The organism is Microbacterium sp. NPDC077391 (assembly GCF_040686955.1).
GTDB lineage: Bacteria > Actinomycetota > Actinomycetes > Actinomycetales > Microbacteriaceae > Microbacterium > Microbacterium commune.
The window spans coordinates 162,646-220,060 of record NZ_JBFBMI010000004.1; the positions used below are offsets into that span (position 1 = coordinate 162,646).

Consider the following 57,415-nt stretch of genomic DNA (forward strand, 5'->3'; position numbering starts at 1 on the left):
ACGCGGTCGTGGCCTGGTGCCGCGCCAACGGGGTCGTCTTCATCGCCGACGAGGTGCAGACCGGCTTCGCTCGCACCGGTGCGATGTTCGCCAGCGAGATCTTCGGCATCGAGCCCGACCTGATCACCACGGCCAAGGGCATCGCCGCCGGCCTGCCCCTCGCCGGCGTCACCGGCCGTGCCGAGATCATGGACGCCGCCCACGCCGGTGGCCTGGGCGGAACCTACGGCGGCAACCCGATCGCCTGCGCGGCCGCGCTCGCCGCGATCGACGCCTTCGAGAACGACGGGCTCATCGAACGGGCTCAGCAGATCGGTGCGGTGCTCACCGACCGCCTCGGCGCGATCCGCGAGAACGACCCGCGCCTGGGTGACATCCGCGGCCACGGCGCGATGATCGCCGTCGAATTCGTCGACCCCGAGACCGGCGCTCCGGATGCGGCCCTCACCGCCGCCGTGGCGAAGGCGTGCGTGGCCGAGGGCGTCATCATCCTCACCTGCGGCACCTTCGGCAACGTCATCCGCTTCCTGCCGCCGCTGTCGATCGGCGACGACCTGCTGAACGAGGGCATCGACGTCCTCGCCACCGCGCTCCAGGGCGCCTGAGACGGTCGGCCGCGACCCTGGTCGGGGGATCAGGGGTCGCGGCCGACACACCCCGACTCGTACATTCCGCATCAAAGGAGATCACCCATGGCAGAGCACGAGATCACGCGCGACGTCGTCATCGTCGGCGCGGGAGCCGCCGGCACCACAGCGGCGAACGAGCTGCGCAGGGCCGGCCTGTCGGTGGCCGTGCTCGAGGCGCGCGACCGCGTCGGCGGCCGGCTCTGGACCGACGAGATCGAGGGCGCGATGCTCGAACTCGGCGGTCAGTGGGTCTCGCCCGATCAGGACGCGCTGAAGGAGACGATCGCCGAGCTGGGCCTCGAGACCTTCGACCGCTACCGCGAGGGCGACAGCGTCTACGTCGGTCCCGATGGTGCGGTGCACCGCTTCACGGGAGAGATGTTCCCCGTGTCGGCCGAGACAGAGGCCGTCATCGCCGAGATCACCGAGCGCCTCGACGCGATGGTGGCCGAGATCGACCCCGACCGTCCGTGGGAGCACCCGAACGCCGCGGAGTGGGACTCGATCACCTGGGATGCCTGGCTGCGCCGGCAGACCGACGATGACGAGGCCGTCCGAAACCTCGCCTTCGCCACGGGCTCCGCCATGCTCACCAAGCCGACGCATGCGTTCTCGCTGCTGCAGTCGCTGCTGATGGCGGCATCCGCCGGGTCGTACTCGAACCTCGTCGACGCGGACTTCATCCTCGACAAGCGCGTGGTCGGCGGCCTGCAGCAGGTTCCGCAGCTGCTCGCCGAGCGCCTCGGCGACGACGTCTTCCTGAACCAGCCGGTGCGCACGCTCGAGTGGTCCGACCAGGGAGTGGTCGCGCACGCCGACGGCATGACCGTTCGCGCGACGCACGCGATCCTCGCGCACGCCCCCGTGCTGTACGACCGCATCTCGTTCGTGCCGCCGCTGCCGCGCCGCCAGCACCAGCTGCACCAGCACCTGTCGATGGGCTTCGTGATCAAGGTGCACGCCGTGTACGACCGCCCGTTCTGGCGGGAACAGGGCCTCAGCGGCACCGCGTTCAGCCCCTACGAGCTCTCGCACGAGGCGTACGACAACACCAACCACGGTGACGAGCGCGGCACGCTGGTCGGCTTCGTCAGCGACCAGAACGCCGACGACCTGTTCACGCTGAGCGCCGAGGAGCGCAAGGAGCGCATCCTCGAGTCGCTGTCGCACTACTACGGTCCCGAGGCGAAGAACCCGGTCGTGTACTACGAGAGCGACTGGGGCAGCGAGGAGTGGACCCGCGGAGCCTACGCCGCGAGCTTCGACATGGGCGGCCTGCACCGCTACGGCGCCGACCTGCGCACCGCCGTCGGCCCGATCCACTTCGCGTGCAGCGACATGGCCGGCGCCGGGTACCAGCACGTCGACGGTGCGATCCGGATGGGGCGCCTCGCCGCCTCGCAGATCCTCGAGAAGGCCGGCGCCGAGGTCGCCGAGGCATGACCGGGTCGATCGTCGTCGGATACACGGCGACGGACGAGGGCGCCGACGCCCTCGCCCTCGGGGCCAGGCTCGCGCGCAGCATCGACGCGCATCTCGATCTCGTCATCGTGCTTCCGCCCGAGGGCACCCGCAGCTCGGCCGTGGTGCCCCCGGAGCGCGCTTTCGAGGAGCACGTGCGCGCGCAGGCCGAGGCGTGGCTGCGGACAGCGGTCGCTCAGGTGCCCGCCGATGTCCGCTGCCTCGGACACGTGCGCTTCAACGAATCCTTCGCCGAGGGCATCATCGCCGCCGGCGAGGAGTTCGACGCGCGGCTCCTCGTCGTCGGGGCGGCCAACGGCACCACCCTCGGCCGCCACCGCCTCGGCTCCGTCGCCTCCGAACTCGTGCACTCCTCGCCCATCCCCGTCGCCCTGGCACCCGCAGGCTCCCGCGACAACGCGGACGCCGAGATGCCGATCCCGCGGGTGACGGCGGCCGTCGGCACCCGTGCCGGCGCCGACGCGCTGGTCGAGGAGGCGGCCCGCCTCGCGGCAGCCGCCCACGGCACCCTGCGTCTCGTCTCGCTCGTGCCGTTCGACGTGCCGGCCGGCCTCGACACCGGCGCGATCACCCTCGCGCAGAACGCGCACGGAGAGGACGTCCTGCAGCAGGTGCGGGCAGCCCTCCCCGAGGGCATCGACGCCGAGGTCGAGCGTGCGGCAGGAGACAGCGTCGAAGACGCCGTGGCGCACCTGCGCTGGCATCCGGGAGAGGTCGTCATGGTTGGCTCCAGCCGACTCGCCCAGCCCCGCCGGCTCTTCCTGGGATCGACTGCGGCGAAGATGCTGCACGAGCTTCCCGTACCCATGATCGTCGTCCCGCGCACCCGCGCTGAAGCAGGAGAACGTTGATGTCCAGCACCGATCGGGCGATGGCGCCCGACTCCGGAGTCACGACCGGTATCTCCCGCAAGGGTCTCAGCGTCGGCACCGTCGGCGTCCTGGGTGCCCTCGTGATGGGCATCTCGTGCATCGCCCCGGCGTACACGTACACCGCCGGGATCGGCGGAGCGGTGGGCGCCGTCGGGTTCCAGGTTCCGGCCATCCTGCTGCTCGGCTTCATCCCGATGCTGCTCGTGGCCTTCGGCTACCGCGAGCTCAACAAGGCCATGCCCGACTCGGGCACCAGCTTCACCTGGGCCACCCGCGCCTTCGGCCCGTACGTGGGGTGGATGGCGGGGTGGGGCCTGATCGTCGCGACGATCCTCGTGCTGTCCAACCTCGCCGGCATCGCCGTCGACTTCCTCTTCCTGCTGATCTCGCAGATCTCCGGCAACGAGGAGATCGCGTCGATCACGCGCAACCCGTTCGTCAACGTCGCCGTGTGCCTGATCTTCGTGGCCCTCGCGACCTGGGTGTCGTACCGCGACGTGTCGACGTCGCAGAAGCTGCAGTACGGCCTGGTCGCCTTCCAGGTCGCGATCCTCGTGCTCTTCTCCGTGATGGCGATCGTCGAGACCGTGCAGGGCGGCGCGTTCGAGGCGAACCTGCCCGAGTTCGCGTGGTTCAACCCGTTCGAGATCCAGGGCGGACTCTCGATGATCGTGATGGGGCTGTCGGCATCCGTCTTCATGTTCTGGGGGTGGGACGTCACCCTCACGATGAACGAGGAGGCGAAGGACCCCGAGCGCACGCCGGGCCGCGCCGCGATGCTCACGGTGGTCTCGATCATCGCCATCTACCTCCTGCTCACCATCAGCAGCCTGATGTACTCCGGCATCGGCGATGAGGGCCTCGGTCTGACCAACGAGGACATCGGCGGCAACGTGTTCTTCGCGCTGTCCGGTCCGGTGATGGGCAGTCTCGCCTTCCTGCTCTCGCTCGCGGTGCTCACCTCGTCTGCCTCGTCGCTGCAGTCGACGTTCATCTCGCCGGCCCGCACCCTGCTCGCCATGGGGCACTACGGCGCGATGCCCCGGAAGTTCGCCCGGGTCAACCCGCGCTTCTTCACCCCGGGCTACGCGACGATCGTGTCCGCGTTCGTCGCGGGCGGGTTCTACGCCGTGATGCGCTTCCTCAGCGAGGACGCGCTGTGGGACACGATCCTCGCGCTGGGCATGATGATCTGCTTCTACTACGGCATCACGGCGCTCTCGTGCGTGTGGTACTTCCGCCGCCAGTGGTTCGACTCGGGCAAGGACTTCTTCTTCAAGTTCGCCAGCCCGCTCGTCGGCGGCATCATCCTGCTCGTGCTGTTCGTGATCACCGCGGTCGACAGCCTCGCGCCCGACTACGGATCGATCGCCATCGGCGTCGACGCCAACGGCGAGGGCGGCATCGGCATCGTGTTCTTCATCGGCGTCGGCCTGCTCGTCTTCGGCGCGGTGCTGATGTTCGTGCAGCGGATCTTCGCCCCCGCCTTCTTCCGCGGCGAGACGCTGAGCGTGGACGCCCCGCCCAGCGCCCGCCGCCGCTGACCATCCTTCCCACAGAATCGAGATGACCATGACACTCGCATCGAACGAGCAGGAACTCCTCTCCCGCGTCCCCGGCGGCCTCTTCATCGGCGGGCAGTGGACGGATGCCGAGGAGGGGCGCACCTTCGACGTGCGCGACCCCGCGACGAACGAGGTGATCGCGTCGATCGCCGACGCGACGCCCGCCGACGGCATCCGGGCCCTCGACGCGGCCGTCGCCGCGCAGGACGCCTGGGCGGCCACCGCCCCGCGCACCCGCAGCGACATCCTGCGCCGCGCCTTCGACCTCGTGCAGCAGCACAAGGAGGACCTCGCGCTGCTGATGACCCTCGAGATGGGCAAGCCGCTCGCCGAGGCCCGCGGCGAGGTCGTCTACGGCGGCGAGTTCCTGCGCTGGTTCAGCGAGGAGGCCGTGCGGATCAGCGGCCGCTACGGCAGCAACCCCGAGGGCACCGGTCAGATGATCGTGTCGCAGCGCCCGGTCGGCCCGTCGTTCTTCGTCACCCCGTGGAACTTCCCGTTCGCGATGGCGACCCGGAAGATCGCCCCGGCGCTCGCCGCCGGCTGCACCGTCGTGATCAAACCCCCGGCCCTGACCCCGCTGACCACCATCTTCTTCACGAAGCTGCTGGAGGAGGCGGGCTTGCCCGCCGGCGTCGTCAACGTGGTGCAGACCTCGCGCTCCGGCGCGCTGTCGGGCCCGATCATCGCCGACCCGCGGCTGCGCAAGCTCTCGTTCACGGGGTCGACCGAGGTGGGTCGCAAGCTCATCGCACAGGCGGCCGACGGCATCCTGCGCGTGTCGATGGAGCTGGGCGGCAACGCCCCGTTCGTCGTCTTCGAGGACGCGGATCTCGACAAGGCGGTCGACGGCGCGATGGCCGCGAAGTTCCGCAACATCGGACAGGCCTGCACCGCAGCCAACCGCTTCATCGTGCACCAGGACGTCGCCGAGGAGTTCGGCCGTCGGGTGTCCGAGCGCGTGCAGGCGATGAAGATCGGCCGCGGCACCGAAGACGGCGTGGCCATCGGCCCGCTGATCGACGAGGACGCCGTCGCCAAGGCGGAGGAGCTCGTGGGCGACGCCGTCGACCGCGGCGCCCGCGTGCTCGCCGGCGGCAAGGCCGTCGAGGGCGCCGGCACGTTCTACGAGCCCACCGTGCTCACCGATGTGGTCGCCGGCAGCGCGATCCTCCGCGAGGAGATCTTCGGGCCCGTGCTCGCCATCGCGACCTTCGCCGACGAGGCAGAGGCCGTGCGGCTGGCGAACGACACCGAGTACGGACTCGTCTCGTACGTGTTCACCGAGGACCTCGCCCGGGGCCACCGGATGATCGACGCGCTGGAGACGGGCATGATGGGTCTGAACGTGGGCGTCGTCTCGAACGCCGCGGCTCCCTTCGGCGGTGTGAAGCAGTCCGGCATCGGCCGTGAGGGCGGCGCCGAGGGCATCCACGAGTACCTGTCCACCAAGTACACCCTGATTCCGAACAGCTGACCCGCGAGGTGGGCCCGCGACCTGGTCGCGGGCCCACCTCAGCATCCGCCCCTACGAGAGGAACCGACATGACCGACTACGCCGTCGTCAATCCGGCCACCGGCGAGACCGTCGCCAGCTACGACACCGCCACCGACGAGCAGATCGAGCAGGCCGTCGCGTCGGCCGCGTCGGCCGCGAAGGTGTGGGGCGCGACCGCTCCGGCCGACCGGGCCGGAGTGATCCGCCGCATCGCCGAGCTGCACCGCGAGCGCAAGGACGAGCTGGGCGCGATCATCGTGCGCGAGATGGGCAAGCCGATCGCCGCGGCGGTCGGCGAGGTCGAGTTCGCCGCCGACATCATCGAGTACTACGCCGACAACATCGAGGTGATCACGGCCGACCAGCCGCTGCAGATCGTCGGCGAGGGCAGCGCGCTCGTGCGCCGCGCTCCGCTGGGTGCGCTGCTGGGCATCATGCCGTGGAACTTCCCGGCGTACCAGGTCGCCCGCTTCGCCGCTCCCAACCTCGCGATCGGCAACACGATCATCCTCAAGCACGCCCCGCAGTGCCCCGAGTCGGCTGCGGCGATCGAGGCCATCTACCGCGATGCCGGTCTGCCCGAGGGGGCGTACGTCAACGTCTACGCCACCAACGAGCAGGCGGCGACGATCATCGCCGACCCGCGCGTGCAGGGCGTCTCGGTCACCGGCTCCGAGCGCGCCGGCGCCGCCGTCGCCGAGGTCGCCGGGCGCAACCTGAAGAAGGTCGCGCTCGAGCTGGGCGGGTCCGACCCGTTCATCGTGCTCTCCACCGACGACCTCGACTCGGTCGTGCAGCTCGCCGTCGACGCGCGCCTCGACAACAACGGGCAGTCGTGCAACGGCGCGAAGCGCTTCGTGATCGTCGACGAGCTGTACGAGGAGTTCACCTCGAAGTTCGTCGCCTCGCTGGCTGCCGTCTCGGCAGAGGACCCGACGCAGGAGGACACCGTGCTCGGCCCGCTGTCGTCGCTCGCTGCCGCCGAGCGCCTGCAGGAGCAGGTCGACACGGCTGTCGCTCAGGGCGCGAGGGTGCTCACCGGAGGCACCCGCGAGGGCGCGTTCTTCGCACCCACCGTGCTGGCCGACGTGACGCCGGAGATGGACGTGTACCGCGAGGAGCTCTTCGGCCCGGCCGCGGTCGTCTACCGCGTCGCCGATGAGGACGCCGCGGTCGAGCTGGCCAACGACACCGCCTTCGGCCTCGGCTCGTACGTCTTCACGACCGACGCCGAGCAGGCTGAGCGCGTCGCGAATCGCATCGAGGCGGGCATGGTCTACGTCAACATCGCCCTCGCCGACAGCCCCGAGCTGCCCTTCGGCGGGGTGAAGCGCAGCGGCACCTCGCGCGAGCTGGGTCTGCTGGCCGCCGACGAGTTCGTCAACAAGAAGCTCATCCGCACCGCCTGAGCATCACCGGCACCGTCATCGACGCGGTACGGGCGACATCCGCCCGTACCGCGTCGGCGTCTTCGGGGATAGTCTCGAACCAGGCGGAAGGAGCGCGTCATGACCACCGAGGATCCGGTCGTCCGGCTGAGCGAAGAGGAATGCTGGCAGCGCCTTCGCGGCTTCGAGCTGGGGCGCCTGGTGACCCGGGTGGGCGACGTCATCGACATCTTCCCGATCAACTACGTCACCGACGGCGCCTCGATCGTCTTCCGCACCGCGGAGGGCAGCAAGCTGGTGGAGCTGACCGTCAACGACGAGGTGATCTTCGAGGTCGACGACCACACGGATGCCGACGCCTGGAGCGTCATCGTGCGCGGCAGGGCACGCACGCTCGACACCCTCGACGAGCGGGAGGCCGCCGACCGGCTGGGGCTGACCCCGTGGGTGCCGACACTCAAGTACAACTACGTGCGCATCGAGCCGACCACGGTGAGCGGACGGGCGTTCCGGCGCACCGGTGAGCCGGAGCGCTACGGCGTCGCCGAGTACTGATCCGCGGGCGGGCGTAGGGTCGAGGCATGACGACCGTCGCTGAGAACATGGTCCGCACGCTTCGCGCCAACGGCATCGACCGGGTCTACGGCATCCCGGGCGACTCGCTCAACGGCTTCACCGACGCGCTCCGCAAGGACGGCGCCATCCGCTGGGTGCATGTGCGACATGAGGAGTCTGCGGCGTTCGCCGCGGCTGCCGATGCCGCGCTCACAGGTGACCTCGCCGTGGTCGCCGGATCCTGCGGCCCGGGCAACCTGCACCTCGTCAACGGACTCTACGACGCGAACCGGTCTCGGGTGCCCGTGCTCGCGATCGCCGCCCACATCCCCACGGTCGAGATCGGCACCGGGTACTTCCAGGAGACCCACCCGCAGGAGCTGTTCCGCGAGTCGAGCGTGTACGTGGAGTACGTCGCCGACCCGACGCAGATGCCGCGCCTGATGGAGATCGCGATGCGCGCGGCGATCGAGCAGCGCGGCGTGGCGGTGCTGGTGATCCCGGGAGACGTCGCCCTCGCCGAGATCGCCGACGACCGCGCCGTCGTCATCCCGCGCACGAATCCCGTGATCATCCCGAGCCCGGCAGAGCTCGAGCAGGCGGCCACGCTGCTCAATAGCACACGGAAGGTGACCATCCTCGCCGGGGCCGGAGTCGAGGGTGCGCACGACGAGGTCGTCGCTCTGGCAGACCGGCTCGCCGCGCCGATCGTGCACGCGCTGCGGGGCAAGGAGCACATCGAGTACGACAATCCGTTCGACGTCGGGATGACCGGCCTGCTCGGCTTCGCGTCCGGGTTCCGTGCGATGGAGGCGGCCGACGTCCTCCTCGTGCTCGGGTCGGACTTTCCGTACACGCAGTTCTACCCCGAGCGCGCGACGACGATCCAGGTCGACATCCGGGGCTCGCAGCTCGGGCGCAGGCATCCGCTCGATCTCGGCCTCGTCGGCGATGTGAAGGCCACCGTCGGTGCGCTGCTGCCGCGGCTGGCCGAGAAGAGCGATCGCTCGCACCTCGACGACGCCGTCGCGCACTACCGCAAGACGCGGGCGAAGCTGGATGAGCTGGCCGTGCCGGCTCGCGGCAAGGCGCCGATCCACCCGCAGTACCTCGCCCGGCTGATCGATGAGGCTGCGGCGTCGGATGCCATCTTCACGGCGGATGTCGGCTCGCCGACGGTCTGGGCCGCGCGCTACTTCTCCATGACGGAGCGGCGGCGGCTGATCGGCTCGTTCACCCACGGCTCGATGGCGAACGCGATCATGCACGCGATCGGTGCGCAGACCGCGAGGCCCGATCAGCAGGTGATCGCCCTCGCCGGAGACGGGGGACTCGCGATGATGCTCGGCGAGCTGATCACGATCACCCAGAACCGCCTGCCCGTGAAGGTGGTCGTGGTGAACAACTCGTCACTGAACTTCGTCGAGCTCGAGATGAAGGCAGCCGGTTTCGTCACCTACGGCACCGACCTCGACAACCCCGACTTCGCGGCGGTCGCGTCGGCGCTGGGCATCTTCGCGCGCCGGGTCGAGCGGTCGGAGGATCTGCTGGATGCGGTGGCCGAGGTGCTCGCACACGACGGGCCGGCCCTGCTGGACGTGGTCACCGAGCGGCAGGAGCTTTCGATGCCGCCGTCGGTCAGCGCCGAGCAGGTGAAGGGCTTCGCCCTGTACGCGATCCGGACAGTCATGTCGGGACGAGGCGATGAGCTGCTCGACCTCGCCAAGGCCAACTGGCGTCAGCTCTTCTGACGCGCCGTCCGGCGCGCCCGGTCGTGCGTCACGGAGCGTCGGCTGTTCGCCTGCCCGCCTGTTTGCCTGCCCGCCTGTTTGCCTGCCCGCGGCGGCGCAGGTGAACAGGCGGAGGTAGGAGAGAATCCGGGTGTTTCGTCCTGCGCTCGCGTGTTCGCCTACCTCGGATGAGTCGAGATGCCGGATGCCGCGCCGGGGGACCTACTCGTCCAGCAGCGTGCGCACCTGCGCGGCATCGCCCGTGCGGCCGAGCTTGTCGAGGACATCGCCGAGCTCGAGAGCGGCGACCTGACGCAGCGCGGGGAACTCCGCAGCTCTGTCGAGCACGCTGCGATACAGCGGCACGGCGTCGTCGAGCCGTTCGGCCGCCGCGAGCGTGCGGGCGGCGAACAGCTCCGAACCGCCGGCCGACCCGGCATCCCCGATCGCCGCGAAGCCGTCGGCCGCGGTGAGCAGCGCGGCGATCGCCTCGTCGATGCGGTCGAATTCGATCAGCGCGCGGCCGCGCGAGTCGGTGACGTCGGCGACCAGCCAGTCCGCCTCGTGCTCGACCGCGAGGGCGAGCACCTCGTCGAACAGCGCGAACGCGCGCTCATCGCGGTCGCCGCCGTACGACTGGCCGAGGTTGTGCAGCACCTCGACGAGGGCGCCGATCGCGTCGGTGGGCCGCACGAGCGCGGCCGCCTGCTCGAGCAGGTCGCGAGCGTCGGAATGCTCGCCGAATCGCGCCAGGATCTTCGCCTGCTCGGTGAGCACCAGCGCCTGCTCTGCGGGCTCGCCGGCCTCGGCGTGCAGCTCGGCCGCGTACCCGTACGCGCCCATCGCCTGGCCGTACTCCTCGGCGGTGGCGAGAGCGCGGCCCAGTACGGCGGCGGTCATCGCCCGCGACGCCGCAGACGCGCCGCCGTCCTCCTCGCGCTGCAGCACATCGCCGAGCAGCTCGGCAGCCTCGGCCGCGTGGCCGGCGGCGAGCATCGCGCGGCCGAGCCGGAAGTCGGCGCCGCTGACGTCGGCGTCGCGCTCGCGCATCAGGCGGATTCCCGCGCGGTAGCGCGGCACGGCCTGATCGGGGTGTCCGGCGTCATCCCACAGGGCGCCGGCGAGCATCTGCGTCTCTGCGAGCGTCGTGATCGCGCCGAGCGAGGTCAGGATGCCGGCCGCCGTGTCCGCATCGGCGGCGCCCTCCTCCAGCCGACCCGCCCCGCCGAGCAGTCGTGCGCGCATCTCGAGCAGGCGCGCCCGGTGGCCGGGGTTCAGGGCGTCGTCGGCCAGCAGCGACTCGAGCATCTCGTGAGCCTGATCGATCTCCCCCTGAGCCACCCATGCCATGGCGCGCAGCATCCGGCTCGCCGTCACCAGCCGTTCGTCGTCGGCTTCGGCGAAGCACACGGCGGCGTGCTCGGTGAGCTCGACCGCGCCGATGGGATCGTCACCTCTCAGCCGCAGCGCCGCCAGGGTCAGTGCGATGTCCCCGCGCGACCAGGAGGGCAGGCCGGCGGCATCCGCCCACTCCTGCTCGAGGCTCGCATGGTCGCCCACGTCGCCGCGCCCGTACAGCGCGAGTCCGCGGCGGGCCTCCAGGTCTGCCTGCTGCGGGTGCCCGGCCTCCCGAAGCGCCTCCCCGCGCAGCGGCAGCAGCGCCTCGGCCGCGTCCCACTGCGCGAGCGAGGTGAGCGCACCGATTCGCAGACCCAGCAGCCGCGCCCGCTTCTCGGCGTCGGCCAGCCCGCCATCGGCGCGGTCGCCGACGCGGTCCGCCGCGGCCAGCGCGTCCTGCTCGGAGCCGTAGCCGGCCAGGGCGATCGCACGCTCGTACCAGCCCTGCGCATCCTGGGGCTCGGGTGACGGCGCGTCCACCGCGAACGCGTCGGAACGGACCGGCACATCCCAGCGCGTGTCCGCCAGGGCGCGCATGCGGGCCCGGCGCTGCGCATGCCAGTCCGAGCCGTCTCGGGCGTCGAACTCCGCCCCGATCCGGTCGGCGGCGGCGCTCGCGGCATCCGCGAGGGCGGATGCCGTCCACCCGCCCTCTCGGTCGCCGAAGAACGGCGCGAGCCCGGCGGCGTCCGCGCCGCGCACCGTCGCGTCCGCGTGGCCGACGGCGACCACGCGATCGAGGGCGGACGCGATCGCGGAGAGCAGCGCGAAGTGCCCGTCGACGTTCAGCGGGTCGTGCGCCAGCCACGGCAGGTGACGTTCGACGAGCGAGAGCGCCCGCGCCTCGTTGCCCGTGACCGCGGCGAACACGATGTGGTTCGCGACGATGCCGAGGTTGTCGGGGTTGTCCTTCGCGAGCCGGTAGCTGCGCAGGTGCGCCGACCTGGCGTCGTCCAGCCGGCCGGCGCGCAGATACGGCAGCAGCACGCGCGACAGGGCGTGCTCGGGCTCCTCGCCGCACGAGAAGCCGCCCTCGATCATCTCCTCGACCAGGCGGATCGCCTGCTCGTCGCGATCGGTCGCGGCGAAGAAGCCGGCGTTCTGGCTGCGCCCGCACGCATCGCAGTGGCTGTAGTCGTCACGGGGTGTCGTCTCGAGCAGACCCCGCAGCCGCTCGGCCTCGTCGATGCGACCCGAGGCCCAGGCGTCTTCGAAGCGGGCGGTCAGCACGCCGCTCATGCCGATCCCGGCGCGGCGGTAGTGGGCCTCCATGTCGTCGAGCACAGCCGCGATCTGCTCGCTCGAGAACACCGGCGACGCGCGCAGCGTCGCAGCCATCCACTTGAACTGCCACATGAGGTCGGCGGCCCCGTTGTCGATGTCGAGCGGGAAGCGCAGCGGGTCGGCGTCGTGGTGGGCGAGGCACCATGCGAACGAGGTCAGCATCACGTCGGTGAGCCCGCCCATGTTCGCCGACGCCGTCTGCCGCATGCGCGCCTGGTACTCGAGCTGCTCGTCGCCGAGCTCCTGCGCGAGGGCGACGGCCTCCGCCGTGAGGGACTGCTCGTGCGGGCCCCAGGGGGTGCTGTCGATCTCGCCGAGCAGCTGCCGGAAGCGCGTCGTGCGGTCGGTCATCAGGGCTCCTCGGTGAAAGCGTCCGGCAGGTCGAGCCCGTCGAAGGGGAAATCGTCTCGCACGCCGGCAGACAGTGCCACCAGGTCGGTCAGAGCGGTGGTCATCAGCGCCCGGTCGGCATCGGTCAGCGGGTGGTGGCCGGCGAGCAGCGCCTGGATGTACAGCAGCTGCACCGTGCGCGCGAACACGGCGTCGTCGTCGACCGCGGAGAGGGTGCGCACGACGCGGTTCGACCAGTTCAGACACAGCCGGGCGCGCACGTCGTCATCGCCCGCATCGCCGACCGTGTCGTCGATCCGCGCGAGCACCCCGCCCCACAGTCCGCCCGCGATTCCCCTGGTGCGGCCGCGGTCGATCGCGCGCAGCACCCGCGGGTCGGCGACGTACAGGCCGCTGAGGTCCGCGCGGTCGATCGCGCGCACGATCACCGCGCATCCGGATGCGGCGAGCACCGCGCCCGCCCGCGCCTCCAGCGCGATCGCCGCCTCCCGGTCATCGAGCGGGGGCGGGTCGAGCCGGTCGAGCTCGCCGGTCACGTCGATCTGCTCGACCGTCACCTCCGGGAACAGCGCGGGAAGCTCGGCGATGAGATCCGCGTCGTGCAGATACCCGCCGTTGACGAGCACCTCGGAGGAGGGGATGATCCCCGCGACCTGCCGGAACTCGTCGACGGTGCGCGCGTAGCGGATATGGCGGTGGCGCTCGACGAGGTCGCCGATTCGGACGCTGCCGTGGGTGGTCTCGACGCTCAGCCAGCGCGTGATGAAGCGGGCGAGCTCGTCGTCGTGGCGCACGAGCGATTTCAGGCCGAGCTCGTGCACCGCGACGAACTGGGTGAGCAGGTGCGGGGCGGTGAGCCCGAGCTCGAGAACCCACCGGCGGATGCCGGCGCCGAGCTGCTCGCGCACGTGCTCGAGTGCGTCGTCCTCCACGAGCGACTCTCGGCTGGCGGTGGGGGAGAGGCCGGTCGTGTCGACGACCGCGCGCACGAAGAACGCCCAGTCGGGCAGCACCTCCGTCGAGCGGTCGGCGAGCAGCATCCGACCGAGATAGGTGCGCGTCGCCTGCCGCAGGTTGGGCGGCGGCGCGAACGGGAGCACGTAGGCGAGCCCGCGGGTTCCGGTGGCCGGCTCCGAGATCTCGATGATGTCCATCGGGGTCGCGCCGATCAGATCGCGACCGTACGCGAGTGCGGCCTGCGTGTCTCCTTCGCCGAGGAACGGCGCGGGGCGGGTGACCTCGAGGTCGCCGCCGGGCATCGCGATCGTGATCCGCACGGGCAGGAACTCCCCGAAGTCCTGCGCGAGCTGCCTGACCGCGGCCGGGCGGAGCAGATCGGCGTGCTCGGAGCGGGGCGTGAGGTGCACACTGGTGCCCACGGGCACCTCCTCGTCGAGCTCGACGACCTGGAACGTGCCGTCGGAGCTGCCGGTCCACTCCACCCCCGCACCCCCACGCGCGCTGCGCGAGCGGATGACGATGCGGTCGGAGACCATGAAGCAGCTCAGCAGCCCGATGCCGAACTGTCCGAGATAGTCGCTGCGGGGCATGTCGAAGATGTCGCGCTTCGAGGTGCGGCCCACCGTCGCGAGCAGGTCGGCGACCTCGCTCGCCGTCAGTCCGACGCCGTCGTCGCGCAGCACGAACTCGCCGCCGTCGACGGCGAGCGGGGTGACCCGGATTCCCGTGCCGCCGCCGTCCACCTCGGAGCGGGCGGCGATGGCATCCCGAGCGTTCTGCAGCAGCTCGCGCAGGTACACGCGAGGGCCGGAGTAGATGTGCCTGCTCAGCAGATCGACGACTCCGCGGAGATCCACCTGGAACTGCTGCACATCCGCGCCCACTGCGCCCCTCTCGTCGGCTTCCTGAGCCGGTAGCGACCCACGGATCCCAGTCTGCCCGACACTCGCGACTCACGCGGGTGTCGGCGCCGGTTCGGCCGACGGTTCCGGATGCCGTACACTTGAGGGGCAGTCGTCTGCATCCTTCACCGTGCCCCAGGGCCGCGGCGAGGAGGCGGACTCCGAGGCCCACCGGCCTCTAGGGCGGTAGCTCAATTGGCAGAGCAGCGGTCTCCAAAACCGCAGGTTGCAGGTTCGATTCCTGTCCGCCCTGCGCGTCAGCGCATGCTGGCTCACGAAAGGTACGTGCATGGACCAGGACGACGTTCGCGGCGACATCGCCGCCTCGGGCACCTACGCCCTGCGCGACAGCAAGCTCGGCTTCTTCGGACGTATCGCCCTGTTCTTCCGCCAGGTGATCAGCGAACTGCGCAAGGTCGTCACGCCGACCCGCAAGGAACTCGTCAAGTTCACCACCGTCGTGTTCGTCTTCGTGCTGATCGTCATGGGTCTGGTCTACGGACTCGACTGGATCTTCGGAACCGGAGCGCACTACGTCTTCGGAGTCCCGCTGAGCTGATGAACCCACGTCGACGCTCCGCGCCCCGGACCGTCGCAGCGATTGGAAAGAAGCAAAGTGTCTGACAAGTATTCCGACGACGCCGACTGGGCGACCGCCGCTGAGCAGTCCAGCGAAGAGGACGAGGCCCAGGAGGGCAATGTGCTCGCCGAGCAGGAGCAGTCGTCCTCCGCTGCCGAGCACAACGCTCTGCACATCGAGGGCGAGAGCGACGTGGAGTACGACGACACCGACGACATCGAAATCGAAGACCCGGAGGCGGACGCGATCGTGAACGACGCTCTGAACCTGGACGAAGCGGCTGAGTCTGAAGCAGCCGCCGAGGTCCTCAACGACGCTGTGGCGGAGGAGTCCGCCGAGGCCGAGGCGGCTGCGGCCGACGAGGTCACCCCGTACGACGGCCCGGAGGTCGACGACGACGCCGCCGCCGAGGAGGACCCGTACGAGGCGTTCCGCGCCGACCTGCGCATGCTCCCCGGCAAGTGGTACGTCATCCACTCGTACGCCGGCTTCGAGCGCAAGGTGAAGGCCAACATCGAGCAGCGCAAGTCGACGCTCGAGGTCGAGGACGAGATCTACCAGATCGAGGTCCCGATGGAGGACGTCGTCGAGATCAAGAACGGCCAGCGCAAGATGGTCAACCGCGTGCGCATCCCCGGCTATGTGCTGGTGCGCATGGAGCTCACCGAGGACACCTGGTCGGTCGTGCGCCACACGCCCGGCGTGACCGGCTTCGTGGGCAACGCCCACAACCCGACCCCACTGCGCTTCGAAGAGGCGTTCAACATGCTGAAGTCGCTCGTCGAGGTCAAGGACGTCCCCACCGCGAAGTCCATCGCGGCCAAGGGCGGCGTCGCCGTGGCTCGCCCGATGGCGGCCGAGGTCGACTTCGAGGTCGGCGAGACCATCACGATCAAGGAGGGCTCGTTCGCGGGTCTGCCCGGAACGATCAGCGAGATCAACGCCGCCAGCGGCAAGCTCACCGTCCTCGTCTCGCTGTTCGAGCGCGAGACGCCGGTGGAGCTGTCGTTCGAGCAGGTCACCAAGATGCTCTGACGCTCCGTCGTCTGCAGTGCGCCCCGTCGGCTTCGGCCGGCGGGGCGCTCTGCGTGCGGTAGACTGTTGTGGTTTGTGCGCGAGCACAGACGGCACCGCACCCCGGAGACGCCGGGGACGCGGGAGAGGGATGCCCTGGGCATCCGCTCGATGAAAGGAAAATCATGGCACCCAAGAAGAAGGTGACCGGCCTGATCAAGCTCCAGATCAACGCCGGTGCAGCCAACCCGGCGCCGCCGATCGGCCCCGCGCTCGGTCAGCACGGCGTGAACATCATGGAGTTCTGCAAGGCGTACAACGCCGCGACCGAGTCGCAGCGCGGCAACGTCATCCCGGTGGAGATCACCGTCTACGAGGATCGCAGCTTCACGTTCGTCCTGAAGACCCCGCCGGCGGCAGAGCTGATCAAGAAGGCCGCGGGTGTTGCGAAGGCTTCGGCCACGCCGCACACCGTCAAGGTCGGCAAGATCACCAAGGACCAGGTCCGTCAGATCGCCGAGCAGAAGCAGGCTGACCTGAACGCGAACGACATCGACGCCGCATCGAAGATCATCGAGGGCACTGCGCGCTCGATGGGCATCACGGTCGAGGGCTGAGGGAGATAACAATGGCTACCAAGTCCAAGGCATACCAGGCGGCCCTCGCGAAGATCGAGGAAGACCGCTTCTACACCCCGACCGAGGCTGTCGCCCTCGCGAAGGAGACCGGCTCGGCGAAGTTCGACTCGACCGTCGAGGTCGCGCTGAAGCTCGCGGTCGACCCCCGCAAGGCCGACCAGATGGTGCGCGGCACCGTCATGCTCCCGCACGGCACCGGCAAGACCGCCCGCGTCATCGTGTTCGCGAACGGTGCAGCCGCTGAGGCCGCCATCGCCGCAGGCGCAGACGAGGTCGGCGGCACCGAGCTCATCGAGAAGGTCGCCGCCGGCTGGACCGACTTCGACGCCGCCGTCTCGACCCCTGAGCTCATGGGCCAGGTCGGTCGTCTCGGCAAGGTGCTCGGCCCGCGCGGTCTGATGCCCAACCCCAAAACCGGCACCGTGACCCCCAACCCGGCCAAGGCCGTCGAGGAGATCAAGGGCGGAAAGATCGAGTTCCGTGTCGACAAGCACGCCAACGTGCACTTCATCGTCGGCAAGGCCTCGTTCACCGCTGAGCAGCTGAACGAGAACATCGGCGCCGCCCTCGAGGAGATCGTCCGCCTCAAGCCGTCGAGCTCGAAGGGTCGCTACATCCAGAAGGGTGCCGTGTCGACCACGTTCGGCCCCGGCATCCCGCTGGACGTCAACGCCATCTGACGCTGATCGACGCGGCCGCTGAGCCCGTCGATGCAAGGCCCCCGCCGGTTCCGCCGGCGGGGGCCTTCTGCGTGTCACGCAACGACACGCACGGTCGGCCGTGCAGGTTCGCCGCATAGTGTGAGAGCACCGCACCACCGCTTCCCAGGAGGACCCCGCATGTCCCGTCGTCTCATCGCCGCCACCGCACTGATCGTCGTCGCCGCAGCGCTCACCGCGTGCAGCGGTTCGACCGCACCCGCCTCGAGCGGATCGGCCACGTCGGGCGGGTCCGACTTCGGCCTGGTGTCCGACGGCACGCTGACCGTCGCGACCGAGGGCACGTACCGCCCGTTCAGCTTCCACGCCGACGGCGGCACGGGAGAGCTCACCGGCTACGACGTGGAGATCATCCAGGCGGTCGCCGACAAGCTCGGCCTGAAGGTCGAGTTCCAGGAGACGCAGTGGGATGCGATCTTCGCCGGGCTGGATGCCGGACGCTTCGACGTCATCGCCAACCAGGTGACGATCAACGACGACCGCGAGGCGAACTACCTCTTCAGCGAGCCGTACACCGTCTCGCCAGGGGTGATCGTCGTGAAGGACGACGACGACTCGATCAGCTCGTTCGCCGACCTCGACGGCAAGACCGCTGCCCAGTCGCTGACCAGCAACTGGAACGATCTCGCGAAGGAGTCGGGCGCCACGGTCGAAGCCGTCGAAGGCTGGGCTCAGGCGGTCGCACTGCTGCGGCAGGGACGGGTGGACGCGACGATCAACGACAAGCTCACCTTCCTCGACTACGAGACCACCGACGGGCCCACCGGGCTCAAGATCGCGGCCGAGACCGATGAGGCGGGAGAGCAGGCGTTCGTGTTCACCAAGGACAAGTCGGCTCTCGTGAAGGCGGTCGACGGCGCGCTCGACGAACTGCGGGCAGACGGGACGCTCGCCGAGATCAGCGACAAGTACTTCGGCGAGGACGTCACCGAGTAAGCTCGCCGTCGATGGACGCCTGGCAGCTCTTCCTGAACTCACTGGGGCCGATCGCGCTCGCCGGCGTCACGGTGACCGTGCCGCTCGCCCTGGTCTCCTTCGCGCTCGGCCTGCTCATCGCCATCGGCGTCGCGCTGATGCGCATCTCGACGAACGCGGTGCTCTCCAACGCGGCGCGGTTCTACATCTCGGTGATCAGGGGAACCCCGCTGCTGGTGCAGCTGTTCGTGATCTTCTACGGGATGCCGTCGATCGGCGTCACGATCGATCCGTGGCCCAGCGCGATCATCGCGCTCTCTCTGAACGTCGGCGGGTACGGGGCCGAGGTCGTGCGCGCGGCGATCCTGTCGGTGCCGAGAGGGCAGTGGGAGGCCGCCTACACGGTGGGCATGAACCGCGCCCGCACGCTGACCCGCATCATCCTGCCGCAGGCCGCCCGTGTCTCGGTGCCGCCGCTGTCGAACACCTTCATCTCCCTGGTGAAGGACACCTCGCTCACGTCGCTGATCCTCGTCACCGAGCTGTTCAAGGTCAGCCAGCAGATCGCGTCGACCACGTACGAGTTCATGGTTCTCTATCTCGCGGCGGCCCTGGTGTACTGGGTGCTCTGCCTCGTGCTGTCGTTCGGGCAGAACGCCCTCGAGAGGAGGCTCGACCGCCGTGTCGCCCACTGACGGATCCACGCCGCTGCTCACCGCCACGGGCCTGCACAAGAGCTTCGGCGACAACCACGTGCTGCGCGGGATCGATCTGACCCTGCACCGGGGCGAGGTCGTCGTGCTCATCGGGCCCAGCGGCTCGGGCAAGACGACGGTGCTGCGCTCGCTGAACGGTCTCGAGACGCCGGACGCCGGTGCGATCATCGCCTCCGGAGGCCTGCGGATCGACTTCTCCGCGGGGGTCACGCAGAAGCAGCGTCTCGCGCTGCGCGATCGCTCGGCGATGGTGTTCCAGCATCACAACCTCTTCCCGCACCTCACCGTGCTCGAGAACGTGATCGAGGGGCCGTGGCGCGTGCAGGGCCGTCCGAAGGCCGAGGTCATCGCCGAGGCCCGCGGGCTGCTGGAGCGCGTGGGTCTGGGGGAGCGGGCGGATGCTCGTCCGCACGAGCTCTCCGGCGGACAGCAGCAGCGCGTGGGCATCGTCCGCGCCCTCGCCCTCCGGCCCGACCTGCTGCTGTTCGACGAGCCGACCAGCTCGCTCGACGCCGAGCTGGTCGGCGAGGTGCTCCTCGTGATCAAGGAACTGGCGGACGAGGGGTGGACGATGGTCGTCGTGACGCACGAGCTGAGCTTCGCGCGGGAGGCCGCCGATCACGTGCTGTTCATGGACGCCGGTGTCGTGGTCGAGCAGGGCGCGCCCGCTGAGATCTTCGGCGCGCCGCGCGAGGAGCGCACCCGGCGCTTCCTCACCCGCATCCTCCGACCCCTCGACGGCGGCTGATCCGCTCGCGCCCGGGAGGTCAGCCGGCGAACACGGGCAGCACCAGCAGGACGCCCATGAGCACGAGCAGCGCGGCGATGACCGTGTCGAGGATGCGCCAGGCGCGCGGGGTGCGCAGCCACCGTCCCAGGTGCCTCGCCCCGAAGCCGAGCGCGAAGAACCACGTGATGCTGCCGAGGATGGCACCCGCGGCGAAGACCCAGCGCGCCTGACCGTGCGTCGCGGCGATCGAGCCGATCAGCAGCACCGTGTCGAGATAGACGTTCGGGTTGAGGAAGGTGAACGCGAGGGTGGCGGCGAGCACCGGCGCGAGCCGGGTGCCGGTCGCGGTGCCGCTGCCGGTCGACGAGTTCGATTCTGATGCCGGAGCCGGGTCCGCGACGAGCGTCTCGCCCTCCGCTCGCCACGCCCGCCGGGCGGCGAGGACACCGTACCCGACGAGCGACAGGCCTCCGAGCCAGCGGGCGGCGACGATGAGCCACGGCAGCTCGGCGATCAGGAAACCCAGACCTGCGGTGCCGACCAGGACGAGCGCCGCGTCGGACGCCGCGCAGATCAGCACCACGGGAAGGACGTGCTCTCGACGCAGGCCCTGCCGCAGGACGAAGACGTTCTGTGCTCCGACGGCGACGATCAGCGAGTACATGAGTCCGAGGCCGGCGAGGACGGTGAGCACGGATCAACGCTAAGAGGCTGCGTCCATCAGCGCCAGCGAAGAGAACTGCACGCCCATTAGCATTGCTTATGTGAAGATCGACGCCCAGCTGGCGGCCACCGTCGCGATGGTCATCGACGAGGGCAGCTTCGACGCCGCCGCTCGCCGGCTGCACGTGACGCAGTCGGCCGTCAGTCAGCGGATCAAGTCGATCGAGCAGCAGATCGGACGGGCGGTCGTGGTGCGCTCGCGTCCGGTTCGCGCGACGGAGGCCGGCGAGGCGCTCGTGCGGCTGGCCAGACAGGTCGCCCTGCTCGAGCACGATGCCGTCACCGCGTTCGGCCTCGGCGACGCCGCACCGGACTCGCCGCGGGTGCGCATCCCGCTGGCGGTGAACGCCGACTCGATGGCCACGTGGTTCCTGCCTCCGCTCGCGCGCGTCGCACGGCGGCATCCGATCGACGTCGACCTGCACCGCGACGACCAGGACTACACCGCGCGGATGCTGGAGTCGGGCGAGGTGATGGCGGCGGTGACCAGCGAGGCCGAGCCCGTCGGGGGCAGCGCGGTCACGCCGCTCGGCGTGCTCGAGTACCGGGCGATGGCGACCGCCGCGTACATGCACGACTGGTTCCCGAGCGGTGTCACGGCCGACGCGCTGGCCCGAGCGCCGTTCGTCGACTTCGACCGGCGCGACACGCTGCAGCAGGGCTGGCTGCGGGCGAGGGACGTCGACCCGTGGCAGGTGCCGAGGCACTACGTGCCGGCATCGCATGACTTCTCCGAGGCCGTGCGCCTCGGGCTCGGGTGGGGGCTGATCCCCGCACCGCACGTGTCTGAGGGCCTGGTCGAGCTGGGCGAGCCGCGCATCAGGGTGCCGCTGTACTGGCGGCAGTGGAACCTGCGCTCGCCGCTGCTCGACGCGATCGCCGAGGAGGTGGCCGCGGAGGCCGCCCTGGTGCTCGCGCCGATGTGAGCGGACTCGAACGTCAGTCGCGGCGGAAGGCGCTGCGGATGCGAGCCCACACCGGATCAGCCACCGCGAGACCCGACACGAGGCGCATGACTCCGCCCATCTGGCCGCAGGCGGTCAGCAGCAGCAGGATGCCGAGGCCGATGCCCGCAGGTGCGGGATTCAGCGCGCCGGGCGGCGTCGGGTAGGCGACGGTCGCCATCGCGAGGATTCCGAACAGCCCGAGGACCGACGACGACACGATGCGGGCCAGTATCGGGGGCTCGACGTTCACCGTGCGTGCGCTCACCCAGCCGGACGCACGCGGGTGCGCGGCCCCGCGGCGATACGGCTCGGCCGTCCACCAGGCCAGGGCGCTCAGCAGTGCCCGGCCGGAGCGATGCAGCCGCACGAGGATCCAGACCCCGATCGCGCCAAGCACGGCCCCGACGACCGCCATCGTGATGTCCACGGCGGTGAGGCGAGCGCCGGAGAGCGGGATGCCGACGACGGCCACCACCCCGAATGACGCGAGCACGAGACCGGCGAACCCGACCAGAAGACGCGTCCAGCGGCGATAGTCGGCGTCGAGCTGTCGCCGCGCGTCGCCGGACGCAAGCGATCGTCCCGCTGCCGGGGGAGTCTCGAGGAGAGGACGCGACTCGGGCTGGATGAAGCGGAACGTCATGCTGTCGATTCTGCCGTGATGAGGCCAGCGGCGGGTTCCGGGCGCACCCCGGCAGGCAGCAGCCGGGTCGTCGAGAGCGCGAATGCGGTGTGCAGCGCCAGGAAGTCCCGTCGCTCCGGATCCGTGCAGACACCCAGCACGACGACGTTGCCGCCGTCTCCTGGCAGAGTGATCTCGCCGATCGAGACGACGACATCCGCACCCTGCTCGGCGACGATGGCGGTTGTCACGCTGCCGGTGCGGCCGTCATCCGCCTGGAACGGCTCGGCGACGGCATCCGACCCGAACCGCAGCGCGGGCAGGAGCGCATGGATCCCGTATGTGTGCGCGCCGAGGTCTGCGGTCGTCCCGCGCATCACCTTCGTGCACATGATCGAGACGAAGGGCTTCTCGATCGCGGCGATGGCGATGCCCGCGAAGTCGAACTCCCTGTCGCGGAAGACGTCGCACCCGGCCCGGTAGCCCGCGGTCAGCGCATCCCGCGCCTCGTCGGGCAGCCAGCCCTCGCCGCTGCGGAGATAGTCCTCCCACCACGCGTCGCGCGTCGACTCACCATGCGCCACGAACTCGATCCAGCCCTGCGGCATGGCCTGCCACACCAGCGCATCGCTCATGAGTGGCGCTCCACCTCGTCGTAGTACCCGTGGACGTTGTCGTTGATGTCCTTCGCGCTGGTCACCAGCCAGTACGCGTTCGACATCATCGTCTTGAAGTTCAGGCTCAGCGATCCGGCAAGACTGCCCGCGGCCACCCCTCCGCCTGCCACCGCCGGCATCATCCGGTTGACGTTGATCGCGAAGGGGATCTGCCCGGACGGGCCGAAGGCGCGAGTGACCGCAGCGCCGCCGGCAGCCCCGACGGCGAGCCCCACCACGCCCACCGCGAAGTCGCCCCAGGAGCCGCGATCGGTCAGCGCCTGCAGCCCGTCGATGGCGACCAGCGCGATCGCGATGCCGAGCGCGAGCGGGGCGAGCGCGGGGAAGAAGATCGCGGCGATCGAGATGATCGGGGCGACCAGGCGCAGCAGGTCCTCGATCATCGGCACGACGTTGTCCATCAGCCACTCGCCGACGTCGCCCACCGAGCCCCAGAAGCTCGACCAGCCGCTCTCCTGGTAGCCGTCGAGGCTGGTCTGAGCCGAGGTCAGCGATGAGGCGGTGACGGAGGCGTCCTGATCGACACGCTCCTTGAGCTCTCTCGCACGAGTAAGCACGTCCTGCAGGGCGCCCTGAGCGCTCAGCAGCGCGGCGCTCGCGCTCTCAGCGTCGGCGGCCGCGTCGGGGGCGGCGTCGTCGGCGCCGGCGGCGGCGCTCTTCTGATCCGCGCTCGCGGCACGCGTGGCGACCAGAGAGCGGGCATCCGCAGCCTCCTCCTCGAGGCGCAGCGCCGCGAGCTGATGGGCGGCCAGCTGCACCGCCCACGTGCGCAGCGCATCCCGCGAATCGCGGAGGGCGGCTCCCGAGGCTCGCAGCTGCGGCTGGAAGTCCTCGGCGAGCGTGGCCCGGAACGCGTCGCCGGACTTCCCGATCCATGCCGCGTCGTCACCGCCGCTGATGCCGGTCAGCGAGTCGTCGACATCCTGCACCGTTGCGGAGAGGCGGTCGACCAGGCTCTCGATGACGCCGAGGTCTCCCGGTGCGGGATCGAAGCCCAGCGCGGTGAAGCCCGCCATCAGCCCTCCTCCTTCAAGGAATCGGCGATCTGCTCATCGAGGCTGCGGAAGGCGTCGACGACGCCCTCCAGGCCCGCCCCGGCCTCGGTCGCGAACGTCGAGAGCTTGCGAAGACTGCTGCCCCAGAAATCGCCCATCTCGTGCAGCCGGTCGCGCAGATCGCTCTGCGCGACGGCCGCGGAGGGGATGTCGCTGACGGCGTCCGTCGCCGAGGTGAGCACATCCCCGATGTCCACCAGCGTCCGACGCGTCGTCTCCAGGACGTCGAAGTCGATTCGCACATCAGGCATCTGAGTCCTCCGGTCCGTGTTCTCCGATGCTCCTCACGCTAACGATCGCGCACCGCGATGCGCCATGGTGAGAAATCACCATCCGTCGATCACCGCACGTACGGCGGTGTCGTGCCTCACTCCGACAGGGCCAGAGCGCGGAACATGTCGCGCTCGCGCAGCGCGGAGCGACGGCTCGGTGCGAGCGGCGTGCGCGTCGGCGGCGCCTGGCCCGTGGTGCGTCGGTAGAGCTCGTCGATCAGCCGCGTCGCCAGAGCGACGAGCTGCCCGATCTCCTTGTCGTCGCGCTCGATCCACACGGAGCGCGGCTCGTCGTGGATCGGGTTGAAGTCGTCGTGCTCCTCCCACACGAACAGGGTGCGCTCGGCACCGAGCACGTGCTGCTGCCACCACACCTGACGCAGATAGGTGCGTGGGATCGTGCGCCAGGACTTGTTCGTCGTCTTGATCTCGGCGAGCAGCACGCGTCCGTCGCCGTCCACGCAGATGCCGTCCGGGGTGGCCAGGTGCCGCTTCTCGACCTCCGCGTGGAACAGTGCAGAGGAGGGCAGGATGCCGTGGGTCGCGGCCACCCAGGCGGCGATCTCCGGTTCGCGGCGGCGCCCGTGGTCGGTGTACGCGTTGCCGCCGAACCGGGGGCCCGCGCCGAGCTTCGCATCCGCCGCGCGCGTGATCGAGGCCTCTCCGGAGAGTCCGGCCACGTCGGTCGCGGTGATGCCCCGTGCGCGTGCCCTGAGCCAGGCGACCCGGTCGCGGGAGTCCGCGAGGATGCGCGCTTGGAGTTCGGGAGTCACCGTACGAGCCTAACGCCGAGCCTCTCGCATCCCTCCCCTCCCACGCCATCGCGGTGCGCGGAATTTGGGGGAGGTGGGCGCATGCCGTACAGTGGGTGGTAACCGAAGACCGCCGGTCATCATCGCGTGCGAACGTGACGATCGAAGCACTGCTCAGCAGGGGCCCGCGCAGGTGTGCGAATACTTCTCGAAGCTCCGTGCGCTTGCGCCGGAGCTTTTGTCATGTCGTGGGGTGGTCGAGGTCGACGTCCCGCATCCGCGTGACGTCCGTACACGTAAGGAGTGACCATGGCGCAGAAGGATGCAACGGTTGCCGAGCTCACGAAGTCTTTCGAGAACTCGAACGCCGTCCTGCTGACCGAGTACCGCGGTCTGACGGTTGCCCAGCTCAAGGAGCTGCGCGGCAACATCCGTCAGGACGCGGAGTACGCCGTGGTGAAGAACACGCTGACCAAGATCGCCGCGAACAACGCGGGGATCACGTCGCTCGACGAGGACCTCAAGGGTCCCTCGGCCGTGGCGTTCGTGCACGGTGACTTCGTCGCCACTGCCAAGGCTCTGCGTGACTTCGCCAAGGCCAACCCGCTTCTCGTGATCAAGGGCGGCGTTTTCGAGGGCAAGGCCCTCGACGCCGACGAGGTCGACAAGTACGCCTCGCTCGAGAGCCGTGAGGTTCTGCTGGCGAAGGCAGCGGGCATGATGAAGGCGACGATGGGCAAGGCCGCGGCCACCATCGACGCGCTTCGCGAAAAGCTGGAGACCGCCGAGGCCGCGTGAGCGACCGGCGATCCCCTCACACCAACCACACCCTTTATCTAGGAGATACATCATGGCGAAGCTTTCCACTGAGGAGCTGCTGGAGCAGTTCGCAGGCCTCACCCTCGTCGAGCTCAGCGATTTCGTGAAGGCGTTCGAGGAGAAGTTCGACGTCACCGCGGCCGCCCCGGTCGCCGTTGCCGGCGCTGCCGGTGGCGCTGGCGCTGCCGAGGCCGAGGAGGAGAAGGACTCGTTCGACGTCATCCTCGAGGCTGCCGGCGACAAGAAGATCCAGGTCATCAAGACCGTCCGCGAGCTCACCTCGCTGGGCCTCGGCGAGGCCAAGGCCGTCGTCGACGGTGCTCCGAAGGCCGTCCTCGAGGGCGCCAACAAGGAGGCCGCCGAGAAGGCGAAGGAGGCCCTGGAGGCCGCCGGCGCCACGGTCACCCTCAAGTAATCACGCCTCACCGCGTGCAGAAGGCCCCCGGCTCGTGCCGGGGGCCTTCTCGCGTGCCCGGGCGCAGGCGGCGGTGCGTCCGCTAGGTGCGCGGGACCGCCGTCGACGACCGGACGACCAGCTCGGACGGCACCGCGATCTGCTCGGCGGGCGCATCAGGGTCAGCCATCCTGCGCAGCAGCAGCTCGACCGCGGCGAGCCCCTGCATCCGCGGCCTCTGCCGCACCGTGGTCAGCGAGAACATCTCCGCGTGGGCGTGGTCGTCGATGCCCACGACGCTCACCTCAGCCGGAACCGACAGCCCGAGGCGTCTGGCCGCGATGGTGCCGCCGATCGCCGCCTCGTCGCACACCGCGACGAACGCCGTCGGCCTGCTCTGGCGGTCGCCGAGCATGCGCACCCCGGCCTCGTAGCCGCCCGGCGTCGTCGAATCACCGGGGACATGCCGAACCCACGCCTGCAGCGACGCGGCTGCCATGGCCGCCCGATAGCCGCGCAGCCGCTGCTCGTCGCCGTACGCGTGGGTCGCGGCATCCTCGCGACCGCCGAGGAACGCGATGTCACGGTGGCCGAGATCGATGAGGTGCTCGGTCGCGATGCGGGCGGCGGCCTCATCGTCGATCGACACGGAGCTGTTCTGCTCGCGGTACGCGCCGACGCTCACCAGCGGCGACCCGACCCGGATCAGACGTGACAGCTCATGCGTGCTGGGCTGGATGCCGACGGCGATGATCCCGTCGAGGCGGCGGCTGGGGAGCGCGTCGGAGAACAGCCGTTCCCGCTCGTCCGAGCCCTCCTGCGTCCCGTACAGGACGAGATCCTGTCCGGAGCGCACCAGCCCCTCCTGGATCCCCGCGAGCAGCTCGGCGAAGAACCACCGGTCCAGCGCGGGCATGATGACGCCGACCGACAGCGAGCGTCCGGTGGCGAGGGTGGTCGCGGAGGAATGCGCGACGTAGTGCAGGTCACGCGCGGCCTCGCGCACCCTCTCCCTGGTCTCGGCGGAGACGTAGCCGCCTCCGCTCAGCGCGCGGCTCGCCGTGGCCTTGGACACGCCGGCTCTCGCGGCGACGTCGGCGATCGTGCTCATGGGGCTCCTCGAGTCGGCTCCGTCAGGCTACCGGGCAACCCGGGTAGAGGGGAACCGGTTCCACGCGCTACACTTTGGGAGCGCTCCCAAGTGGGTGATCACGTCTGCACAACGGTTGTGCGATTGTCCCCGCGTGGCATTGTGCCGGGGCGTCCGGGGCAAGTAGGTTGTCCTGGAATCGGTTCCTCAACGCTGCGGATTCTCCGCCGACCGAGGTCCGGAACACCCTGGAAGAGGAGAAAACACATGGCTCTGTCACAGCGATACCGCCTGCTTGCTCCCCTCGCCCTGGTCGGCGCGACTGCGATCGCCCTGACCGGATGCGCGGAGGCCACCCCCGGTGAGGGAGGTGGCGACGGCGACGTGAAGGGCGCGACGGTCCGCATCTCCGGTGGCATCACCGGCACCGAGGCGGACGACCTCAACGAGAGCTTCGCAGCCTTCGAGAAGGACACCGGCATCAAGGTCGAGTACACCGGAGACAAGAGCTTCGAGGGCAACATCGTCACGAAGGTGACCGGCGGCGACGCACCCGACATCGCCATCGTGCCGCAGCCCGGTCTGCTCAAGACGCTCGTCGAGACCGGCAAGGTCTCCGAGGCTCCGGAGAGCGTCTCGAAGGCGGTCGACGAGAACTGGTCGAAGGACTGGAAGGACTACGGCACGTTCGACGACACCTTCTACGCGGCGCCGATGCTCGCGAACCTGAAGGGCTACATCTGGTACTCGCCGGCGAAGTTCAAGGAGTGGGGTGTCGAGGTCCCCAAGACATGGGACGAGATGATCGCCCTCACCGACACCATCAAGGAGAAGTCGGGCCAGGCGCCCTGGTGCGCCGGTTTCGCCTCGGGTGACGCCTCCGGCTGGCCGGGCACCGACTGGATCGAGGACCTCGTGCTTCGCCAGTCCGGCCCCGAGGTCTACGACGACTGGGTGGCGGGAGACGTGAAGTTCACCGACCCCGAGATCAAGGACGCCTTCGACGCTGTCGGCTCGATCCTGCTGAACCCGGACTACGTGAACGCCGGCTTCGGTGACGTGAAGAGCATCAACTCGACCGCGTTCGCGGATGTCGCGGCGAAGGTCGCCGACGGCAGCTGCGCGCTGACGCACCAGGCCTCGTTCCTCTCCGCCAACTTCCTCGACGTGAAGAACGCCGCGGGCGAGACCCCCGAGGTCGGGCCGGAGGGCGACGTCTACGCCTTCATCACCCCGGGCATCACCGAGGGTGAGCTGCAGGTCGAAGGTGGCGGCGAGTTCGTCACAGCCTTCAACGACGACGCGGCCACGGTGAAGGTGCTCGAGTTCATGGCGTCGCCGGAGTTCGCGGACGCACGCGTCGAGCTCGGCGGTGTGATCTCGGCGAACAAGAAGGCCGACGCCAGCCTGGCCAGCAGCGAGTTCCTCCAGGAGGCCATGGGCATCCTGCAGGATGACGCGACCGTCTTCCGCTTCGACGCGTCCGACCTCATGCCGTCCACGGTCGGCTCGGGCTCGTTCTGGAAGGGCATGGTCGACTGGATCGACGGCAAGGACACCGAACAGGTGCTCAGCGACATCCAGGCAGGTTACGAGAACTAGTCGGTCGCGCTGGTCTGAGCGCAATCCGCTGGTGAAAGCGGGGTCGGGCAGCGATGCCCGACCCCGCATCCGCACTCAGAAGGGGATCCCATGTCACTGCTGACAGTCGACGAGAAGGACACGGCGGAACTGCCGAAGACGACGCACGGAGTGGACGCCAGAGGGCGCCGGATCACGCAGATCGTGGTCGTCGCCGGCTTCGTCGTCATCGCCGCGATGCTGTTCCTGCTCATCATCTCGGCTCCGGTCGAGGACCCGGCCCGCATCGCGCTGGGCCCGGTCTCGCTGAACAACTTCTTCCTATGGCTGGGCGGGTTGCATCCGCTGCTGCAGATCCCCGCCGTTCTGCTCGTGTTCGGGGTCGTCGTCGGCATCGTCCTGGTGCTCATCGAATTCGCCCCGCGCCCGGGCCGGGGCTATTTCATCATGCGGCTCGTCGCATGCCTGGTCATCCCCGTGCTCGCGCTGCTGCTGCTGCGGCCGTACTCGAACGCCGTGCTCTACGTCGTCGCGATCGCGCTGCTCTCGGGCGCTCTGCTCTTCTTCGCCGACTACCGCTCACGGCAGGGCGCCGGTTACCTGTTCCAGCTGATCCTCTTCATGGCGCCGGCGGCGATCATGCTGCTGCTGGGACTCATCTACCCGGCTGTCGCGACCTTCGCGAAGTCGTTCTTCGACAAGTCGGGTACGGAGTTCGTCGGGCTCGAGAACTACATCTGGGTGTTCACCAACCCCGTCGGCACCTGGTCGGTGGTGAACACGCTGATCTGGGCGCTGCTCGCCCCCACGATCTCGGTCGCCTTCGGCCTCGCCTACGCCGTCTTCATCGACCGCGCGCGCGGCGAGAAGGTTCTGAAGGTGCTCGTCTTCATGCCGGTCGCCATCTCGTTCGTCGGCGCGGGCATCATCTGGAAGTTCATGTACGACTACCGTCAGGGAGACCAGCTGGGTCTGCTGAACGCGGTCGTCACGATGTTCGGCGGCGACCCGGTGAACTGGCTGGCGGTCAAGCCGCTGATCAACACCTTCATGCTGCTGATCGTCTTCATCTGGACGCAGACGGGCTTCGCGATGGTGATCCTCTCCGCGGCGATCAAGGCCGTCCCGGCCGAGCAGCTGGAGGCCGCCGAGCTCGACGGCACGAATGCGTGGCAGCGGTTCTGGAACGTCACGGTCCCGGGCATCCGCTCTTCGCTGATCGTCGTGCTCACGACGATCACGATCATGTCGCTGAAGGTGTACGACATCGTGGCGGTGATGACGGGCGGCCGCGACGACACCACCGTGCTCGGTTTCGAGATGGTCAATCAGCAGCAGCGGTTCCAGAGCTACGGGCACTCGTCGGCGCTCGCCGTCGTGCTGTTCATCTTCGTGCTGCCCCTGATCATCTACAACGCCCGTTCGCTGACCAAGCAGAGGGAGATCCGCTGATGAGCGCCACAGAAGCCATCGTCCGCGACACGCGCACCAAGCGCCAGGTCGCTCGCGACACCCGCCGCAACGAGGCGATCGCCCACAAGAAGCTCACCTCGAAGGGCGCCACGATCGCCGCGGTGATCATCGCGGTGTTCTGGACGATTCCGACCTTCGGTCTCTTCGTCACCTCATTCCGGCCGGGCGCCGACACGCAGTCGACCGGATGGTGGACCGCCTTCACGAACCCCGAGTTCACCCTCGAGAACTATGCTGAGGCGCTCACCGCCGGCGGCACCTCGACCACACTCGCCACCGCGTTCATCAACTCGCTGGCGATCACCATCCCGGCGACCGTGTTCCCGATCGTGATCGCCGCGCTCGCCGCATACGCGTTCGCGTGGATCGACTTCAAGGGTCGCAACCTGCTGTTCGTCTTCGTGTTCGCCCTGCAGATCGTGCCCCTGCAGATGGCCCTGGTGCCGTTGCTGAGTCTGTTCTCCGAGGGCCTCACGATCAACGACGTGATGGTCTTCCCCGGGCTCACGCTCAACGACGTCGAGTTCAGCTTCGCCCGAGTGTGGATCGCGCACGCGATCTTCGCCCTGCCGCTGGCGACGTTCATGCTGCACAACTTCATCGCCGAGATCCCCGGCGACATCGTCGAGGCCGCGCGGGTCGACGGTGCCGGTCACGGACAGGTGTTCTTCCGCATCATCCTGCCCCTGGCGATGCCCGCCATCGCCTCGTTCGGCATCTTCCAGTTCCTCTGGGTGTGGAACGATCTGCTGGTCGCGACGATCTTCGCCTCGCCCGGCGCGCTGCCGATCACCCAGGCGCTGAACTCGCTGTCGGGCACGTGGGGCAACCGCTGGTTCCTGCAGTCGGCGGGAACGTTCATCTCGATCATCGTTCCGCTGATCGTGTTCTTCGCCCTGCAGCGGTTCTTCGTGCGCGGCCTGCTGGCCGGAGCGACGAAGGGCTGACGCGGGCCCGCCTCAGCCGAGCAGCACGAGAAGGACGTGCGACGGCTGATCGGCCTCGAGCTCGTGCAGCACCCCGGCGGAGACGGTGATCGTCCCGCCGGGGGAGAGCACGTGCTCGGTCCCGTCCACCCGGAAGCGGATGCCGCCTGCGACCACCTGCACGAGGATCTGCGACGGTGCGCGATGCTCGCGCATCGTCGCGCCGGCGTCCATCGCCAGCATCCGGATCTTGAACCCGTCGCCGTCGAGGACGCGATGCGGGCGGACGCGGCCCGGCTCGATGGGGTGGGCCTGGACGAGCTCGGCGGCGGAAGCGCCGAGAAGGACGAAGGGATCAGTGCTCATAGCCGCAGGTTAGCGCGGTCGCGGGGCAGAATGGGACGATGACAAGACGAGCCCTGCTGATCTCCGGAAGTGCGATGCTCACCCTCGCCGCCCTGCTGGGGGTGCTCGTCGTGCTGCTGCCTCGGGGCGCGACGATCGGTCTCGACGTGTTCTGGAACGGCCTCATGTCGCAGGTGAGACAGGACTGGATGCTGTCGGCCGCCTACCTGCTGAACTGGATCGGCGGAGGCTGGGTGGCCATCGTGCTCGTGCCGCTGCTGATCGTGCTGCTGCTGGTTCTGCTGCGACGATGGCGAGGAGCGGTGTTCGCGGCGATCGCGTTCGTGGTCAGCGCGGGACTCACCCAGCTGCTGAAGGAGATCTTCGCCAGGGCGCGACCAGACGACATGCTGGTCACCTCGGATTTCGGCTCGTTCCCGTCGGGGCACACCTCGAACGCCGCCACGATCGCCGTGGTCCTCTGGCTGGTCTTCCCTCGCGTCTGGGTGGCGATCATCGGCGCGGTCTGGGTCATGGCGATGGCGCTGTCGCGCACGCTGCTCGCCGTGCACTGGTTCACCGACACCGTGGGCGGTGCGCTGGTCGGCGCATCGGCTGCGCTTCTCGTCGGCGCGTTCGTGCTGAGCTGGGCGTCACTGGGCTGGACACCCGCATCATCCGCTTCGAGGAGTTCCCGTGACGACGATCCGCCCGTACCGTGACGCCGATCGAGACGCGCTCTACGACATCTGCGTGAAGACCGCGGATGCCGGTGGCGACGCGACCGGCATCTTCACCGACGATCGGCTGTGGGGCGATGTCTTCGCCGTGCCGTACGCCGTGCGGCATCCCGACCTCGCGTGGATGGTCGAGTCGCCGGACGGCCGGACGGTCGGGTACATCGTCGCCACTGACGACACGGACGCCTTCGAGCGGTGGTTCCGCGACGAGTGGTGGCCGTCGAAGCAGAGCGCGTACCCCCTCTCGGGATCAGCCGTGCCCACCCGTCAGGACGGCATCATCGGCTACGCCGGTCGTCGTGCTCCCGGCGGGGAGAAGCACGCGGCCGAGTATCCCGCGCACCTTCACATCGATCTGCTGCCCGAGACGCAGGGGCAGGGGCTCGGCCGCCGGCTGATCGAGACGCTCTTCGCCGAGCTCGGGCGCCGCGGCGTGCGCGGCCTGCACCTGGGCATGAATCCGACGAACACGGGCGCCGGCGTCTTCTACGAGCGTCTCGGCATGCACCGACTGCACTCGGGTCACGACACGACCATGTACGGCGTGCGCTTCGTCTGAGCGGTCGGCGCTGGTCCGACGCGACGCGCGCGATCGGATAGGATGAACAGGTTGTTTCCTGGTGACGTGTCCGAGCGGCCGAAGGAGCACGCTTGGAAAGCGTGTGTTGTGCAAGCAACCGCGGGTTCGAATCCCGCCGTCACCGCCGAAGTCCCGAGGGCCCGCACGAAGTGCGGGCCCTCGGGACTTTTCCGTAGAATCTCCTGGTGCCCACCCCCAAGATCGTGCTGTTCTACGCGTTCGCGCCGATCGCGGACCCGCAGGCGATCCGCCTCTGGCAGCGGGACCTGTGCGAGGCGCTCGCGCTTCGCGGGCGCATCATCATCTCCGAGCACGGCATCAACGGCACGCTCGGCGGCGATCTGCCGGCGGTGAAGAGATGGGTGCGGCGCTTCCGCCAGCATCCGGCGTTCGCGGATGCCGACATCAAGTGGAGCGAGGGCACGGCGATCGACGCCGACGGCTACAGCGTCGACTTCCCCAAGCTGAGCGTGAAAGTGCGCGACGAGATCGTCTCGTTCGGCGCGCCCGACGAGCTGCGCGTCGATGAGCACGGTGTCGTGGGCGGCGGAGCCAGGCTCGACCCCGACCAGCTGCACCGCCTGATCGCCGAGCGCGGCGACGAGGTCGTCTTCTTCGACGGCCGCAACGCGCTCGAGGCCGAGATCGGCCGGTTCAGGAACGCGGTGGTGCCCGACACCGACACCACGCGCGACTTCGTCCGCCTGCTCGACGAGGGGGCGTACGACGACCTGAAGGGCAGGCCCGTTGTCACCTACTGCACCGGCGGCATCCGATGCGAGGTGCTGTCGAGTCTGATGCTCTCGCGCGGCTTCGGCGAGGTGTACCAGCTCGACGGAGGCATCGTCCGCTACGGCGAGAAGTACGGTGACGACGGACTGTGGGAGGGATCGCTTTACGTCTTCGACGGGCGCGGATCGGTCGAGTTCAGCGACCACGCCGCGGTCATCGGCACGTGCGCCGGGTGCGGAGCGGCGACCAGTCGCACCGCGAACTGCCCCGACGCATCGTGCCGCCGGCAGTTCGTCGTGTGCGCCGAGTGCGCGGCCGTGCCGTGCGAGGAGCACACGTCGGCCGCGACCGCCTGAGCCCGCTCAGCGGCGCAGCAGCGACGCGGGCAGCAGCCTGGCGAGCAGGCGGCGACGCCCGCTGACGCCCGCCTCCAGGTCGCGGAGCACCCGACGCAGGGACGCGTCGAGCTCTCCTCCCGCAGGGCCGCCCTCGGCATAGCTGCGGCGTTCGACGGCCGTCACGAGCTCGCGCAGCGCGCCGGCGTCCACCCCGTGCGCCGCGGCGAGCGACTGCGCCCGCGTGCGCGCGGTCTCGGAGGCGTGCAGCGGCAGTCTCAGGTCGGCCATGGTGTCGGACACCTCCCGCCAGGCGGCGATGGCGTCGCCCGCCGCGGCGCGGCGGATCCGCAGCATCCGGCGCACTGCGCGCACGAGAGCGGGCAGCAGCAGCACGACCAGCGCGCCGGCGACGATCAGCGCCACCGGGGTGGGGTCGAGCTGGCCCAGGGCCCCGTCGCCACCGGCGCCGGCGTCCTCGTCGCTGCGGTCGGGCCCGCCGGTCGGCGCCGTCGACGGCACCGCGGTCGGCGCGGCGGACGCGGTCGGTGCCGCCTCGCCGCCGTCGCCGCCTGCTCCCGCGTCGGAGGTGAAGTCGGTCGGCGTCCCGAGCGTCGCCGTCGGCTCGAACGGCACCCAGCCGACGCCCCGGAAGTACACCTCGGGCCAGGAGTGCAGCTTGTCGCTCGTGACGGAGTACACGCGCTGCTCGCCGCGCTTCTCGTCGGTCGACGTGCCGGGCAGATAGCCGACCACGATGCGCACGGGCATGTCGAGGGTCTGAGCCATCAGGGCGAAGGCGCCGGCGAAGTGGATGCAGTATCCGCTGCGCACATCGAGGAAGGTGGCCACCGCGTCGGCCCCGGTGCCGTCGAAGCCGTCTTCGACCGGTGCGTCGAGGGAGTACTCGAACTCCGAGCGGAACCAGTCCTGCAGAGCCAGCAGCCGGTCGTAGTCCGTGTCGGCACCGGCGGTGACCTCGCGCGCGAGGTCGCCGATGATCTCCGGAAGATCGTTCGCCGGCGCTGCGACGAGGCCGGATCCGCCGGTCGAGCTCGCCCGGATCTGCTCGAGGCTCGGTGCCGGGGTCGCCATCTGCACGGTGTAGTCGGCGCCCGCGGCGTCCTGCGTCGCGCTGACCACGGTGCGGTTCAGCGGCATCGCCTGCCAGCCCCGCGGCAGGCCGCTGATCGCTTCGGCAGCGTATGGCACGGGGAGCCGGGAACTCGAGATCCCCACCACCCGGATCGAGACCTCGTGCTCGACCGTCTCGATGTCGTCGCGCCACGGGCGGTCGCCGAAGCCGTCCTCCACCGGGTTGCGGTCGGAGCGGTCAGGCCGCCACACCTCGCCGTCGAACCTCGACAGCGTCGCCAGCCTGAGATACGGAGGGGCGGCGGCCGAGGTGACGAGGGTGAGGGCTCTCGTCTCGTCGGGGCGACGCAGGTCGTCGCCCAGTCGCAGGTCGGCGTTGATCGTCGACAGCCGCCCGTTCCCCCCGCCGGCCTCGCTCAACGGCAGCGCGGGGGAGACGAAGACGGTGGCGGCGATCGCGGTCGCGCCGATGAGGCCCGCGGCGACGAGGGGAGAATGCCGCACGGCGTCTGGGTCGTGCCTGGCGCCGAAGCGCAGGACGATCAGGATCATCACCGCCTGCAGCACGAACCACACCAGGTTCACCGATCCGAAGGTCAGCAGCATCGGCACGGCGCCCACGACCGAGGTGAAGAGCACGGTGAGCACGACCAGCCGGTGAGCCAGCAGATGATCGACGAGCAGGGCGACCATCGCGAAGGCGAGCCCCATCGCCGTGGTCATCGAGACGGTCGAGTCGATCGGGGCGACCCCGTTCGAGATCTCGTCCACCGCACGCTGCAGACGCAGACCGGTCAGCTCCACACTCGCCTCGGTGGGCACGAGACCGAACTCGGCGGTCTCGCTCGCCAGCAGGCTCGTCAGCGCGAGGGTGAGGGCGACCAGCTGCAGCAGCAGAGCGAGCAGAGACCGGATGCCGTCCTGCAGCCCGCCGAGGAGCCGCCTTGCCACCATGCCCGCGGCGGCGACCGTGGCGACGATCACCAAGACCGCGAACGTCCACCCTCCGGGCGCGATGACCGCGGTGTACGGCCACATCGCGACGAGGGTCGCGACCACGGCCAGCATCCCCGGCCCGACGACGCCGGGCCGCGACGTGGCGCTCACGGGCTCAGTCATGCGCCGCCTTCGCTTGGGGGAGCGCCGCTTCCCACACGTCGGCCGGGTTCGCCGTCGGGGGCAGCGCGGCGACGTTCCAGCCGCGATCGGCGGCGACCGCGAGGGCATCGGCGCGAGCGCCGGCTGCGATCAGCATCGGGGCCGAGGCGCCCGCGGTGCTCAGACGCGCGGCAGCGTCGGGGTCGATCGCCCCGGTGACGACCACCAGCGGGCCGGGCGGTGTGCCGCCGACGATCGTGCGCAGGTCGCGCGAGTCCCCGCGGGGTGTCACGGTCGCCAGGGCGACCAGCAGACCGTCCCGGTCGTCCTCGTGCCCGCGCAGCGCCCCGAGCAGCGAACCGGCGCTGTCGAAGACGTCGACGCTGTAGCCGTCCTGCGCGAAGCGCAGCGCGGCCGACGCACACAGCGACACCGCAGCCTCGAACGCGGGGTCGACGGCGCCGCCCGCGCTCTGCCAGCGCGATGCGGCGCGGTCGAGCACGACGACGGCATCCGGACTCGCCTCTTCCTCCTCCTGCCGGACCATCAGCGACCCGCGATGCGCGGTGGCGCGCCAGTGGATCCGCCGCCGTGAGTCGCCCGACAGGTACGCACGTGGGATCAGGTTGTCGGCTCCCTGCCCGACGCGCGTCGAGCGGGCCTGCGCCGCGCCGCCCGCCGCGCCCAGCTTGGTCGGCAGCGGGGCGAGCGCGACCACCTGAGGCACGACCGTGATCATCCTCGTCTCCCCGAAGGCCTGCACCCGCTGCGCGAGGCCGAACGGGTCGACGGTGCGCAGCAGCAGCGGGCCGAGCGTCGCCGTGCCGCGACGAACCCCCTCCAGGTCGTAGTGCAGCAGTCGGGTCTCGCCGGGATACTCACCGGTGGCATCGCCTCGCACCGCCTCGGGGAGGGTGTCGCTCCAGCGGCCGCGCGGGATGCCGGGAGCGTACAGCTCGAAACGCACGGTGACCCGCGACGTCTCGCCGACGGCGAGGAGGTCGGTGGAGATCTGCCGCCACACCTCGCCACGTCTCCGCGGCGCGCGCACGGCGAGCAGCGCGATGAGCGGGAGCACGATGAGCAGCACGCCGACGTAGAGCAGCGCGCGGGCGGCGAGGATGTTCGCGGCAGCGCACAGCACCACCCCGAGCAGCAGGCACGCTGCTCCTCGAGCGGTCAGCGGACGGGCGCGCATGATGCGCTCAGACGCGCGCCGCGAACGGCACGGGCACGCGCGCGACGATCTGACGCAGAGCCGCCTCGACCGGCTGTGCACCGGCTCGGTGCACACCGCGCGCCGCCAGCAGGCGATGCGCGAAGACCGGGATGACCAGGTCTGCCAGGTCGTCGGGCACCACGTAGTCGCGGCCGTCGAGCGCGGCGACCACCTTCGCCGCGCGCACCAGCTGCAGGGTCGCCCGCGGGCTCGCGCCGAGATGCAGACTCGGATCCTGCCGGGTGGCCTGAGCGAGCGCGACGGCGTACTCCTCGAGCGACGCGGCGACGTGCACGCGACGCGCCCACGAGATCAGCGCGCGCACCGTCGCGGCGTCCGCGACGGGCTCGATGGCCGAGAGCGGGTTGGCGGTGTCGCGCTGACGGAGCATGAGCGCCTCGGCGGCGGCATCCGGATACCCCATCGAGATGCGCATCATGAACCGGTCGCGCTGCGCCTCGGGGAGCGGATACGTGCCCTCCATCTCGAGGGGGTTCTGCGTCGCCACCACCAGGAACGGATCGGGGAGCGGATGCGTGTCGCCGTCGACCGTGACCTGATGCTCCTCCATCGCCTCGAGCAGCGCCGACTGGGTCTTCGGCGAGGCGCGGTTGATCTCGTCGGCGATCACGATGTGCGCGAAGATCGCGCCCCGCTTGAACTCGAACTCCCGCTCCACCGGGTCGTACACCGCGACGCCGGTGACGTCGCCAGGCAGCAGGTCTGGGGTGAACTGGATGCGGCGCACCGTGGCGTCGACGCTCGCCGCCAGGGCGCGGGCGAGCATCGTCTTGGCCACACCGGGAACGTCTTCGATGAGCAGGTGCCCCTCGGCCAGCAGGCAGACGAGGGCGTTGCGCACGGCATCCGCCTTGCCGTCGATCACCGACGCGACCGAGGCGACGATGCCCGATGTGTGCAGGCTGAACTGCTCGGCGGTGAGCGGTGCGTTCTCGTGCATGCGGGCCCTCTCGTGCGCGACGGTGCGTCTGATGATCGTAACGCCGTCCGTCCGACGCGGTCGCGGACCAGGGCACGGCCGTGCCGTCGGCCTGCTGTCCGAGCGTCCGTCATCGTTCGGGTAGACTGGTCGACGGCTCTCCGCGTGACGGCATCCAGGCCAATCCCCCAGGACGGAAACGTAGCAAGGGCAACCGGGCTCTGTCGGGTGCGCGGAGGGTCTTTTCTCTTCTCCGAGTGACGGCGTCGCGACGCCGCGGCCCTCGGCTCTCTCACCGGATGCCCTGCGAGGATCGACCCGTGACCGCCCCCGCCGCCTCCGTCCCGCGCTCCTCATCAGCAGGACGCTTCCTCGCGCCGGTGGCGCTGCTCGCCCTGATGTGGGCGATCCAGCCGCTCGACGCCGTGCTGCCGGGATCGTTCACCGGCTGGGGACTGCGCTCGTGGGACCCCGCCAGCCTTCCCGGCCTCGTGCTCGGCCCGCTGCTGCACGCCGGCTGGGCGCATCTGATCAGCAACTCGCTGCCCCTGCTCGTGCTCGGCTGTCTGGTGGCGGTGGAAGGCGCGAAGCGCTTCTGGGCGGTGACGGGCATCATCGCCGTGGTGGGCGGCGCGGGAACCTGGCTGCTGAACGCCCCCGGAACCCTCACGGTCGGCGCGTCCGTGCTCGTGTTCGGATACTTCGGCTACACCGTGCTGCGCGTGTTCGCGCCCGGTCGTGTGTCGCATCGCATCGCCTACGCGGCGATCGCCGTCATCGTCATCGTGCTGTACGGCACGACCGTGCTCACCGGCATCTTCGGCGCCGGGGCGGGGGTGTCGTGGCAGGCGCATCTGTTCGGGGCGATCGGCGGCGGCATCGCCGCGCTGGCCGCGCGACGTCCCGCTCGGGGCGCCCTCGCACGCGGGGGATCGTGAGCGCTCGCCGCGGATCTCGCACGGGCCGATCTCGGGCGCGCGCACAGCGCCGGCACGGGCTCAGAGTGGCGGCGGTGACCGCGGTGGTAACGCTTCTGGCATCCGGTGCTCTCGCGATTCTCGCCCTCATCACCGCTCCGCGTGCCGAGGGCTACTGCCTCGATGATCCTGCGGCGTACCCGGCATTCGGAGTGAGCGGGTGGCGGGGCGAGCAGCTCGAGAACGCGGCGATCGTCGTGCGCACCGCGCGCGAGCTCGGGTTCGCTCGCGACGGTCAGGTCATCGGCGTCATGGCGGCGATGGGAGAGAGCTCGCTGCGCAACCTCGATCACGGCGACTGGGAGACGTCCGGGGTGGTCAACCCCGACGGCAGCCGCACCTCGAGCATCGGGCTGTTCCAGCAGCAGGACTGGTGGGGGAGCGTCGCGGAGCGGATGGATCCGGCCTCCGCGTCGTCGATGTTCTTCACCCGTCTCAGGCGCGTGCCCGACTGGCAGAGCCTCGAGCCGACGCACGCCATCAACCGGGTGCAGATCAACTCCGACCCCGAGCACTACGCCCGATTCGCGGACGACGCCGCCGCGGTGGTGGATGCCCTGTCCGGGCCGTGCGCGGCGGGCTGAGCCCCGGGATGCTGCCCCTCACCGCCGCGCCTCCCGCCGGTCACTAGGCTGGGCACGTGGCACGGAGCATCTACATCACGTCTGCCGAAGGACACACGGGCAAGTCGACGATCGCGCTCGGCGTGCTCGACGCGGTGATGCGCGTCTCGCCCCGTGTCGGCGTGTTCCGGCCCATCATCCGCTCCGCCGATGAACGCGATACGGTCCTCGAGCTGCTGCTGGCCCACGACGGCGTGCACCTCGAATACGACGACTGCATCGGCGTGACCTACGACGACGTGCGCCACGACCCGGATGCGGCCCTCGGCACGATCGTCGCGCGTTTCAAGGCCGTCGAGGCGCAGTGCGACGCGGTCATCGTGGTCGGCAGCGACTACACCGACGTCGCCGGACCTGCCGAGCTCGGCTACAACGCGAGGATCGCCGCCAACCTCGGTGTGCCCGTGATGCTCGTCCTGTCGGGGCGCGACAGTCAGAACCAGGCAGAGCAGCTGGGCACGACCACCGCACGCACCCCCGAGCAGGTGCAGCAGATCGCCGCGCTCGCGATCGCCGAGCTCGCGGCCGAGCGGGCGGAGCTCTTCGCGCTCGTCGTCAACCGTGCCGAGTCCGACCTGCTCGGTCGGATCATCGAGCTGGTCGAGGACGGTCGCACCCCGGTGTGGGCCATCCCGGAAGAGCGCTCGCTCGTCGCCCCCTCCATGCGCGGGATCATGCGCGCCGTCGACGGTCGACTCGTCCGCGGCGGCGACGAGCTGCTCGAGCGCGAGGCGTACAGCATCGTGATCGCGGGCATGTCCATGGTCAACGTGCTGCCCCGCCTGACCGAGGGCTCGGTCGTGGTGATCGCCGCTGATCGCACCGAGACGCTGCTCGCCACGGTGCTCGCCGCGACATCCGGCACCTTCCCCGACCTGGCGGGCATCGTGCTGAACGGGCCGTTCGAGCTGCCCGAGCCGATCCTGCAGCTGATCGACGGATTCGAGCTGGTCGTGCCGATCATCGCGACCGACCTGGGCACCTTCGACACCGCCGTGCGCATCATGGGCTCCCGCGGCCGGATGAGTCCGGAGTCCGCGCAGCGCTACCAGACCGCGCTGGAGCTGTTCCAGAAGCACATCGACATCTCCGAGCTGACCGAGCAGATGGGCCTCGCCGAATCCACGGTGGTCACTCCGCTGATGTTCCAGTACGGGCTGATCGAGCGGGCTCGCAGCGAGCGCAAGCGGATCGTCCTCCCCGAGGGAACGGACGATCGGATCCTGCGGGCGGCAGCCATCCTGCTCGCCCGCGAGGTGGCGGATCTCACCATCCTCGGCGACGAGGCGGGCATCCGCGCCCGCGCCGCGGCGCTCGGGCTCGACATCTCCGCCGCACAGGTGCTCAGCCCGAACGACCCGGCGCTCGTGCAGCGGTTCGCGCAGGAGTACGCGCGGCTGCGCGCGCACAAGGGCATCACCCTGCAGCAGGCAGCCGACACCGTCACCGACGTGTCGTACTTCGGCACCATGATGGTGCACCTCGGGCTCGCCGACGGGATGGTCTCTGGCGCCGCGCACACCACGGCGCACACCATCCGCCCCTCCTTCGAGATCATCAAGACCAAGCCCGGGGTCGAGGTCGTGTCGAGCGTCTTCCTGATGGCACTCGCCGATCGGGTTCTCGTGTACGGCGACTGCGCCGTGATCCCCGACCCCACGAGCACCCAGCTGGCCGACATCGCCATCTCATCTGCGGCGACCGCCCGACGCTTCGGCATCGACCCGCGCGTCGCGATGCTCTCGTACTCCACGGGCGAGTCCGGCTCCGGAGCCGATGTCGAGAAGGTGCGCGCGGCCACGGCCCTGGTGCGCGAGCGCGACCCCCTGCTGCCCGTCGAAGGGCCGATCCAGTACGACGCAGCGGCCGATGCCGCCGTCGCCAAGGCCAAGCTGCCCGGATCCGAGGTCGCCGGACGAGCCACCGTGTTCGTCTTCCCCGACCTCAACACCGGCAACAACACCTACAAGGCCGTGCAGCGCTCGGCCGGCGCGGTGGCGATCGGGCCGGTGCTGCAGGGGCTGAACAAGCCGATCAACGACCTGTCGCGCGGCGCGCTGGTCGACGACATCGTCAACACCGTCGCGATCACAGCGATCCAGGCACAGGGAGAACCGGCATGAGCGTCGTGCTCGTCATCAACAGCGGCTCCTCGTCGCTGAAGTACAGCCTGATCGATCCGTCCCGTGAGCTCGAGCTGGGCAGCGGCCTCATCGAGCGCATCGGACAGGGCACCGGCGTCGTCAGTCACATCGCGCGGATGACCGCCGAGCCCGGAGAGCCGGCGCCGACGATCCTCGACGTGCGTCATTCGCAAGAGCGGCCGATCGCCGATCATCACGAGGCGTTCGCCGTCATGCTCGCCCAGTTCGCCGAGCACGGACCCGACCTCGGCGAGCATCCGCCCGTCGCCGTGGGGCACCGTGTGGTGCACGGCGGAGCGCGGTTCTTCGAGCCGACCGTGATCACCTCTCTGGTCGAGATCAACATCGGCGACCTCAGCGTTCTGGCCCCGCTGCACAACCCGGCGAACCTGGCCGGCATCCGGGCGGCCCGTGCGGCCTTCCGGGACGTGCCGCATGTGGCCGTGTTCGACACGGCGTTCCACCAGACCCTCCCACCGGCGGCGTACACGTACGCGCTGGATGCCACCACCGCAGACGAGCACCGCATCCGCCGCTACGGGTTCCACGGCACCAGCCACAAGTACGTCTCCGAGGCCGCCGCATCGTTCCTGGGGCGCGACCTCGCGCAGCTGCGCCAGATCGTGCTGCACCTCGGCAACGGGGCATCCATGACCGCCGTCGACGGTGGTCGCTCGGTCGAGACGTCGATGGGCTTCACCCCGCTCGAAGGTCTGGTGATGGGCACCCGCACCGGCGACATCGACCCGGCGGCGCTGTTCCATCTGTCCCGCCGGGCCGGGCTCAGCACCGACGAGCTGGACGAGCTGCTCAACAAGCGCAGCGGGCTGCTCGGCCTCGCGGGTCGCAGCGACATGCGTGACATCCTCGCCGGGCGCGCCGCGGGCGAGGAGCAGGCGACGCTGGCGTACGACGTGTACGTGCATCGGCTCCGCGCCTACCTCGGCGCCTACGTCGCGCAGCTGGGCGGGGTGGATGTCATCGTCTTCACCGCCGGCGTCGGCGAGAACGCGGTCGACGTGCGGGCGGACGCACTCGCCACCTTCGGCTTCCTCGGTGTGAAGGTCGACGCGGAGCGCAACGGATCGCGCGGGCGCGGCATCCGGCGCATCTCGTCCGACGACTCCGCCGTCGAGGTCCTCGTCGTGCCCACCGACGAGGAGCTCGAGATCGCCCGTCAGACGCTGTCCGCCATCTGACGGTCGCACGCGCCGCATCCGCTGTCTCACTAGGCTGGACGAGCCCGTCCGACCCAGGAGGTTCCATGCCCGACGCTCTCCCCGATCTGCACCGCACCACCGGTGTGCTCTTCGATCTCGACGGCGTGCTGACCCCTACGGCCGAGGTGCACATGCGCGCCTGGCAGAAGGTCTTCGACGAGGTCTTCGCGCGCTGGGGCATCGAGCCGCCGTACACCGACGAGGACTACTTCGCGTACGTCGACGGCAAGAAGCGCTACGACGGGGTCGCCAGCCTGCTGCGCAGCCGCAACGTCGAGCTGCCGTGGGGAGAGGTCACCGATCCGCCCGAGGCCGAGACGGTGTGCGGCATCGGAAACCGCAAGAATGACGCGTTCATCGCCGTGCTGCGCAGCGAGGGCATCGCCGCTTACCCCGGCTCCCTGGCCCTGCTGCAGAGCCTGCGCGACGCCGGCGTGCCGATGGGTGTCGTGTCGAGCTCGAAGAACGCCGGTGAGGTGCTCGCGAGCGCGGGCATCCGCGACTTCTTCCGCGTCGTCGTCGACGGGCTCGTCGCCGAGCGCGACGAGCTCGCCTCGAAGCCCGCAGCGGACATGTTCCTCGAGGGCGCGCGGATGCTGGGCGTCGACCCAGCTGAGGCCATCGCGGTGGAGGACGCGGTGTCCGGTGTCGCCTCGGCGTCCGCGGCAGGATACGGCGATGTGGTCGGAGTCGATCGCGGTGCGGGGGCCGCGAGTCTGCGTGAGGCGGGCGCGACCTGTATCGTCGATGATCTTGCCCTCCTGCTCGGCGACGCGCAGAACTGACCCCCCTCACACGCTTTCGGAGAGAGCATGATCGATCGCGACCGCTACCCCGTCGACCCCTGGCGCCTCGTCGAGTCCCGTTACGACGAGGAGGGGGTCTCCGAGACCGTCTTCACCGTCGGCAACGGCTACCTCGGTCTGCGCGGCAACCACATCGAGGGGCGCGGGGCGCACGAGCACGGCACCTTCATCAACGGCCTGCATGAGACCTGGCCGATCCGCCACGCCGAGCAGGCGTACGGGTTCGCGGAGGTCGGGCAGACGATCGTGAACGCGCCCGACGCCAAGATCATGCGCGTGTACATCGACGACGAGCCGCTCTCGTTCGACGAGATGGAGGTGCACGAGTACTCGCGGGCGCTGGACATGCGCACCGGCGTGCTCGAGCGCAGCGTCGTGTGGATGACCCCGTCGGGCAAGCGCGTGCGGATGCGCGACGAGCGGATGGTCAGCTTCGAGGAGCGCCACCTCGCCGTGCTCCGTCTCGAGCTCACGGTCGAGAACGCCGACGCGCCGGTCACGGTCAGCTGCCAGATGGTCAACCGGCAGGACGGCGCGGGCATCTACGCGGGCGACCCGATGGCGGGCAAGGGCGACGGCAAGGCCGGCTTCGACCCGCGCAAGGCCGACCGGATCACGGAGCGCGTGCTGCAGCCGGTGGAGTACTGGCAGGACGGTCTGCGCTCGGCGCTGTCGTACCGCGTCTCGGACTCCGGGATGACGGTCGCCGTCGTCGCCGACCACATCATCGAGACCGAGAACGAGTACAGCGCTCGCACGCTCGTCGAGCCCGACATCGCGAAGAACGTCTTCCGGATCCAGGCGAAGGCCGGGGTGCCGATCAGGATCGACAAGATCGTCAGCTACCACAGCTCGCGCGGCGTGCCGCCCCGCGAGCTCGTGGACCGCTGCCGTCGTTCGCTGGACCGCGTCGGGGTGGAGGGCGTGGATGCCCTGTTCACGGCGCAGCGTGAGTGGCTGGACGCCTTCTGGCGGCGCTCCGACGTGCGGATCGCCGGTCACGACGATCTGCAGCAGGCGACACGCTGGTGCCTGTTCCAGCTCGCGCAGGCGGCGTCCCGCGCCGACGGGAACGGCGTCGCGGCGAAGGGTCTGACGGGCTCGGGGTACAGCGGTCACTACTTCTGGGACACCGAGATCTACGTGCTGCCGTTCCTGACGTACACGTCGCCGCAGTGGGCCAAGAACGCCCTGCGTGCGCGGGTGATGATGCTTCCGGCGGCCCGGCGACGCGCCACCCAGCTCAACGAGGCGGGCGCGCTGTTCCCGTGGCGCACGATCAACGGCGAGGAGGCGTCGGCCTACTACGCCGCCGGCACCGCGCAGTACCACATCAACGCCGACGTCAGCTATGCGCTCGGCAAGTACGTCCGCGCCACCGGCGACGTCGACTTCCTGCGCCGGGAGGGCGCCGACATCGCGGTCGAGACCGCGCGTCTGTGGGCGACGCTCGGCTTCTGGCGCGGCACCAACGGCGACTCGACGTTCCACATCCACGGGGTGACGGGGCCCGACGAGTACACCACCGTCGTCAACGACAATCTCTTCACGAATGTCATGGCGCGGTACAACCTGCGCTTCGCGGCGCGCATCGTCAGCGAGATGGAGGTGAACGATCCGGCGGCGTACTCCGCCCTCGTGGAGCGCACCGGTCTCGACGGCGGGGAGAAGGATGCCTGGACGCGAGCCGCAGAGGCGATCCACATCCCGTACAGCGAGGCGCTGGGCATCCACCCGCAGGACGCGTTCTTCCTGGAGCGCGAGGTGTGGGACCTCGAGGGCACACCGCCCGAGATGCGCCCGCTGCTGCTGAACTACCACCCACTGGTGATCTACCGCTTCCAGGTGCTCAAGCAGGCCGACGTCGTGCTCGCGCTGTTCCTGCAGGGCAACCACTTCACCGACGAGGAGAAGCTGGCCGACTTCGACTACTACGACCCGCTGACGACGGGTGACTCGACGCTGTCGGCCGTCGTGCAGTCGATCATGGCGGCGGAGGTGGGTTACCAGGACCTCGCCAGGGAGTACTTCGAGCAGGCCCTGTACGTCGATCTGGCCGACCTGCACAGCAACTCCTCGGACGGCGTGCACGTGGCGTCAGCGGGCGGTGTGTGGAGCGTGCTGGTCAGCGGATTCGGCGGCATGCGCGACCATGACGGCCAGCTGAGCTTCGATCCTCGGCTGCCCGTCGACTGGCCCGAGCTGTCGTATCCGCTGCAGTGGCGCGGCTCGCAGCTGCAGGTGACCATCACGCGAAGCCAGCTGCGCCTCGAGGTGCGCGAAGGCGACCCCGTCGAGTTCACGGTGCGCGGCACGGCGTATCGTGCAGCGGTGGGGGAGCCTGCCTCGGTGCTGCTCGCGGGTCAGGGACCGGTGCGACCGGGACGGCCCACGCTGCGCGGCATCGAGGATGCCCGTCGCGACGACGGCACGCGCCTGTCGGTCTCGCTTCCGGTGACGACGACGACGATCCCGATCATCGACGTCTACGAGGCCTGACGGCCGCCCACGACGGGCGGGCTGATGTCGGCGGCACGCCGTAGGCTGGACGGGTGACGACAGCCCTGTACCGCCGCTACCGGCCCGAGACCTTCGGCGAGATGATCGGGCAGTCCCAGGTGACCGATCCGCTCATGACCGCCCTGCGCGGCGATCGTGTCGGCCATGCCTACCTCTTCTCCGGCCCGCGCGGCTGCGGCAAGACCACCTCGGCCCGAATCCTCGCGCGCTGTCTGAACTGCGCCGAGGGGCCGACCGACACGCCGTGCGGCGTCTGTCCCAGCTGCGTCGAGCTGTCCCGGGCAGGGGGCGGCTCACTCGATGTGGTCGAGATCGACGCCGCCAGCCACAACGGCGTCGACGACGCGCGCGACCTGCGCGAGCGGGCGACCTTCGCGCCCAGCCGTGACCGGTTCAAGATCTTCATCCTCGACGAGGCGCACATGGTCACTCCGCAGGGATTCAACGCCCTGCTGAAGCTGGTCGAGGAGCCGCCGGCGCACGTGAAGTTCATCTTCGCGACCACCGAGCCCGAGAAGGTGCTCGGCACGATCCGCTCGCGCACGCACCACTATCCGTTCCGGCTGGTGCCGCCCGCGGCGATGCTCGAGTACGTCGAGAAGCTCTGCGGTGAGGAGGGCGTGCAGGTCGAGCAGGGAGTGCTCGCGCTCGTCGTGCGCGCCGGCGGGGGATCGCCGCGCGACACGCTGTCGCTGCTCGATCAGCTGATCGCAGGATCGGATGAGGGCAACGTGACCTACGAGCGGGCCGTCGCGCTGCTCGGCTACACGCATGCCGCACTTCTCGACGAGATCGTCGACGCGCTCGCCGCCGGAGACGCCGCGGCGGCCTTCCCCGCCGTGGACCGCGTCGTGCAGACCGGGCAGGACCCGCGGCGCTTCGTCGACGACCTGCTCGAGCGTCTGCGCGACCTCATCGTGATTGAGGCGGTTGGCGACGGTGCGTCGGCGGTGCTGCGCGGCATCCCCGCCGACGAGATGGAGCGCATGCAGGCGCAGGCCGCCGGTTTCGGCGCGGCGCGCCTCTCCCGCACCGCCGACCTGGTGAGCCAGGCGCTCGACGACATGAGCGGGGCGACGTCGCCGCGGCTGCACCTCGAGCTGATGGTCGCGCGTGTGCTCGCGGGATCGCCGAGGGATGCCGCCGCACCTGCCCCGGCTCCCGCTGCGGCGACCCCGGCTCCTGCCGCAACGGCCTCGCCTGCTGCTGCTGCGCACGCGCCAGCCCGTGCCGCGTCGCCCGCGGGATCGAGCTCTGCTGCGGGCGATGCTGCCGCTGCGGCGCCCCCCGCCCCTGCGGACGCGCCCGCGGTCTCCCCGATGATCGTCGAGAACCTCACCGCGTCGGGCCCCGTCGCGGCGACGATGAAGGGTGCCGTGCCGTCTGCGGACGCGCCCTCCGCCGACGACTCCGCTGCGGTTTCGCCGCTCGCTCGCGCGGTCGAGGCCCCGGCACCCGATACCGCCGCGTCGACCGCGGAGAGCGCATCCGCCGACGCCCAGGAAGCAGCCGCGTCCACCCCGGCCGATGGCGGGGCCGTCGCTCCCGCATCGAGTGGACCCGTCACCTTCGAGCGCATCGCCGCGGCATGGCCCGCGGTGCTCGCCCGCCTGGAGAGCATCAGCCGCACCTCCTGGCTGGTCGTCACCGGCATCCAGCCGCTCGCGTTCGACGCGGCCTCCGGGGTGCTCACCCTCGGTTTCTCGAGTCCGAGCGATGTGCCGCGGTTCAAGGGCACCACGCCAGGCAAGAGCACATCGGATCACCTGCGCACGGCGATCGAGCAGGAACTGGGCGTGACCGTGAAGTACCGCCCGGCGCCCCTGCCGCCCGGCGGTGGTGGAGCCGCGGCGCCCGCGGGCCCCGCTCCCACCGGTTCGGGCCCCGGCGCGGCGTCGACCGGCCCCGCTCCCACCGGATCCTCGCCCACCGGATCACGACCCGGTGCGACCGCGGCACATGCCGCGGCGGCAGGGGATGACGCTCCCGCAGCCGGCTGGGCGAACCCGATGAGCGGTCCGCAGGATCTGCGCGATGCGGGTGGCGGTGCCGTGGCGAAGCCGCGAGCGGGCTCCGGGGGAGCAGCATCCGGGGGGACCCGCTCCGCCGCGGCCGCGGTCACCGACTGGGCTGTCGCGCCGATCCCGTCATCGGCCCCGGTCCCGGTCCCGGCACCGGTCCCGTCACCAGCACCGGACCCGTTCTCCGCCCCGGACCACGCGGCCCCGCTCGTCGCGGCGCCCGCCGTCCCCGTGGCGGCATCGCCCGCCGCGCAGCCGCAGTTCCCCGTCGACGACGAGCCGGCCGAGGTCGAGGCCGCAGCCTCGGCCCCCGCGCCACCGCACGATGGAGACATCGACGCGCCTCCGCCGCCGGATGACTATCCGCCGTATGACGACGAGCCGCCGTACGACCCGGAGTACGACGAGCCCCGTCGCCAGGGTGGCGGCCCGGTCGAGGCCGCCCCGGCACGGGACTCCGTGGCCACGCCACCACAGGCGTCCGCGCGCCCGTCGCTCCGAGAGGTGCCGCAGCCGCCGAGTCGACCCCAGGCGCCGGATGGCGTCGAGCGCCGCGGTGAGGCCGTGATCCGGCAGGTGCTCGGTGCGAAGTTCCTGCGTGAAGAGCCCTACCAGCCCCCCTCGAGGTTCAACTGATGTACGACGGAATCGTTCAGGAGCTCATCGACGAATTCGGCCGTCTGCCCGGCATCGGGCCGAAGTCCGCGCAGCGCATCGCCTTCCACATCCTGCAGACGCCGTCGTTCGACGTCGCTCGGCTCTCCGAGCTGCTCACCGAGGTGCGGGCGCGGGTGCGCTTCTGCGAGGTGTGCGGCAACGTGTCCGAGCAGGATCGCTGCGCGATCTGCCGCGACCCCCGCCGCAACCCCGAGCTGATCTGCGTCGTGGAGGATGCCAAGGATGTGGCGGCGATCGAACGCACCCGCGAGTTCCGTGGTCTGTACCACGTGCTCGGTGGCGCGATCAGCCCGATCGCCGGCGTCGGTCCCGACGACCTGCGGATCGCGCAGCTGATGACCCGCCTCGCCGACGGCACGGTGCAGGAGGTCATCCTCGCCACGAACCCCAACCTCGAGGGGGAGGCGACAGCCAGCTACCTCAGCCGCCTGCTGACCAGCATGTCGATCACCGTGTCGCGACTGGCATCCGGGCTGCCTGTCGGAGGAGACCTCGAGTACGCGGACGAGGTGACGCTGGGACGGGCCTTCGAGGGCCGTCGCCGCCTATGAGCGCTCACCACGCGGGATTCACCCGCAGAGGGTGGATCCTGTTCGCGATCATGGCGTTCGTGTGGGGCATCACCTACCTGTTCATCAAGGAGGCGGTGCACTCGTTCTCACCGCCGGCCGTGGTCGCCGGGCGCACTCTGCTCGGTGGTCTGATCCTGCTGCCCTTCGCGCTGCGCGCCGGCGCGCTCGCCGCGGCGTGGAAGCACTGGCCCTGGGTGCTGGCGTTCGGCCTGGTCGAGATGGCAGGGCCGTTCCTGCTGCTCAGCCACGCCGAGACGCAGCTGCCGTCGGGTCTCACCGGGCTGCTCGTGTCGACCGTGCCGCTGTTCGCCGTGATCATCGCGCTGCTGCGCGGAGACCGCTCAGCACTGGCTCCGGTCAGGCTCGGGGGTCTGCTGCTCGGCTTCGCCGGCGTCGCCGTCGTCGTCGCCGGGCCCGGCCTGTTCCCGCACGGTCCGAGCAGCGCGTTCGCGATCGGCGAGGTCCTGCTGACCGCGGTGCTGTATGCGATCGCGCCCTTCATCATCGCCCTCAAGCTGAAGGACGTGCCGTCGCTCGGCACGATCACGCTCGCGCTGTTCGCCATCGGAATCGGGTACCTGCCGGCGGCGCTGCTCACCCAGCACGACGTGCCGACCATCCGCTCAACAGTGTCGCTGCTGCTGCTCGGGATCGTCTGCACCGCCCTCGCGTTCGTCGCGTTCTTCGCGCTGATCCGCGAGGTCGGCCCGGTGCGGGCCCCGCTGTTCACCTACGTCAACCCGATCGTCGCGGTCGTGCTGGGCGCCATCGTGCTGGCCGAGCCGCTCACACCCGGCCTGCTGATCGGGTTCCCCATCGTGCTGATCGGATGCTGGTTCGCCGCGACAGGCGGGCGGCTCCGGCCGCGGGCCTCGGCGCCGGACCTCACCACGGGGCCGATCACCACGGCCGAGACGGCCGAGGCCATCGTGTCCGAGACCAGGCCCGATTCCGACGACCGGCGGTGACGGTGCCGGCCCGGACCGGCCAGGCGTCACATGCGTGAGGCGGCATGGGCGTGATTTGTAGAATGAGCCTGGGCGGATCCGCCCTTCGTCCCCGGGAGTGATCGTGGCCCTGATCGTGCAGAAGTACGGCGGTTCGTCCGTCGCCGACGCGGAGAGCATCAAGCGCGTCGCCAAGCGCATCGTCGACACCCGTCGTGCCGGTCACGACGTCGTCGTCGCCGTCAGCGCGATGGGCGACACGACCGACGAGATGCTCGACCTCGCGCACGAGGTGGCGCCGATCCCCGCCCCGCGCGAACTGGACATGCTGCTGTCGAGCGGTGAGCGCATCTCGATGGCGCTGCTCGCCATGGCGATCCACTCGATGGGCTTCGAGGCACGGTCGTTCACCGGCAGCCAGGCCGGCATGATCACCGACTCGCATCACGGCAAGGCACGCATCGTGGATGTCACCCCGGTGCGCCTGCGGGAGGCGCTCGATGAGGGCGCGATCGTCATCGTGGCCGGCTTCCAGGGGTTCAATCGCGACACCCGCGACATCACGACGCTGGGACGTGGCGGCTCCGACACCACCGCCGTCGCCCTCGCCGCCGCCCTGAACGCCGATGTCTGCGAGATCTACAGCGACGTCGACGGCATCTACACCGCTGACCCGCGCGTGATCCCGCGGGCCCGCAAGCTCGAGCAGGTCTCCAGCGAGGAGATGCTCGAGCTCGCCGCCAACGGCGCCAAGGTGCTCTACATCCGCGCCGTCGAATACGCCCGCCGTCACGGTGTGCTCATCCACGCCCGCTCGACCTTCTCGTCGGCCGAGGGCACGTACGTTCTGGGCGCGGGCATGAAGAACCCGCGCGCCACCGAGGGAGAAGCCATGGAAGAACCGATCGTCGCCGGAGTCGCCACCGACCTCAGCCAGGCAAAGATCACCGTCGCCGGTGTGCCCGATGTGCCGGGCAAGGCCGCCGAGATCTTCAAGATCGTCTCGAAGGCCGGCGCGAACGTCGACATGATCGTGCAGAACGTCTCTGCGGCATCCACCGGCCGCACCGACATCTCCTTCACGCTGCCCAAGGCCGATGCCCCGACGACGCTCAAGGCGCTCGCCGCTGAGCAGAGCGAGGTCGGCTTCGAGAGCCTGCTGCACGACGACCAGATCGGCAAGCTGTCGGTCGTGGGCGCCGGGATGCGCACGCACTCCGGCGTCTCGGAGATCCTCTTCGAGGCGCTCAGCGCCGGCGGCATCAACATCGAGATGATCTCCACCTCCGAGATCCGCATCTCGGTCGTGCTCCGCGGCGACGACCTCGCCGAGGCCGCGCGCACCGTGCACAGCGCCTACGGCCTCGACAGCGAGATCGAGGCGGTCGTGCACGCCGGCACCGGCCGCTGACCTCGCCTCTGAAATGCCGGACCCGCAGCCGTCGGCGACCGGATAGACTCACCGCAACCCTGACATCGGTGCCAGGCGCAGCGTCCGCACCCTGGGGCTGAGCCTGGCGCATCGCCTGCACGCCAAGGATCCCCCATGACCCGTATCTCCGATTCCGGACTCTCGATCGCCATCGTCGGCGCGACCGGCCAGGTCGGCACCGTGATGCGCGACATCCTCATCGAGCGCTCGTTCCCGGTGCGCGAGCTGCGGCTGTTCGCCTCCGCCCGCTCCGCCGGCACCACCATCGACTTCGGCGGTGTCGACGTGATCGTCGAGGACGTCGAGACCGCGGATGCCTCGGGCATCGACATCGCGCTGTTCTCCGCAGGTGCGACGGCCAGCCGCGCCTACGCGGCGACGTTCGCCGCGGCGGGCGCCGTCGTCGTCGACAACTCCAGCGCCTGGCGGATGGACCCGGAGGTTCCGCTGGTGGTGAGCGAGGTGAACCCGGATGCCATCGACGAGCGGCCCAAGGGCATCATCGCCAACCCGAACTGCACCACCATGGCTGCCATGCCCGTGCTGAAGGCGCTGCATGCCGAGGCGGGCCTCGAGCGTCTCATCGTCAGCACCTACCAGGCGGTGTCCGGCTCGGGTATCGCCGGTGCGGAGGAGCTGCTCGGCCAGGTCGAGGGCGTGCTCGCCCAGGGCGACACGCTGCGCCTCGTGCACGACGGATCCGCGGTGGACTTCCCGGCCCCGGAGAAGTATGTCGCGCCGATCGCTTTCGATGTCATCCCGCTCGCCGGCTCCATCGTCGACGACGGCGACAACGAGACCGACGAGGAGAAGAAGCTCCGCAACGAGAGCCGCAAGATCCTGGGTCTTCCCGACCTGCGCGTCGCAGGCACCTGCGTTCGGGTTCCCGTCTTCACCGGACATTCGCTGTCGATCCACGCCGAGTTCGCGCGGGACATCACCCCCGATCGTGCGCGCGAGGTGCTGGCATCCGCCCCCGGTGTGGTGCTCGACGAGGTGCCGACCCCGCTGCAGGCGGCGGGCAAGGACCCGAGCTTCGTCGGCCGCATCCGCGCCGACCAGTCCGCCCCCGAGGGCAGGGGACTGGTGCTCTTCATCAGCAACGACAACCTGCGCAAGGGCGCGGCGCTCAACGCCGTGCAGATCGCCGAGGAGCTCGCCGAGCGCCTCGCGCCCGCCGCGCTCTGAGCCGCCCGGCCGGGGTGCTGGGCGCCCCGGTCCGGCGGAAATCCGCGCTGTTTCGGATGACTAGACTGTTCTGGTGACCGAAACCGTCGATGTCGTTCTGATCGGTGGGGGCATCATGTCCGCCACGCTGGGTACCCTGCTGCACGAGCTGCAGCCGGACTGGAAGATCGTCGCCTACGAGCGACTCGGCGACGTCGCCGAAGAGAGCTCCAACCCGTGGAACAACGCCGGCACCGGTCACGCCGCGCTGTGCGAGCTGAACTACATGCCGCAGGGCAAGGACGGCTCGCTCGACCCCGCCAAGGCGATCTCGATCAACGAGCAGTTCCAGCAGAGCCGCGAGTTCTGGTCGACGCTCGTCGGGCGCGGCATCCTCGACGGTCCGTCGACGTTCATCAACTCCGTGCCGCACATGACGTTCGTGCGCGGCGAGAAGGATGTGGCGTTCCTCAAGGCCCGCTACGAGGTGCTCAAGGATCAGCCGCTGTTCGAGGGCATCGAGTACAGCGAGGACTCGCGCGTCATCAACAGGTGGGCACCGCTGCTCATGCAGAAGCGCCGCAAGGGCGAGCCGTTTGCTGCGACCAGGGTGCCGTCCGGCACCGACGTCGACTTCGGCTCCCTGACGCACCAGCTCTTCGACCACCTCGCCGAGTCCGGGGTGCAGGTGCGCACCGACCACGAGGTGCGCAACCTCAAGCGTCAGGACGACGGCAGCTGGCTCGTCAAGTACCGCCACGTCATCGGTCGCACTCCCGGCGAGGTGAAGGCACGGTTCGTCTTCGTCGGCGCGGGGGGCTGGGCCCTCAAGCTCCTGCAGAAGAGCGGCATCCCCGAGATCAAGGGTTACGGCGTCTTCCCGATCGGGGGCCAGTGGCTGAAGACGACCGACCCGAAGCTCGTCGCGCAGCACCAGGCCAAGGTGTACTCGCAGGCCGCGATCGGTGCGCCGCCGATGTCTGTGCCGCACCTGGACACCCGCGTCGTCGACGGCGAGAAGTCGTTGATGTTCGGCCCGTTCGCGACGTTCAGCCCCAAGTTCCTCAAGCACGGCTCGATGCTGGACATCATCACTCAGGTGCGCCCGCACAACCTGTGGCCGATGCTGCGCGTCGCGTTCGCGAACCCGGATCTCATCACCTACCTGATCAGCGAGCTGGTGAAGAGCCACGGCAAGAAGGTCGACAACCTGCGCACGTTCGTCCCCACCGCGCGCGATGAGGACTGGGAGCTGATCCAGGCGGGTCAGCGCGCGCAGGTGATGAAGAAGGACCCCGAGAAGGGCGGCATCCTTCAGTTCGGAACCGAGGTCGTCGCGGCCGAGGACGGCACGATCGCCGGGCTGCTCGGCGCCTCGCCGGGTGCCTCGACCGCGGTGCCGATCATGCTCGGCCTTCTCAAGCGCTGCTTCCCCGAGCACTACGCCGGCTGGGAGCCGAAGCTCAAGGGCCTCATCCCGACGATGGGACGTCGACTCAACGACGATGCGGCGGCCGCCGAGAAGTCGATGAGCGAGACCGCGTCCGTCCTGTCGCTCACGGCCTGATCGCGCGACCGTGGCGAAGCTGTACTTCCGCTACGGCGCGATGAACTCCGGCAAGTCGACCGCCCTGCTGCAAGCCGCCTACAACTACGAGGAGCGCGGGCAGCGCGTGCTGCTGGCCAAACCGCAGATCGACACGAAGGGCGCGTCGCAGATCGAGAGCAGGCTCGGCATGACGCGCGAGGTGGACTTCCTCATCGGGCCGCACGACGAAGCCCGTGCGCTGTTCACCGGAGAACGCGAGCGTGTGCGCGGTGCGGGGCTGCAGTCCGCCGAGCCGCACGACGTCGCGTGCCTGCTGGTCGATGAGGCGCAGTTCCTGACGACGGATCAGATCGACGACCTGTTCCGCATCGCTGTGCTCGACGGCATCCCGGTGATGGCGTACGGCATCCGCAACGACTTCCGCACGCATGCGTTCCCCGGCTCAGCGCGTCTGCTGGCGGTCGCCCACTCGCTCGAGGAGCTCAAGACCATCTGCCGGTGCGGCCGGAAGGCGGTCTTCAACGGCCGGATGGTTGACGGCCGTTTCGTCTTCTCGGGTGACCAGGTCGCCATCGACGGTGCCGAGGTCACCTACGAGTCGCTGTGCGGCAACTGCTACCTGGACGAGTCCGGCGGCATGCTCGACTGAGGTCGTTTGCGTGGTCTGACCACACCGGGTAGCCTGTGGTCTGACCACAGGAGGACGGATGCCGGAGCTGAGCGCGACGCAGCGAGCCTGGCGCACGGTGCTCGAGCGCATCGAGGCCAGCCTGCTCGATGGCGAGGTGAAGCCCGGGGAGCGGCTGCCGTCGGAGCGCGACCTCGCGGCCGACCTCGGCGTGAGTCGCTCGAGTGTGCGCGAGGCGCTGCGTGTGCTCGAGGTGATGGGCTTGATCCGCACCGCCACGGGCTCCGGGCCGCAGGCGGGGGCGATCGTCACCGCCGTCCCGTCCGGCGGCATGTCCACCCTGCTGCGGCTGCAGATCGCCGCCCAGGGATTCCCTCTCGGCGACGTGCTGGACACCCGCCTCGCGCTCGAAGACGCGGTGGTCACACGCCTGAGCGCCGCCCCGGAGCGCGATTTGTCGGCCGTGCGCGCCACCCTGCAGGCGATGGATTCCGACCTCACCCCGCGCGAGTTCCTCGCGCTCGACGCCGAACTGCACGTCGCTCTCGCCCACGCATCCGGTAACACCGTGCTCGCCGCCATGATGGCGGGCCTGCGCACCGCCATCGAGTCGTACGTCCTCGCTGGCGCAGAGCGGATCGGCGATTGGGATGCCATGGCGGCGCGTCTGCGCGCCGAACATCACGCCATCGTCGACGCCGTCGCTCGAGGCGACGACGCACGCGCTCTCGTCCACGCCCATATCACCGGCTATTCCGCCGCCGCCGGGCTGCTGCCCGGCGCCCATTGACCCGCCCACCCGAGAGGAACCCGCCGATGGTCACCCGCCAGCTGCCCAAGCCCGCCGAGCTGCTCGAGCTCATGCAGTTCAAGAAGCCCGAATTCGACGGCCGCAAGCGCCGCCTGAACGCGGCGCTCACCATCGACGACCTGCGCACCATCGCCAAGCGCCGGACGCCCAAGGCCGCCTTCGACTACACCGACGGTGGTGCCGAAGGGGAGCTGTCGCTCTCGCGGGCGCGCCAGGCTTTCCAGGACGTCGAGTTCCACCCGGGCATCCTCAAGCCTGCTCCGGATGTCGACACCACGGTGGACATCCTCGGCGCACCGTCCGCGCTGCCCTTCGGTATCGCGCCCACCGGTTTCACCCGCCTGATGCAGACCGAGGGCGAGGTCGCCGGCGCCGGAGCGGCCGCGGCCGCCGGCATCCCCTTCACCCTGTCCACCCTCGGCACCACGTCCATCGAGGGTGTCCGTGACGTGACGCTTCGGGAGCCGCAGGGGCCGATCCCGGGCCGCAACTGGTTCCAGCTGTACGTGATGCGCGACCGCGAGATCTCCTACGAGCTCACCAGGCGCGCCGCCGCCGCCGGGTTCGATACGCTGCACTTCACCGTCGACACCCCCGTGGCGGGTGCGCGGCTGCGCGACAAGCGCAACGGGTTCAGCATCCCCCCGCAGCTCACGCTCGGCACGATCATCAATGCCATCCCGCGGCCCTGGTGGTGGTTCGATTTCCTCACCACCCCGAAACTGGAGTTCGCCTCACTGAGCAGCACCGGCGGAACCGTCGGCGAGCTGCTGGACGCGGCCATGGACCCCACCATCAGCTATGACGATCTCGCCGTGATCCGCGACCTGTGGCCGGGCAAGATCGTGATCAAGGGCGTGCAGAACGTCGAGGACTCTCTGCGTCTGCGCGACGCCGGCGTCGACGGCATCGTGCTGTCGAACCACGGGGGCCGTCAGCTCGACCGGGCACCCATCCCGTTCCACCTGCTGCCCGACGT

The 57,415-nt window shown here is 69.9% G+C and carries 52 protein-coding genes, 2 tRNA genes and 1 other RNA gene (2 of these 55 running past the window's edge); 42 read left to right on the plus strand and 13 right to left on the minus strand.

Features of this window, described 5'->3' with window-relative positions; all coding sequences use genetic code 11:
- The 8 genes from gabT to poxB all read left to right on the plus strand — a co-directional run.
- Positions 1-605, plus strand: partial view of a 4-aminobutyrate--2-oxoglutarate transaminase gene (gene gabT / locus AB0O65_RS11725; RefSeq protein WP_363385316.1) — the 3' portion only. Its footprint begins 754 nt before the window's first position; 605 of the gene's 1,359 nt are visible here — the last part of the coding sequence; its start codon lies beyond the left edge, outside the window; the stop codon is at positions 603-605.
- Between the two features lie 87 nt (positions 606-692).
- Positions 693-2,072, plus strand: a complete 1,380-nt coding sequence (locus AB0O65_RS11730; RefSeq protein WP_071643848.1) for an NAD(P)/FAD-dependent oxidoreductase — start codon at positions 693-695, stop codon at positions 2,070-2,072.
- Complete coding sequence (locus AB0O65_RS11735; RefSeq protein WP_191712789.1) at positions 2,069-2,962, plus strand: universal stress protein; 894 nt, start codon at positions 2,069-2,071, stop codon at positions 2,960-2,962. The genes AB0O65_RS11730 and AB0O65_RS11735 overlap by 4 nt, the downstream gene beginning before the upstream one ends.
- Positions 2,962-4,527: an APC family permease gene (locus AB0O65_RS11740; protein WP_363385320.1), complete on the plus strand. Its 1,566-nt coding sequence runs from the start codon at positions 2,962-2,964 to the stop codon at positions 4,525-4,527. Before AB0O65_RS11735 ends, AB0O65_RS11740 begins: the two co-directional genes overlap by 1 nt.
- Before the next feature lie 28 nt (positions 4,528-4,555).
- Complete coding sequence (locus tag AB0O65_RS11745) at positions 4,556-6,025, plus strand: NAD-dependent succinate-semialdehyde dehydrogenase (RefSeq protein ID WP_071643874.1); 1,470 nt, start codon at positions 4,556-4,558, stop codon at positions 6,023-6,025.
- A gap of 68 nt (positions 6,026-6,093) precedes the next feature.
- On the plus strand, positions 6,094-7,455 hold the full coding sequence (locus tag AB0O65_RS11750; RefSeq protein WP_191712791.1) for an NAD-dependent succinate-semialdehyde dehydrogenase: 1,362 nt from the start codon (positions 6,094-6,096) through the stop codon (positions 7,453-7,455).
- A 99-nt stretch (positions 7,456-7,554) separates the two neighbouring features.
- On the plus strand, positions 7,555-7,989 hold the full coding sequence (locus AB0O65_RS11755; protein ID WP_071643840.1) for a pyridoxamine 5'-phosphate oxidase family protein: 435 nt from the start codon (positions 7,555-7,557) through the stop codon (positions 7,987-7,989).
- 26 nt (positions 7,990-8,015) lie between these two features.
- Positions 8,016-9,740, plus strand: a complete 1,725-nt coding sequence (gene poxB, locus AB0O65_RS11760) for a ubiquinone-dependent pyruvate dehydrogenase (RefSeq protein ID WP_363385324.1) — start codon at positions 8,016-8,018, stop codon at positions 9,738-9,740.
- A 201-nt stretch (positions 9,741-9,941) separates the two neighbouring features.
- Here poxB and AB0O65_RS11765 read toward each other — a convergent pair whose 3' ends face one another.
- Together AB0O65_RS11765 and AB0O65_RS11770 are read right to left on the minus strand one after the other, a co-directional pair.
- Entirely contained in the window at positions 9,942-12,752 is a 2,811-nt protein-coding gene (locus AB0O65_RS11765) for a hypothetical protein (RefSeq protein WP_363385327.1), read from the minus strand.
- Positions 12,752-14,596, minus strand: a complete 1,845-nt coding sequence (locus AB0O65_RS11770; protein ID WP_363385330.1) for an HSP90 family protein — start codon at positions 14,594-14,596, stop codon at positions 12,752-12,754. The genes AB0O65_RS11765 and AB0O65_RS11770 overlap by 1 nt, the downstream gene beginning before the upstream one ends.
- Before the next feature lie 198 nt (positions 14,597-14,794).
- Between AB0O65_RS11770 and AB0O65_RS11775 the strand changes: the two genes are divergently transcribed.
- The 8 genes from AB0O65_RS11775 (at position 14,795) to AB0O65_RS11810 (ending at position 19,944) form a co-directional block, all read left to right on the plus strand.
- Positions 14,795-14,867: transfer RNA gene (locus AB0O65_RS11775), tRNA-Trp, on the plus strand.
- 36 nt (positions 14,868-14,903) lie between these two features.
- Entirely contained in the window at positions 14,904-15,173 is a 270-nt protein-coding gene (gene secE, locus AB0O65_RS11780; protein ID WP_071643832.1) for a preprotein translocase subunit SecE, read from the plus strand.
- Between the two features lie 57 nt (positions 15,174-15,230).
- Complete coding sequence (nusG, locus tag AB0O65_RS11785) at positions 15,231-16,229, plus strand: transcription termination/antitermination protein NusG (protein ID WP_071643825.1); 999 nt, start codon at positions 15,231-15,233, stop codon at positions 16,227-16,229.
- 164 nt (positions 16,230-16,393) lie between these two features.
- The gene (rplK, locus tag AB0O65_RS11790; RefSeq protein WP_071643823.1) at positions 16,394-16,825 is read left to right on the plus strand and encodes a 50S ribosomal protein L11; all 432 of its coding nucleotides are present in this window, start codon (positions 16,394-16,396) and stop codon (positions 16,823-16,825) included.
- Between the two features lie 11 nt (positions 16,826-16,836).
- Entirely contained in the window at positions 16,837-17,526 is a 690-nt protein-coding gene (rplA, locus tag AB0O65_RS11795; protein WP_071643821.1) for a 50S ribosomal protein L1, read from the plus strand.
- Between the two features lie 159 nt (positions 17,527-17,685).
- The gene (locus AB0O65_RS11800) at positions 17,686-18,501 is read left to right on the plus strand and encodes an amino acid ABC transporter substrate-binding protein (RefSeq protein WP_363385335.1); all 816 of its coding nucleotides are present in this window, start codon (positions 17,686-17,688) and stop codon (positions 18,499-18,501) included.
- Positions 18,502-18,512: 11 nt separating this feature from the next.
- Positions 18,513-19,175, plus strand: a complete 663-nt coding sequence (locus AB0O65_RS11805; protein ID WP_363385338.1) for an amino acid ABC transporter permease — start codon at positions 18,513-18,515, stop codon at positions 19,173-19,175.
- Positions 19,162-19,944: an amino acid ABC transporter ATP-binding protein gene (locus AB0O65_RS11810; RefSeq protein WP_363385341.1), complete on the plus strand. Its 783-nt coding sequence runs from the start codon at positions 19,162-19,164 to the stop codon at positions 19,942-19,944. The genes AB0O65_RS11805 and AB0O65_RS11810 overlap by 14 nt, the downstream gene beginning before the upstream one ends.
- A gap of 19 nt (positions 19,945-19,963) precedes the next feature.
- On the opposite strand, the gene AB0O65_RS11815 is transcribed toward AB0O65_RS11810, so the two are convergent.
- A complete protein-coding gene (locus tag AB0O65_RS11815; RefSeq protein ID WP_363385344.1) occupies positions 19,964-20,620 on the minus strand; it encodes a LysE/ArgO family amino acid transporter in 657 nt (218 codons plus the stop codon).
- Positions 20,621-20,690: 70 nt separating this feature from the next.
- Here AB0O65_RS11815 and AB0O65_RS11820 point away from each other — a divergent pair, with 70 nt between their 5' ends.
- Positions 20,691-21,575 carry a LysR family transcriptional regulator ArgP gene (locus AB0O65_RS11820; protein WP_363385347.1) on the plus strand — a complete coding sequence of 295 codons (885 nt, stop codon included), beginning with the start codon at positions 20,691-20,693 and terminating at the stop codon, positions 21,573-21,575.
- A 13-nt stretch (positions 21,576-21,588) separates the two neighbouring features.
- On the opposite strand, the gene AB0O65_RS11825 is transcribed toward AB0O65_RS11820, so the two are convergent.
- The 5 genes from AB0O65_RS11825 to AB0O65_RS11845 all read right to left on the minus strand — a co-directional run bounded on the left by AB0O65_RS11825 (position 21,589) and on the right by AB0O65_RS11845 (position 24,995).
- A complete protein-coding gene (locus AB0O65_RS11825) occupies positions 21,589-22,239 on the minus strand; it encodes a hypothetical protein (protein ID WP_071643809.1) in 651 nt (216 codons plus the stop codon).
- Positions 22,236-22,853, minus strand: a complete 618-nt coding sequence (locus AB0O65_RS11830; protein WP_313480124.1) for a hypothetical protein — start codon at positions 22,851-22,853, stop codon at positions 22,236-22,238. Before AB0O65_RS11830 ends, AB0O65_RS11825 begins: the two co-directional genes overlap by 4 nt.
- Positions 22,850-23,911, minus strand: a complete 1,062-nt coding sequence (locus AB0O65_RS11835) for a hypothetical protein (protein WP_363385352.1) — start codon at positions 23,909-23,911, stop codon at positions 22,850-22,852. Before AB0O65_RS11835 ends, AB0O65_RS11830 begins: the two co-directional genes overlap by 4 nt.
- Positions 23,911-24,201, minus strand: a complete 291-nt coding sequence (locus tag AB0O65_RS11840; RefSeq protein ID WP_191712799.1) for a hypothetical protein — start codon at positions 24,199-24,201, stop codon at positions 23,911-23,913. Before AB0O65_RS11840 ends, AB0O65_RS11835 begins: the two co-directional genes overlap by 1 nt.
- A gap of 116 nt (positions 24,202-24,317) precedes the next feature.
- The gene (locus AB0O65_RS11845; protein WP_071643801.1) at positions 24,318-24,995 is read right to left on the minus strand and encodes a YqaJ viral recombinase family protein; all 678 of its coding nucleotides are present in this window, start codon (positions 24,993-24,995) and stop codon (positions 24,318-24,320) included.
- A 288-nt stretch (positions 24,996-25,283) separates the two neighbouring features.
- Here AB0O65_RS11845 and rplJ point away from each other — a divergent pair, with 288 nt between their 5' ends.
- Positions 25,284-25,772, plus strand: a complete 489-nt coding sequence (gene rplJ / locus AB0O65_RS11850) for a 50S ribosomal protein L10 (protein WP_071643799.1) — start codon at positions 25,284-25,286, stop codon at positions 25,770-25,772.
- A gap of 52 nt (positions 25,773-25,824) precedes the next feature.
- A complete protein-coding gene (rplL, locus tag AB0O65_RS11855; protein WP_071643797.1) occupies positions 25,825-26,208 on the plus strand; it encodes a 50S ribosomal protein L7/L12 in 384 nt (127 codons plus the stop codon).
- An 82-nt stretch (positions 26,209-26,290) separates the two neighbouring features.
- Here the strand turns inward: rplL and AB0O65_RS11860 are convergent, their stop codons facing one another.
- Positions 26,291-27,298, minus strand: coding sequence for a LacI family DNA-binding transcriptional regulator (locus tag AB0O65_RS11860; RefSeq protein ID WP_071643795.1), 1,008 nt, complete (start codon positions 27,296-27,298; stop codon positions 26,291-26,293).
- Positions 27,299-27,544: 246 nt separating this feature from the next.
- Between AB0O65_RS11860 and AB0O65_RS11865 the strand changes: the two genes are divergently transcribed.
- From AB0O65_RS11865 to AB0O65_RS11875, 3 genes are all read left to right on the plus strand, one after another.
- Positions 27,545-28,879, plus strand: a complete 1,335-nt coding sequence (locus tag AB0O65_RS11865) for an extracellular solute-binding protein (protein ID WP_363385357.1) — start codon at positions 27,545-27,547, stop codon at positions 28,877-28,879.
- Between the two features lie 90 nt (positions 28,880-28,969).
- Positions 28,970-30,310: a sugar ABC transporter permease gene (locus AB0O65_RS11870; RefSeq protein WP_083428757.1), complete on the plus strand. Its 1,341-nt coding sequence runs from the start codon at positions 28,970-28,972 to the stop codon at positions 30,308-30,310.
- Positions 30,310-31,278 carry a carbohydrate ABC transporter permease gene (locus tag AB0O65_RS11875; protein WP_071643791.1) on the plus strand — a complete coding sequence of 323 codons (969 nt, stop codon included), beginning with the start codon at positions 30,310-30,312 and terminating at the stop codon, positions 31,276-31,278. Before AB0O65_RS11870 ends, AB0O65_RS11875 begins: the two co-directional genes overlap by 1 nt.
- A 12-nt stretch (positions 31,279-31,290) precedes the next feature.
- On the opposite strand, the gene AB0O65_RS11880 is transcribed toward AB0O65_RS11875, so the two are convergent.
- Entirely contained in the window at positions 31,291-31,623 is a 333-nt protein-coding gene (locus tag AB0O65_RS11880) for a cupin domain-containing protein (protein WP_071643789.1), read from the minus strand.
- Positions 31,624-31,661: 38 nt separating this feature from the next.
- Here AB0O65_RS11880 and AB0O65_RS11885 point away from each other — a divergent pair, with 38 nt between their 5' ends.
- The 4 genes from AB0O65_RS11885 to AB0O65_RS11900 all read left to right on the plus strand — a co-directional run bounded on the left by AB0O65_RS11885 (position 31,662) and on the right by AB0O65_RS11900 (position 34,010).
- A complete protein-coding gene (locus AB0O65_RS11885) occupies positions 31,662-32,324 on the plus strand; it encodes a phosphatase PAP2 family protein (RefSeq protein WP_191712803.1) in 663 nt (220 codons plus the stop codon).
- Positions 32,299-32,901, plus strand: coding sequence for a GNAT family N-acetyltransferase (locus AB0O65_RS11890; RefSeq protein WP_071643785.1), 603 nt, complete (start codon positions 32,299-32,301; stop codon positions 32,899-32,901). The genes AB0O65_RS11885 and AB0O65_RS11890 overlap by 26 nt, the downstream gene beginning before the upstream one ends.
- A gap of 60 nt (positions 32,902-32,961) precedes the next feature.
- Positions 32,962-33,046: transfer RNA gene (locus AB0O65_RS11895), tRNA-Ser, on the plus strand.
- A gap of 61 nt (positions 33,047-33,107) precedes the next feature.
- Complete coding sequence (locus AB0O65_RS11900; RefSeq protein ID WP_363385365.1) at positions 33,108-34,010, plus strand: rhodanese-related sulfurtransferase; 903 nt, start codon at positions 33,108-33,110, stop codon at positions 34,008-34,010.
- A 6-nt stretch (positions 34,011-34,016) separates the two neighbouring features.
- Here AB0O65_RS11900 and AB0O65_RS11905 read toward each other — a convergent pair whose 3' ends face one another.
- Genes AB0O65_RS11905 through AB0O65_RS11915 form a run of 3 tightly spaced genes read right to left on the minus strand, consistent with a single transcriptional unit; the run spans position 34,017 to position 38,362 of the window.
- Positions 34,017-36,203, minus strand: coding sequence for a DUF3488 and transglutaminase-like domain-containing protein (locus tag AB0O65_RS11905; protein ID WP_071643781.1), 2,187 nt, complete (start codon positions 36,201-36,203; stop codon positions 34,017-34,019).
- Positions 36,196-37,380, minus strand: coding sequence for a DUF58 domain-containing protein (locus AB0O65_RS11910; RefSeq protein WP_071643779.1), 1,185 nt, complete (start codon positions 37,378-37,380; stop codon positions 36,196-36,198). Before AB0O65_RS11910 ends, AB0O65_RS11905 begins: the two co-directional genes overlap by 8 nt.
- Before the next feature lie 7 nt (positions 37,381-37,387).
- The gene (locus AB0O65_RS11915) at positions 37,388-38,362 is read right to left on the minus strand and encodes an AAA family ATPase (protein ID WP_363385370.1); all 975 of its coding nucleotides are present in this window, start codon (positions 38,360-38,362) and stop codon (positions 37,388-37,390) included.
- Positions 38,363-38,493: 131 nt separating this feature from the next.
- Between AB0O65_RS11915 and ffs the strand changes: the two genes are divergently transcribed.
- The 16 genes from ffs to AB0O65_RS11995 all read left to right on the plus strand — a co-directional run.
- Positions 38,494-38,589: signal recognition particle sRNA small type (gene ffs, locus AB0O65_RS11920), an RNA gene on the plus strand.
- 72 nt (positions 38,590-38,661) lie between these two features.
- Positions 38,662-39,279, plus strand: coding sequence for a rhomboid family intramembrane serine protease (locus tag AB0O65_RS11925; protein WP_256221103.1), 618 nt, complete (start codon positions 38,662-38,664; stop codon positions 39,277-39,279).
- A 74-nt stretch (positions 39,280-39,353) separates the two neighbouring features.
- Positions 39,354-39,902, plus strand: coding sequence for a hypothetical protein (locus AB0O65_RS11930; RefSeq protein ID WP_071643871.1), 549 nt, complete (start codon positions 39,354-39,356; stop codon positions 39,900-39,902).
- A gap of 56 nt (positions 39,903-39,958) precedes the next feature.
- The gene (gene pta, locus AB0O65_RS11935) at positions 39,959-42,064 is read left to right on the plus strand and encodes a phosphate acetyltransferase (RefSeq protein ID WP_071643775.1); all 2,106 of its coding nucleotides are present in this window, start codon (positions 39,959-39,961) and stop codon (positions 42,062-42,064) included.
- Positions 42,061-43,284, plus strand: a complete 1,224-nt coding sequence (locus AB0O65_RS11940) for an acetate kinase (RefSeq protein ID WP_363385375.1) — start codon at positions 42,061-42,063, stop codon at positions 43,282-43,284. The genes pta and AB0O65_RS11940 overlap by 4 nt, the downstream gene beginning before the upstream one ends.
- A 65-nt stretch (positions 43,285-43,349) precedes the next feature.
- A complete protein-coding gene (locus AB0O65_RS11945) occupies positions 43,350-44,090 on the plus strand; it encodes a beta-phosphoglucomutase family hydrolase (RefSeq protein WP_191712811.1) in 741 nt (246 codons plus the stop codon).
- Between the two features lie 27 nt (positions 44,091-44,117).
- Complete coding sequence (locus AB0O65_RS11950; protein WP_071643769.1) at positions 44,118-46,610, plus strand: glycosyl hydrolase family 65 protein; 2,493 nt, start codon at positions 44,118-44,120, stop codon at positions 46,608-46,610.
- A gap of 53 nt (positions 46,611-46,663) precedes the next feature.
- Entirely contained in the window at positions 46,664-49,288 is a 2,625-nt protein-coding gene (locus AB0O65_RS11955) for a DNA polymerase III subunit gamma and tau (protein WP_363385379.1), read from the plus strand.
- The gene (recR, locus tag AB0O65_RS11960; protein WP_071643765.1) at positions 49,288-49,881 is read left to right on the plus strand and encodes a recombination mediator RecR; all 594 of its coding nucleotides are present in this window, start codon (positions 49,288-49,290) and stop codon (positions 49,879-49,881) included. Before AB0O65_RS11955 ends, recR begins: the two co-directional genes overlap by 1 nt.
- Complete coding sequence (locus tag AB0O65_RS11965; protein WP_071643762.1) at positions 49,878-50,870, plus strand: DMT family transporter; 993 nt, start codon at positions 49,878-49,880, stop codon at positions 50,868-50,870. Before recR ends, AB0O65_RS11965 begins: the two co-directional genes overlap by 4 nt.
- Positions 50,871-50,973: 103 nt before the next feature.
- Positions 50,974-52,260 carry an aspartate kinase gene (locus tag AB0O65_RS11970; protein WP_071643866.1) on the plus strand — a complete coding sequence of 429 codons (1,287 nt, stop codon included), beginning with the start codon at positions 50,974-50,976 and terminating at the stop codon, positions 52,258-52,260.
- Positions 52,261-52,395: 135 nt separating this feature from the next.
- Positions 52,396-53,469: an aspartate-semialdehyde dehydrogenase gene (locus AB0O65_RS11975; RefSeq protein WP_191712814.1), complete on the plus strand. Its 1,074-nt coding sequence runs from the start codon at positions 52,396-52,398 to the stop codon at positions 53,467-53,469.
- A gap of 73 nt (positions 53,470-53,542) precedes the next feature.
- Positions 53,543-55,015 carry a malate:quinone oxidoreductase gene (locus tag AB0O65_RS11980; RefSeq protein ID WP_363385385.1) on the plus strand — a complete coding sequence of 491 codons (1,473 nt, stop codon included), beginning with the start codon at positions 53,543-53,545 and terminating at the stop codon, positions 55,013-55,015.
- Between the two features lie 10 nt (positions 55,016-55,025).
- Positions 55,026-55,646 (plus strand): thymidine kinase, encoded by a 621-nt coding sequence (locus AB0O65_RS11985; RefSeq protein WP_071643756.1) that lies wholly within the window; start codon positions 55,026-55,028, stop codon positions 55,644-55,646.
- A gap of 58 nt (positions 55,647-55,704) precedes the next feature.
- Positions 55,705-56,415, plus strand: coding sequence for a GntR family transcriptional regulator (locus tag AB0O65_RS11990; RefSeq protein WP_071643754.1), 711 nt, complete (start codon positions 55,705-55,707; stop codon positions 56,413-56,415).
- A gap of 26 nt (positions 56,416-56,441) precedes the next feature.
- Positions 56,442-57,415, plus strand: the 5' portion of a protein-coding gene (locus AB0O65_RS11995; RefSeq protein ID WP_313480131.1) for an alpha-hydroxy acid oxidase. 283 nt of this gene lie beyond the right edge of the window; only the first 974 of its 1,257 coding nucleotides appear in the window; the start codon lies at positions 56,442-56,444; the stop codon falls past the right edge of the window.

Bases quoted from the DNA above. Each gene is read 5' to 3' on its own strand.
- AB0O65_RS11875 (WP_071643791.1), top strand. From the start codon at position 30,310: ATGAGCGCCACAGAAGCCATCGTCCGCGACACGCGCACCAAGCGCCAG.
- poxB (WP_363385324.1), top strand. From the start codon at position 8,016: ATGACGACCGTCGCTGAGAACATGGTCCGCACGCTTCGCGCCAACGGC.
- rplL (WP_071643797.1), top strand. From the start codon at position 25,825: ATGGCGAAGCTTTCCACTGAGGAGCTGCTGGAGCAGTTCGCAGGCCTC.
- AB0O65_RS11740 (WP_363385320.1), top strand. From the start codon at position 2,962: ATGTCCAGCACCGATCGGGCGATGGCGCCCGACTCCGGAGTCACGACC.
- AB0O65_RS11750 (WP_191712791.1), top strand. From the start codon at position 6,094: ATGACCGACTACGCCGTCGTCAATCCGGCCACCGGCGAGACCGTCGCC.
- recR (WP_071643765.1), top strand. From the start codon at position 49,288: ATGTACGACGGAATCGTTCAGGAGCTCATCGACGAATTCGGCCGTCTG.
- rplJ (WP_071643799.1), top strand. From the start codon at position 25,284: ATGGCGCAGAAGGATGCAACGGTTGCCGAGCTCACGAAGTCTTTCGAG.
- AB0O65_RS11905 (WP_071643781.1), bottom strand. From the start codon at position 36,203: ATGACTGAGCCCGTGAGCGCCACGTCGCGGCCCGGCGTCGTCGGGCCG.
- AB0O65_RS11745 (WP_071643874.1), top strand. From the start codon at position 4,556: ATGACACTCGCATCGAACGAGCAGGAACTCCTCTCCCGCGTCCCCGGC.
- AB0O65_RS11990 (WP_071643754.1), top strand. From the start codon at position 55,705: ATGCCGGAGCTGAGCGCGACGCAGCGAGCCTGGCGCACGGTGCTCGAG.
- AB0O65_RS11865 (WP_363385357.1), top strand. From the start codon at position 27,545: ATGGCTCTGTCACAGCGATACCGCCTGCTTGCTCCCCTCGCCCTGGTC.
- AB0O65_RS11870 (WP_083428757.1), top strand. From the start codon at position 28,970: ATGTCACTGCTGACAGTCGACGAGAAGGACACGGCGGAACTGCCGAAG.
- AB0O65_RS11950 (WP_071643769.1), top strand. From the start codon at position 44,118: ATGATCGATCGCGACCGCTACCCCGTCGACCCCTGGCGCCTCGTCGAG.
- AB0O65_RS11880 (WP_071643789.1), bottom strand. From the start codon at position 31,623: ATGAGCACTGATCCCTTCGTCCTTCTCGGCGCTTCCGCCGCCGAGCTC.
- AB0O65_RS11840 (WP_191712799.1), bottom strand. From the start codon at position 24,201: ATGCCTGATGTGCGAATCGACTTCGACGTCCTGGAGACGACGCGTCGG.
- rplA (WP_071643821.1), top strand. From the start codon at position 16,837: ATGGCTACCAAGTCCAAGGCATACCAGGCGGCCCTCGCGAAGATCGAG.
- AB0O65_RS11975 (WP_191712814.1), top strand. From the start codon at position 52,396: ATGACCCGTATCTCCGATTCCGGACTCTCGATCGCCATCGTCGGCGCG.
- AB0O65_RS11835 (WP_363385352.1), bottom strand. From the start codon at position 23,911: ATGGCGGGCTTCACCGCGCTGGGCTTCGATCCCGCACCGGGAGACCTC.
- secE (WP_071643832.1), top strand. From the start codon at position 14,904: ATGGACCAGGACGACGTTCGCGGCGACATCGCCGCCTCGGGCACCTAC.
- AB0O65_RS11860 (WP_071643795.1), bottom strand. From the start codon at position 27,298: ATGAGCACGATCGCCGACGTCGCCGCGAGAGCCGGCGTGTCCAAGGCC.
- AB0O65_RS11825 (WP_071643809.1), bottom strand. From the start codon at position 22,239: ATGACGTTCCGCTTCATCCAGCCCGAGTCGCGTCCTCTCCTCGAGACT.
- AB0O65_RS11940 (WP_363385375.1), top strand. From the start codon at position 42,061: ATGAGCGTCGTGCTCGTCATCAACAGCGGCTCCTCGTCGCTGAAGTAC.
- AB0O65_RS11965 (WP_071643762.1), top strand. From the start codon at position 49,878: ATGAGCGCTCACCACGCGGGATTCACCCGCAGAGGGTGGATCCTGTTC.
- AB0O65_RS11885 (WP_191712803.1), top strand. From the start codon at position 31,662: ATGACAAGACGAGCCCTGCTGATCTCCGGAAGTGCGATGCTCACCCTC.
- AB0O65_RS11755 (WP_071643840.1), top strand. From the start codon at position 7,555: ATGACCACCGAGGATCCGGTCGTCCGGCTGAGCGAAGAGGAATGCTGG.
- rplK (WP_071643823.1), top strand. From the start codon at position 16,394: ATGGCACCCAAGAAGAAGGTGACCGGCCTGATCAAGCTCCAGATCAAC.
- AB0O65_RS11910 (WP_071643779.1), bottom strand. From the start codon at position 37,380: ATGCGCGCCCGTCCGCTGACCGCTCGAGGAGCAGCGTGCCTGCTGCTC.
- AB0O65_RS11765 (WP_363385327.1), bottom strand. From the start codon at position 12,752: ATGACCGACCGCACGACGCGCTTCCGGCAGCTGCTCGGCGAGATCGAC.
- AB0O65_RS11830 (WP_313480124.1), bottom strand. From the start codon at position 22,853: ATGAGCGATGCGCTGGTGTGGCAGGCCATGCCGCAGGGCTGGATCGAG.
- AB0O65_RS11805 (WP_363385338.1), top strand. From the start codon at position 18,513: ATGGACGCCTGGCAGCTCTTCCTGAACTCACTGGGGCCGATCGCGCTC.
- AB0O65_RS11730 (WP_071643848.1), top strand. From the start codon at position 693: ATGGCAGAGCACGAGATCACGCGCGACGTCGTCATCGTCGGCGCGGGA.
- AB0O65_RS11800 (WP_363385335.1), top strand. From the start codon at position 17,686: ATGTCCCGTCGTCTCATCGCCGCCACCGCACTGATCGTCGTCGCCGCA.
- AB0O65_RS11915 (WP_363385370.1), bottom strand. From the start codon at position 38,362: ATGCACGAGAACGCACCGCTCACCGCCGAGCAGTTCAGCCTGCACACA.
- AB0O65_RS11735 (WP_191712789.1), top strand. From the start codon at position 2,069: ATGACCGGGTCGATCGTCGTCGGATACACGGCGACGGACGAGGGCGCC.
- AB0O65_RS11945 (WP_191712811.1), top strand. From the start codon at position 43,350: ATGCCCGACGCTCTCCCCGATCTGCACCGCACCACCGGTGTGCTCTTC.